Origin of the sequence: Streptomyces atratus, from assembly GCF_900119365.1 — a bacterium.
GTDB classification, from domain to species: Bacteria; Actinomycetota; Actinomycetes; order Streptomycetales; family Streptomycetaceae; genus Streptomyces; species Streptomyces atratus_B.
In genome coordinates this window covers 1-57671 of record NZ_FPJO01000022.1, presented here as the reverse complement: position 1 = coordinate 57671, position 57671 = coordinate 1, and the positions used below count along the sequence as shown (strand labels likewise).

Genomic DNA, 57671 nt, shown 5'->3' with positions numbered 1-57671 from the left:
GTACGACCTCCGGGAGCAGACCAAGGGCAAGCCGACCCTGATCTACTTCGGCTACACCAACTGCCCCGACGTCTGCCCGCTCGTCATGAGCAACATCGCCATCGCCAAGAAGTCGTTGCCCAAGGCCGACCAGGAGAAGCTCCAGGTCGTCTTCGTGACCACCGATCCCGAGCGGGACACCCCGTCCTCGCTCGGCAGCTGGCTCAAGGCCCAGGACGCCTCCTTCATAGGTCTCACCGGCGACTTCCCGACCATCCAGGCGGGCGCACGCCAGATCGGCATCGGCATCGACGCGCCGAAGAAGGAGAAGGACGGCACGGTCGTCTCGATGCACGGGTCCCAGGTCATCGCGTTCTCGCCGAAGACCGACAAGGGCTACCTCGTCTACAGCGAGGACACCTCGCCCGACGACTACACCAAGGACCTGCCCAAGATCGTCAAGGGGGAGAACCCGTGAACCGCCGCACCATGCTCGCCGCCGTCATCGCCCTCACCACGGGGCTGACGCTGGCGGGTTGCTCGTCCTCGGACAACAAGCCCGAGCTGAAGGTGACCGGCGCTTTCATGCCGCAGCCCGTCAGCGACATGGCGGCCGGATTCCTCGTCGTGAAGAACAGCGGCGGGGCGTCCGACCGGCTCACCTCCGTCACCAGCACGATCTCCGACGACGTCACGATCCACGAGACGAAGAACGAGAAGATGCGCATGGTGACGTCCCTCGAGGTGCCTGCGGGTGGCGAGCTGGAGCTGAAACGCGGCGGGAACCACCTCATGTTCATGAAGCTCAAGCAGCAGCCCAAGCAGGGCGAGAAGGTGTCCGTGGAACTGCACTTCGAGAAGGCCGACCCGATCAAGGTCGACCTTCCCGTGAAGGGGACCACCCACAACCCGAAGAAGCACTGAGGGACTGACTCGCCATGACAGCCACCGCCCCGCACTTCGGACCGTCGCCGTCCACTCCCGCGCCACGTCGGCCCCTGGCCGCGGCCGCACTCCTCGCCGCCCTCGTCGGCATGGTGTTCGGCCTGCTGCTGAGCAGCGCGGGCCCCGCGTCCGCGCATGCCGCGCTCACCGGGAGCGATCCGCAGGACGGGGCGGTGGTCGACACCGCTCCCCAGGAGGTCACGCTCACCTTCTCCGAACAGGTCGCCATGGGTGACGGTTCCATCAGGGTCCTGGACCCCGACGGCAAACGCGCCGACACCGGCGCCGCACCACGTAGTCTGCAGTGCGGCCCCGCCATGAAGTACGGGGTCTCGCTGCATTCCGGACTGCCCGACGGGACGTACACCGTCGCCTGGCAGGCCGTCTCCGCGGACAGCCACCCCATCTCGGGCGCGTTCACCTTCTCCGTCGGAGCACCCTCGAAGACCGCTGTGGCACTCCCGGCGGACCAGGCCGGCGGCGGCCTCGTCGGCACGCTGTACGACATCGCGCGCTACGCCGCGTACGCCGGTTTCATCCTGCTGGCCGGCGGCTCCGCCTTCGTACTGGCCTGCTGGCCGCGCGGGGCGGGAGCCCGTCCGCTCCAGCGCCTGGTCGCGCGCGGCTGGATGACCCTCACTGTCGCCACCCTGGCCATGCTGCTCCTGCGCAACCCATACACCGGATCCGGGAAGCTCGCGGACGCCTTCGACCTCGACGGGCTGAAGGCCGTGCTCGATACCAAGCCCGGCGCCGCACTGGTCTCCCGGCTGCTGCTGCTCGGCGCCTCCGCGCTCTTCATCGCCGTGCTCTTCGGGGCCTACGCCAAGCGCGAGGACGAGCGCGAGAAGAAGGACCTCACCTTCGGGCTGGCCATCGGCGGCACGGTGATCGCTGCCGGGATCGCCGGTACATGGGCGCTCGCCGAGCACGCCTCGACCGGAATCCAGCCCGGCATCGCCATGCCGGTCGACGTGCTCCACCTGCTGGCCGTCGCCGCCTGGCTCGGTGGTCTCACGGCCCTGCTGGTCGCGCTCTACCGGACCCCCGACATCGATGCGACGGCCGTACGGCGCTTCTCCGGCATCGCGTTCGGCAGCGTGATCGTGCTCGCCGTGACCGGGATCTACCAGTCCTGGCGCCAGGTCGGCACCTGGTCCGCGCTCACCGGCACCGGATACGGGCAGCTGCTGCTCGTGAAGGTGGGGCTGGTCGCCGTCCTGATCGTGATCGCCTGGTTCTCACGGCGCTGGACGGCTCGCCTGGTCACGGGCGGGGCCAGCGCGGCGACGGAGTCCGGGGCCGGAGACGAAGACGGGGACGGGGACGGGGACGGAAAGCGGTCTTCTGCGGAGGCGTCCGAGAAGGCCGAGGACCCCGCACGGGCGGCCCAACTCGCCCGGCAGCGGGCCGCCATGGCCACCGCCGAGAAGAAGCGGATCCGCGACGCCGACCCCGACCGGTCCGGGCTGCGCCGGTCGGTGCTGGCCGAAGTGGGCGTCGCCGTGGCTCTGCTGGCGGTGACGACCGTACTGACCTCGACCGAGCCGGCGCGTACCGAGGAGGAAGCGGCCCGCGCGTCCACAACGGTGGCCGCCCCCGCGAACGAAGGCCCGGTCAGCCTGAAGCTGCCCTTCGACACGGGCGGCGAGAACGGCAGGGGAACGGTGCGGATGGAGATCACCCCCGCCCGTACCGGCGCCAATGAGCTCCACATCTGGATCGACGGCACCGACGGAAAGGCCATGGACGTCCCCGAGGTGAAGATCGCCTTCACCCTGGAGTCCAAGGACATCGGCCCGCTGCCCGTGCTCCCCGCCCGGCTGGCCGAGGGCCACTGGACCGCCGACGCCGTCCAGATCCCGATGGCGGGCAACTGGAAGATCGCTGTGACCGTACGTACGTCGGACATCGATCAGACGACCATCGACAAGAACGTAAAGATCGGTTGAGCAGGATCGTGAGCGCAGACAACAGCAGGAAAGCATCCGGCAGCGGGGACGACGGTGTCCGCGGCGGTGCGGGCATCTCCCGGCGCCGACTGATCGGCAGCGCGGGCGCGGCCGGTGCGACCGGGCTGGTGCTGGGTGCGGCGGGCGGTGCCACCGGCTACGTCGCGACCCGGCCCGACGAGCCCGCCGCACTGACCACGGTCGGCTCCACCCGGGTGATGTTTCACGGGAAACATCAACCGGGGATCACCACTCCGCTTCAGGCGCGCGGCCATCTCGTCGCGTTCGACCTGGTGCCCGGTGCCGGGCGCAAGGAGGCCATCGCCCTGATGCGCCGGTGGTCGGCCGCGGCCGACCACCTGATGGCCGGCGAGCCCGCCGGGAGCGGCGCGGCGGACGGACCGGACCACGACACCGGGATCGCGCTGGACGCCGGACCGTCCTCGTTGACCGTCACCTTCGGTTTCGGCCGGACCTTCTTCGAACGCACAGGCCTGACCGGCCGCCGCCCGCCGGGGCTCGACCCGCTGCCGCCCTTCTCCTCCGACCACATCGACGCCGAGCGCTCCAACGGTGACCTCTGGGTCCAGATCGGCGCGGACGACGCGCTCGTCGCCTTCCACGCACTGCGTGCCGTGCAGAAGGAGGCCGCCCCGGCGGCCAGGGTCCGCTGGCAGATGAACGGCTTCAACCGCGCCCCCGGCGCCACGGCCCAGCCGATGACCGCCCGCAATCTGATGGGCCAGGTCGACGGCACCAACAACCCGAAACCGGCCGAGAGCGACTTCGAGCGCCGCGTCTTCGTCCCGGGCGGAACCGAGGCGAAGTACGACTGGCTCGCGGGCGGCTCGTACGCGGTCGTGCGCCGGATCAGAATGCTGCTCGACGACTGGGAGAAGCTCCCGGTGGCACGGCAGGAGCAGGTCATAGGGCGACGGAAGAAGGACGGCGCCCCGCTGAGCGGCGGCACCGAGACCACCGCGATGGACCTCGACCGGGCGGGCTCCGACGGCAAGCTCCTGATCCCGGACAACGCCCACGCCCGGATCTCCTCCCCCGGGACGAACAGCGGTGCGGCCATGCTGCGGCGCCCCTTCTCGTACCACGACGGCATCTCGGCGGACGGCACTCCGGACGCCGGTCTGCTGTTCATCTGCTGGCAGGCGGATCCGCTGCGCGGCTTCGTTCCGGTGCAGCGCAAGCTGGACCGGGGCGACGCCCTGTCGCCGTTCATCCGGCACGAGGCGAGCGGGCTGTTCGCGGTGCCGGGCGGTGCGGCGGACGGCGAGTACGTGGGGCAGCGGCTGCTGGAGTCCTGAGCCACCGGGGCGCATTAGGGTGACGGTATGTCCGCCACGCGCTACGCATATCTCGGCCCCGAAGGCACCTTCACCGAGGTCGCCCTCCGTACGCTCCCGGAGGCCGCCACCCGCGAACTCGTCCCGATGGTCTCCGTACCGGCGGCTCTGGACGCGGTACGCAGCGGGGCCGCCGCGGCGGCGCTCGTACCGATCGAGAACTCCGTCGAGGGCGGCATCACCGCGACGCTCGACGAGCTGACCACCGGCGAACCGCTGATGATCTACCGCGAAGTGCTGCTCTCCATCACCTTCGCGCTGCTGGTGCGGCCGGGTACGAAGCTGTCCGACATCAAGTCGGTCACCGCGCACCCGGCCGCGCAGCCGCAGGTGCGCAACTGGATGGCCGCCCATCTCCCGGACGCCGTGTGGGAGTCGGCGGCCTCCAACGCGGACGGGGCCCGGCTGGTGCAGGAGGGCCGGTACGACGCCGCCTTCGCCGGTGAGTTCGCGGCGGCGACCTACGGTCTCGAACCGCTGGTGACCGAGATCCATGACGCGGTGAACGCGCAGACCCGCTTCGTCCTGGTGGGCCGCCCGGCCCGGCCCGCGGCGCCGACGGGCGCGGACAAGACCTCGGTGGTCATCTGGCTGGGCGAGGACCACCCCGGTGCGCTGCTCGAACTGCTCCAGGAGTTCGCGGTGCGCGGGGTGAACCTGATGCTGATCCAGTCGCGGCCGACGGGTGCCGGCATCGGGAACTACTGCTTCGCGGTGGACGCCGAGGGGCACATCGCGGACCGCCGGGTCGGCGAGGCGTTGATGGGGCTGAAGCGGATCTGCCCGAAGGTGCGGTTCCTGGGTTCGTACCCGCGGGCAGGGGTGGCGTTGCAGGACGTACGGCCGCTGCGCGCGGGGACGTCGGACGCGGAGTTCACGGAGGCCTCCGACTGGCTGACCAGGAACCTGGACGGCCGGGGCTGACGGACGGAGTCGGGGAGACCGGGCCCGCCGGAGGCTGACGAAGTCGGTCGGGAGCCGGGCCCGCCGGGGGTTTTCGGGTCTCAGCACACCCTCGCCGCTGGTCCGATCTACCGATTTCCGGTATCCACAGAGTTATCCACAGGGGCGGTTCTCGACCTGGGGACAAGTCGACACCCCAAGGCGACATGGTCGACATATTGCTCCAGTCGACCCAGATGCATCCACAGGCCGACAGGCCACCCGAGCCGCCCCGTCTCGCCCCAATTCCATTGATCAACTCTTTAGGGCGGTAAATTCCCACCCGAACGAGTGTCTGAAGCGGGTTTGAACGGGAAATCCGCGAGCCATCAGACAGCTTTCGAAATGCCCCCTTCCGGCATCCACAGATCTTCCTCACAGCCTGTGGATAACTTTCGGAAGCCCGGGAGCCTGTGGACAAGTAACGGTCAACTGCCGTTCCGAGTAAGGGGGATACGTCAAGACGAGTGAAGCCCTCTGCCCCATTCAGGCGAGTACGCTCTTTTTATTGACGATCGGGACCCACTCCAGCCGCACAATCTCCCCCAGCATTGCCAATTCAGGCAATTAGGGCAAAGTGACACGCTCGGCAATATCGGTTCGAGCGGAGGAAGTGCACACCGGTAGCCTGGAGGGGTGATTGACCTTCGCCTGCTCCGTGAGGACCCCGACCGTGTTCGCGCCTCCCAGCGCGCCCGTGGAGAGGACGTCGAGCTCGTCGACGCCCTTCTCTCCGCCGACGAGCGGCGCAGGTCGTCCGGTGTCCGCTTCGACGAACTCCGCTCCGAGCAGAAAGCGCTCGGCAAACTCATCCCCAAGGCCTCGCCCGACGAGCGCGCCGAGCTGCTCAAGCGGGCCGAGCAGCTGAAGGCCGACGTCAAGGCCGCCGACGCCGCACAGGACGAGGCCGACGCCGAGGCCAAGAGCCTGATGCTCCAGATCGGCAACATCGTCCACGAGGACGCGCCGGTCGGCGGTGAGGAGGACTTCGTCGTCCTGGAGACGCACGGCACGATCCGTGACTTCGGGGCCGAGGGCTTCGAGCCCAAGGACCACCTGGAGCTCGGCGAGAAGCTCGGCGCCATCGACATGGAGCGCGGCGCCAAGGTCTCCGGCTCGCGCTTCTACTACCTGACGGGCGTCGGCGCGCTGCTGGAGCTGGCCCTGGTCAACGCGGCGATCGCGCAGGCCACCGAGGCCGGCTTCATCCCGATGCTGACGCCGGCGCTGGTCCGCCCGCGCGCCATGGAGGGCACCGGGTTCCTCGGCCAGGCCGCGGAGAACGTGTACCACCTGGAGAAGGACGACTACTACCTGGTCGGCACCTCCGAGGTCCCGCTCGCCGCGTACCACATGGACGAGATCATCGACGCCGAGAAACTGCCGCTGCGCTACGCGGGCTTCTCCCCCTGCTACCGCCGCGAGGCCGGTACGTACGGCAAGGACACCCGGGGCATCTTCCGGGTGCACCAGTTCGACAAGGTCGAGATGTTCTCGTACGTCGACCCGGCGGACGCCGAGGCGGAGCACCGCAGGCTCCTCGACTGGGAGAAGCAGTGGCTCACCGCTCTTGAGCTGCCCTTCCAGGTGATCGATGTCGCCACCGGCGACCTGGGCGCCTCGGCCTCCCGGAAGTTCGACTGCGAGGCGTGGATCCCGACGCAGGGCAAGTACCGCGAGCTGACGTCCGCGTCGAACTGCAACGGTTTCCAGGCTCGCCGCCTGTCCGTCCGGATGCGCGACACCCGCGACGGCAAGAAGGTCCTCCAGCCGCTGTCCACGCTGAACGGCACACTCTGCGCCGTGCCGCGCACGATCGTGGCGATTCTGGAGAACCACCAGCTGGCCGACGGTTCGGTACGGGTGCCCGAGGTGCTCCGGCCGTATCTGGGCGGGCGCGAGGTTCTGGAGCCGGTCGCCAAGTGACCTTCCCGTACAGGCTCGTCGCGACCGATCTCGACGGCACGCTGCTGCGTGACGACGACACGGTCTCCGAGCGCACCCGTGAGGCACTGGCCGCGGTCACCGCGGCCGGTGCCGCGCACATCATCGTCACCGGCCGGTCGGTCCCCTGGACCCGCCACATCCTGGACGACCTCGGCTACGAGGGGCTCGCCGTCTGCGGCCAGGGCGCGCAGGTCTACCACGCGGGCGAGCGCAAACTGCTGACCTCACTGACGCTGGACCGGCAGCTGGCCGGTCTCGCGCTGTCCAAGGTCGAGGCCGAGGTCGGTCCGCTGGCCCTGGCGGCGAGCCGCGACGGGCTCGACGGCGAGGTGATGGTCGGCCCCGGCTATCGGGTACAGGAAGGTCCGCTTCCGGCCGTCTTCGTGAAGGACCCGGCCGAGCTGTGGTCCGCGCCCCTGAACAAGGTCTACCTCCAGCACCCCGATCTGGACGACGACGCACTGGCGAAGGCCGCGCGCGCGGCTGTCGGCAATCTCGTGGACGTGGTCGTGGCCGGTCCGGGAGTGGTGGAGATCCTGCCGCTGGGGCTGAGCAAGGCGACCGGGCTCTCGCTGGCCGCGCGCCGGCTGGGCATGAAGGCCGCGGACACCCTGGCCTTCGGCGACATGCCGAACGACATCCCGATGTTCGCCTGGGCGCGGCGGGGCGTGGCGATGGCCAACGCACACGAGGACCTGAAGGCCGTGGCCCAGGAGGTCACCGCGTCCAACGAGGACGATGGCATCGCCGTGGTGCTGGAGCAGTTGCTCCAGTCGTAGAAGTGCGGACACGGGGTCGCGTGCCGGCGCGCGGCCCTGCCGCGGCGGAGGATGCGCGGATCGAACGCGCGGGGTTCACGGCCCCGACGACGGCTTAGCAAGCCGCTGCCTTACCACTCGGCCAATCCTCCGGGTGGGCGGCCGCGCGATGCGCAGAAAAGCCGCCCCGGGCGTTCTGCTCCGAGCGCGGCACGGTGGAGTCGTCGGCTTGGTGTTGCGGCGGCTCAGATCCTTCAGTGTGCCGGCGAGTTCATCCATCCTGCCGTCGATGCGGACGATGTCCTCGGACATGTGACCCAGCCGCACGCTCATGGCGCCGACGACCTGATGCGTGACGTCCAGCCTCCGGTCGAGGCTGTCGAGCCGGTGCGACATCCGGTTGAGGACTGGGCCGAGCTCCTGGAGCGCGGTACCGACTCCGGCCAGGCAGCTCTCCACCCGGGTGACTCGGTGTTCGAGCGAGGCGTAGCCCGCGAGCAGGTCCTGCTCGGCGTCGAGCAGATGCGTACGGACGCATCGGGCGATGTCGCTGTCGCGAAGAAGCATCGCGACGTTGAGGACGGTCCCGCGGGTGTGGACCCTGAGCTGGTCGCCGCCTGTGGATAACTCTCCGGCACCTCCCCCGCCCCATAGCGACATCATGTCGCTATGGAAGGAGCGCAGGTCAGCGCCGCGCAGCACGCGCATCCCGTTCTCCATCAGCTCGTCCTGATGGCGGTCGGTGAGCCTTCTGACGGCGGCTGTGGATACTTCGAAGTACCGGGCCACATCCTCTGTGCGAAGGTGGACGCGCTCCATCTGCTCCACGCGCAGCGCGCGCGATTCGAGCAGGGCGACTTCTGTGGGCATGGGCATGCCTTCCGATCGTGAAACGACGACGGGCAGCCCTGTCCCGGGCTCGAGGGTCGGAGGACGCTCACGGTTGCACTCACTCAATGACCGACCCGGCGGGTACTCCCTCGTCGGCATCGGCAATCCCTGTTTCACGAGAACTACGACGCCACGGATCCCAGTTGCCTCCACGCACCCTGCTCAACGGACCGATAACCGTACAGTTACGCGTGCGACTGTCCGAAAATGCGTCAACCCCCGCCCAGAAGGCGAGGGTTGACGGGTGCCGGAGTGGTCAGGAACCTACCGTTCGGGGGATGGGCCGGGAGGCGGACCGCCGGTCACTCGTCGCCGGCCAGCTTCAGCGTGCGCAGCTTCTGTCCCGCGTACCAGGTCGCCACCACCGTGACCGCCACCAGCAGGACCGTCGCGGTCGGCAGTCCGACGTCGGAGGTGATCGCGCCCGCCCCGCCGACCTTCTCGGCGACCGCGAGGGACCACTGCTGGACGCTGAGCGTGCGCGCCCCGGGCACCAGGGTGCCGAACAGGGCCTCCCACACCAGCGCGTAGACGAGGCCGAAGACGACCGCGTGCCGGCTGACGGTGCCCAGCAGCAGGAACAGCGCGCTGTACGCGATCGAGGCGACCAGCGCCGCGATGGTGTAGGCCACCGCGATCTGCTGGCCGTTGCCATTGAGGATCAGGCCCGCGATCAGCGTGGGCAGCGCGGAGAAGACCATCGTCACGGCAATGGCGACGATCAGCTTGGTGAAGATGATCGTCGGCCGCTTCACCGGCTTGGCCAGCAGATAGACGATCGAGCCGTCGTCGATCTCGGGACCGATGGCCCCGGTTCCGGCGATCACTCCGATCAGCGGCACCATCGTGGCGATGGCGAAGCCGCCCAGCACGTCCGAGGCCACCTGGTCGTCGGACCCGGTGAGCACCCGTACCGCGAAGGCGATGGCCACCAGCAGCGCGGGCAGGGCGAACAGGATGGCGGCCCGGCGTCGGCCGAGCAGGGCCCGGTAGGTGAGCCGGGCGACTGTGGGGTCGTACATGACGCTTCACAGCTCCTTTCAGGCCACTACTCAGGCCGCTACGAGATAGGAAAAGACCGATTCGAGGGACTCGTCGGACGGCGAAACGGTCAGAAGACGAATTCCGTGTTCCCGCGCGACCTTCGGCAGCAGCTCGGTGAAGCGCCCGAAGTCGACCGCCTGGATCCGCAGGGCCTGTTCGCCCGGGTCCACCTCGATGCCGGCCGTCGACGGGTCGGCAATCAGCGCGGCGGCGAGGGCGCGGTCGTCGCTGGAACGTACGAGATAGCGGTGCGGGCGGTCCGTCATCAGCCGGCGGATCTTGCGGAAGTCGCCGGACGCCGCGTGCCGTCCCGCCACGATCACCTCGATGTGGGAGGCGAGTTGCTCGACCTCTTCGAGGATGTGGGAGGAGAAGAGCACCGTACGGCCCTGTTCCCCCATCTGTCGCAGCAGCTCCATCAGCTGCATCCGCTGGCGCGGGTCCATGCCGTTGAACGGCTCGTCGAGCAGCAGCACCGACGGTTCGTGGACCAGGGCGGACGCCATCTTCACGCGCTGGCGCATGCCCTTGCTGTACGTCGAGATCTTGCGGTCCTGCGCATACTCCATCTCGACCGTGGCCAGCGCCCTCTGCGCCTCCGCTTCGCCGAGCCCCTGGAGCTCGGCGTTGGCGACCACGAACTCGTAGCCGGTCAGGAAGTCGTACATGGCCTCCCGCTCCGGCACGATCCCGATCTCCCTGTACACGGCTTCGTTGCGCCAGATCGCCTGGCCGTCCAGCGTGACCGTGCCCGTCGACGGGGCGAGGAAGCCGGCCATCATGTTGATCAGCGTGGACTTTCCCGCACCGTTGGGGCCGAGCAGACCGGTGACTCCCGGGCCCACCGTCATGCTCACGTCGTTGACGGCGACCACATTGCCGAACCAGCGCGAGGTGTGGTCGATCTCGATGGTGGTCACAGCCCGACCCTCCGGTAGCGGCGCATCAGTACGGCGTACGAGCCGGCGACGAGCGCGAGAACAACGATCAGATAGACCAGACCGGCCCCGGCTCCCGGGCCTTCCCCTCCGGGGAAGGCCGAGCCGGCCCCGAGGAACGCGGTCTGCACGCCGTCGATCAGCGTGATGGGGGAGAAGAGCCCCAGCCACTCGATGGCCCCGGAGGAGCCCGTCTGCCAGGCGATGGCCTGGACCGTGGAGACCGCGCCGTAGGTGATGGTCAGTACGGCGATCACCGCGGCGACGCCGAAGCCACGGCGCGGTGTCAGCGCGGCCATCACCAGGCCGAGTGCGGCGAAGAGCACCGAGAGCAGTGCCACCGATACCAGCCCCTGTCCGAATCCCTTGGTCTGGTCGGCGAAGTCGAACTTCCCGAGCAGCGCGCCCACATAGAGGATGAGGAGCGGCGTGCCGGTGAGAATGAAGAGCGCGGACGCCATGGCCGCCAGCTTGGCCAGGACGTAGTCGACCCGTTCGATCGGCCGCGAGAAGTACAGCGGCACACTCTTGAACCGCAGGTCCCTGGAGACCGACTGTGGTGCCTGTGCGGCGAGGAAGAGACCGATCAGGGCCTGGAGATAGATCGCGAACGAGGTGTACTTGATCGGCAGGGCCGTCGTTCCGGGGGCGGCGATGGCGACGGCGACGATGATCGCCGCGATCATGCACATCACGCCGAAGAGCAGCATCGGCAGCACCTTGGACTTGGCGGAACGGCCGAGTCCGAACGCACCGCGCAGGGACTGCGAGTAGAGCGAGCGCCGCGCATAGCCGCGCCCCAGCCGCGGGCCGTCGTAGGAGCGGTACCCGATGTTGTGGATGCGGGAGGTCTCGCTCCCGGTCACGGTCCCGGTCTCGGTGCTCATCACGACCGCTCCCCTTCTGCTGTACGGCGCCCTGCGGACGCGGGCGCGTTCTGCGCCACGGCTGCGGACGCGGGCGCCCCGTCGGTACGGAAGACCTCGGCGATGTGGTGGCGCCGCTGCTCCATCCGTACGAGGCCGAGCCCGAGCCCGGCGACACTGTCGCGCACGATGTCGTACGTCTCGTCGCCGGTCGCCTCGACCAGCAGGATGTGGCCCGCGCCGGGCAGCCCCTGTGCGTCGAGACCGTCCTGGCCGATGAACTTCACGCCGACCCGGGTGAGGACCTGGCGCAGCGCGTCGGTGCCGTCCGGGTGGGTGTCGCTGTCGGTGACCTCGACCGCGAGGGTCGCGGTGGTCTGGGTGAAGTCGCTGGTGGAGCTGGAGCGCAGGAGTGTGCCGCCGTCGATGACGACGACATGGTCGCAGGTGCGTTCCAGCTCGCCCAGGAGGTGCGAGGTGACCAGGACCGAGATGCCGAAGTCGGTGTGGACGCGGCGGATCAGTCCGAGCATCTCGTCGCGGCCGACCGGGTCGAGGCCGTTGGTCGGCTCGTCGAGCAGGACCAGCTGCGGGTCGTGAACCAGCGCCTGCGCCAGCTTCACGCGCTGCTTCATGCCGGTCGAGTAGCCGCCGATGGGGCGGTAGCGCTCCTCGTAGAGGCCCACGTGCCGGAGCGTGTCGGCGGTGCGTTCGCGCGCCGCCGTCGGCGGCAGTCCGGACATCCGCGCCATGTGGACGACGAACTCGGTGGCCGAGACGTCCGGTGGCAGGCAGTCGTGCTCGGGCATGTAGCCGACCCGTTCCCGGATGGCGGCACCACTGGTGGCGACGTCGAGCCCGAGCACGGCGGCCCGGCCTTCGGTGGCGGGGGACAGACCCAGCAGGATCTTGATCAATGTGGACTTTCCGGCTCCGTTGGAACCCACCAGGCCGGTCACACCGGGGCCGATGTCCAGGGAGAGCCGGTCAAGTGCGGTCACCCGGGGGAACCGCTTGCTCAGGCTTTCGGTCGCGATCACAGTCACAGTCCGAAGGTAGTGGCGCGGGCTACATCAGTCGTCAGCCCTGGCGGCTGGATCGGCCTCCGACTCCAGATGTACGGACCCGTAGGGGGCCACCACGGGGTATGACATCCGCGGCCGGAGAGGGGGCCGGCCGAGTTGTCCACAGGTCTCCGCACACCCCTTGACGCAGCCGCCGGACATTGTCACATTCATCAGTGTCACGTTACGGGCACGTACCGCACACGGCAGGGAACGGACGGTGGCATGGCTTCGGCAGTGAAGGACGCAAGGGCCCCGGATCTACGGGGGTTCAGAGAAGTGCAGAGCCTCGCGTACGCCTGCGCGGAGGCGGTCGCGGGACGGCTCCGACCGGGGGTGACCGAGCGGGAGGCGGCCCGTATGCAGCGCGACTGGCTGCGTGAGCGCGGGGTGCGGGACTGGTTCCATCTTCCCTTCGCCTGGTTCGGGGACCGCACGGCGTTCGCCGGCTTCAGGATTCCTCTGCAGTTCTTCCCGACCAACCGGAAGCTGGAGCCGGGAATGCCCTTCATCCTCGACATGGCTCCGGTGTACAGGGGCTTCACGGCCGACATCGGCTACTCCGGCTGTCTGGGGCTCAACCCCCTGCACGACAAGCTGCTGGCCGATCTGGAGGCCCACCGCGAGCTGATACTGCACGAGGTGCGCGAGCGGCGTTCACTGCGCGAGATATACGAGGACGTCGACCGCCTGATGATCAGGCAGGGCTACGCCAACAGGCATCGCGCCTATCCCTTCGGCGTCATAGCCCACAAGGTCGACCGCGTTGCCGAACGCCGTTGGTCCCCGCATGTGTTCGGCTTCGGCACCCAGTCCCTCAAGGGGCTGATGAGCGACGCGCTGCACGGGCACCGGGACGGCTGGTCGCCGCTGTGGAGTCCGTACCAGTTCTCCGACCATCCGCCGCAGCCCGGCCTGTGGGCGGTCGAGCCGCATCTCGGATTCCGGGGCACGGGTGCCAAGTTCGAGGAGGTCCTGGTGGTCACCGACTCCAAGAACCCCGAAGAGAGCGCCTTCTGGCTGGACGACGATCTGCCGCATGTGCGGCGCTGGGCCGAGGAAAGGGTGGCGGCATGAGTCTGCTGGATCTGCCGGGGGCGCGCGAGCGCCGGGTGCGTACGGGCGGAATCGAGCTGTGCGTCGCCGAGTTGGGCGAGGAGGGGCGGCCGACGGTCGTCCTGGTGCACGGCTATCCGGACAGCAAGGAAGTCTGGACGGAGGTGGCGAGCCGGCTGGCCGACCAGTGGCATGTCGTGCTGTACGACGTGCGCGGTCACGGCCGGTCCACGGCCCCGAAGCCGCTGCGCGGCGGCTTCACCCTGGAGAAGCTCACGGATGACTTCCTGGCCGTCGCCAACGCGGTGAGCCCGGACCGGCCGGTGCATCTAGTCGGGCACGACTGGGGTTCGGTGCAGTCCTGGGAGTTCGTCACGGTCAAGCGGACCGAGGGCCGGATCGCCTCGTTCACCTCGATGTCCGGCCCCTCGCTGGACCACTTCGGGCACTGGATCAAGCAACGGATGACCCGGCCCACCCCGCGCCGGGTCGGCCAGCTGCTCGGCCAGGGCGCCAAGTCCTGGTACATCTACATGCTGCATACGCCGGTCCTGCCCGAGCTCGCCTGGCGCGGCCCGCTCGGCAAGCGGTGGCCGCGGATGCTCCAGCGGCTGGAGAAGGTACCGGCGGGCGACTACCCGACGTCCTCGCTGCCCGACGACGCGGCGCACGGCGCCTGGCTGTACCGCGACAACGTCCGCGCCCGGCTGAGCCGACCGCGCACCGACGCCTACGCGCATGTGCCGGTCCAGCTGATCACGCCGACCGGTGACGTCTTCCTCTCGGAGAAGCTGTACGACCAGCTGGAGCTGTGGGCACCGCAGCTGGTACGCAGATCGCTGGACGGCAAGCACTGGGTGCCGCGCACCAGGCCGGACCAACTCGCTTCCTGGATAAGCGAGTTCATCGCCGCGAACGAGGCGGCGAAGGAGAACGGCGGCCCGGTGCAGAACACCGCCCCGACCGGGGCGTACGCGGACAGGTTCGGCGGCCGGCTGGTCCTGGTGACGGGCGCGGCAGGAGGCATCGGCCGGGCCACCGCCTTCGCGTTCGCCGAGGCGGGTGCCCGGGTGGTGGCCGTGGACCGGGACGCGGAGGGAGCGGCCAGGACGGCCGAGATGGCCCGGCTGATCGGCGCCCCGGCCGCCTGGGGCGAAGCGGTCGACGTCAGTGACGAACAGGCGATGGAGAAGCTCGCCGAGAAGGTCGCCGCCGAGTACGGAATCGTCGACGTCCTGGTCAACAACGCCGGGATCGGCCTGTCCGGCTCCTTCCTCGACACCACGAGCGAGGACTGGAAGAACGTCCTCGACGTCAATCTGTGGGGGGTCATCCACGGCTGCCGGATCTTCGGCAGGCAGATGGCCGAGCGCGGCCAGGGCGGCCATATCGTCAACACGGCTTCCGCCGCGGCCTATCAACCGTCCAGGGCACTGCCCGCGTACAGCACCTCCAAGGCGGCCGTGCTGATGCTCAGCGAATGTCTGCGGGCCGAGCTCGCCGAGCGGTCGATCGGGGTCAGCGCCATCTGCCCCGGCATCGTCAACACGAACATCACCGCGACGACGCGCTTCGCCGGTGCCGACGCCGCGGAGGAGGAGCGCCTGCGGAAGCGGACCAGCCGGCTGTACGGGCTGCGCAACTACCCGCCGGAGCGGGTCGCCGACGCGATCCTCAAGGCGGTGGTGCGCAACCAGGCCGTGGTGCCGGTGACCCCGGAGGCCCGCGGCGCCCGGTTGCTGTCCCGGTTCAGCCCCGGCGCGCTGCGCGGGATCGCCCGGCTGAAGCCGCCGCTGTGAGCGGCCCCGGGCGGTCGTCGGCGGCGGATCGGCAGGCCGCCGCCGAGTACCGGATCGAGGACCTGGCGCACGCGAGCGGGGCCACGGTCCGCACGATCCGCGCCTACCAGGACCGCGGTCTGCTGCCGACACCGGAGCGGCGCGGCCGGGCCAATGTGTACCGGGACACCCATCTCGCCCGGCTCCGGCAGATCGCCGATCTGCTGGACCGCGGTTATACCCTGGCCAGCATCAAGGAGCTCCTGGACGCCTGGGACACCGGCCGCGGGCTGGGCGGGGTGCTCGGGCTGGTCGCCGAGGTGCACGGCCCCTGGACGGACGAACAGGCCGACCGGATCACCCGGGACGAGCTGAACCTGAAGTTCGGCGGTACCTCGGACGACGAGGCGGTCGCCGAGGCAGTGGAGCTCGGCGTGCTCGAACCGATCCCGGGCAGGGACGGGGAGTTCCTGGTGCCGAGCCCCCAGGAGCTGGCCGTGGCGGTCGAGTTGCATGCGGCTGGTGTGCCGCTCGGTGCGATCTCCGGACATCTGAGGGAACTTCGCGGCCAGGTCGAGCAGATCGCCTCGCGCTTCCTGGCGTTCACCACCGAGCATGTCTTCGCGCGCTATCTGGGCCATCGGCCGCCGACCGACTCGGACGCGGCCGAGGCGGCCGCGATGGTGCGCAGGCTGCGTCCGCTCGCCCAGCAGACCGTGGATGCGGAACTGGCCCGTGCGATGCGGACATTCGCCACTCTCCATCTGCATCACCACCTCGGCGCGGACACCCCGTCCGGCGCGGATTCCCCGTCACTCGCGCTCCAGAGAGTGGATCTTCCGCCAGAGACAATCCGGGCCGTTCAACAGCTGGTTGGAGCAGAGAATGTCTCGGCCTTCGTCGCTGCGGCGGCGGAACGCGAGGTGCAATCAAGAGCATTGGACTCTCTTGTGTCACATAACGCCAAACTGGGGCGAGTTGACCAAAGTGCTTGATTTCACACGGACTTGTCCACAGAATCGCCAATTAACCTGTGGATAAGTCAAACTGACTGTGGATCAAACCTGTGGACGAAAATTACTTCGGCACATCGTGAGCGAAACCCGAATGCACCGGCGATGCCCTCGCGGGCACCCTGGCGGTATGGATGAAAGACGCACCGTAAAGGTGTCCAAGTACCTCTCGAAACACCTGCGCCATCAGCCGGAGCGGATCGGCATCACGCTCGATGCCAACGGCTGGGTGCCGATCGACACGCTGCTGCGCGCCACGGCCCGCAACAACTTCCCCCTCACCCGGGCCGAGCTCGACCATGTCGTCGCCGTCAACGACAAGCAGCGCTTCGCCGTCGAGAACGACCGGATCCGCGCAAGCCAGGGCCATACGGTCCCGGTGGACCTCGCCCTGCCGCCGGCCGAGCCGCCCGCGTACCTCTACCACGGCACGGTGGGCCACGCGCTGGGCTCGATCCGGAGCGAGGGCCTGCGGCCCATGGACCGCACGCACGTCCACCTCTCGCCCGACCGCGAAACGGCGACCAGGGTCGGCGCCCGGCGCGGCCGCCCCGTCGTCCTGTCCGTGGACGCGGGGGCGATGCACCGCGCGGGCCACACCTTCTACGTCAGCGCCAACGGCGTCTGGCTGACCGCCGCCGTGCCGCCCGAGTTCCTACGGTTCCGCGACTGACCGACGGCACCCTGTCCGGCGCCCCGTCCCGTGCCCTGCCGTACGCCCGTGCCCTGCCGCGCCGGAAAATCGCACACCTGCACGGACCGGCCCAGGCGCTTTCCGGCCCCGCATGGTCGTATCCATGCGTCTGAGCACTGTGATTCTGCCGACCCTCACCGCCGCCACGGCAACCGAGCGCCTCCGCCTGGGCACCCTCGTCACCTCGGTCAAGCCTTCTTCGCCCATCGCGTCCTGACCAGGAGGAATGAGCTCCCTCGCTGACCTCGACCGCTTATCGGTGGGCGGCGCAGGACCCCTGGAAGGCCGCCGAAGTCGCAGCGCGCTGCCTGCGAAGGCATGCGCGGGCACAGGGTACCCGCCGTGGGTGACGCCCACGCCGTACTCGCCGAAAGGGGCGGCCGACGTGGTGACCGGTTTGAGCGAGGCACACCGGGGACGCGATGATGGGGCCGTTCAAGTAGGCCCCGGCCCAGTGGGAGCGGCAGGTGCGGCGAGACGTGGAGGCAGTGCCGTCCGATCTCCAACTGAAGATCGTGTTGCACGGCACCAGACCACCCCTGTGGCGGCGCATCGTGCTGCCGTCCGACACTTCGCTAGGCACGCTGCACGACGCCATCCAGGTCGCCTTCGGCTGGGGTGGGGGTCATCTGCACCTGTTCACCGACGAGTTCAGCCGTGGGTACGGCAACCCGGCCGAGCTTCTCGGTCTCGACTTCGGCCGCGGAGTGGACGACGAGGACGCCACCGCGCTCGGCGACGTGCTGGCCGAGGAGGGAGCGCGGCTGCGTTACACCTACGACTTCGGGGACGACTGGGAGCACCGGATCACGCTGGAGAAGACGCTGCCGCGCCCGACGGGCGCGGAGCGCACGGTGCGCTGCGTCGGCGGGCGTCGCGCCGATGTGCCGGCCGAGGACATCGGCGGCGCGTGGGGGCTGGCGGAGGTGCTGGAGCTCCTCGACCACCCGGACCGGGGCGGGGTTGACGCGTATGGTGGACTCGTCGCCGAGCTGCGTGCGGCCGGTCACGATCCAGCCGTCTTCGACCCGGACAAGGTCACCGGGCGACTGGCTCGGTTGACGCCGGACACGGTGTCCGCCAGGGCGGGGCAGCCGGCCGGGCGCGGCAGTGCCCGGCAGCTGACGGCCGAGGACGTGGCGTCGTGCACCTGCGGGCGGTGCCGGGTGGGCGATCCGGTCGATGCCGACGGCGAGGGTCCGGCCGAGGATGTGCCGCTGCTGCGCCCGGTGACCCTGGCACCGCGGGAGGACCTCGTCGCGGCCGTGCGGGGTGTCCCGCTCCTCGACGCGGCGCTGCGGCTCTCCGCCTGGTGCGGCGAGGGACGGCAGGTCACCGCCGGCCGGGTGCTGCGGCCCGCGCTCGCTCGTACGGCCATCGAGGAGCTTCGGCTGTGGAAGCTGGCCGACGGTGACTCACCGTTTGCCGATGCCGTGTCACGGGCCCGTGTGCTGAAGGCGCTGCGGAGTGCCAAGGACGCGGCCGTTCTCGACGATCCGTGGTGGCTCGCCGTGGAAGGTGGGTTGATCACGATCAGCGGGGGCCGCGCGTGGGGCGGCGCGGTCACCGACTTCGACGGCGAGGATCTTCTGGAGTTCTGGTCCGCCACGGTGGGCATCTGCTGGAGGAGATCGGCGAGACGGGGCTGCTGGACGGGTTGCCCGGTGAGGCGGGAGAACTGACGGCCGAGATCGCTGACGGGCTGGTCGGCCTGTTGTACGACGCTCCGGATGACGCCTGGCTGGATGCCGACGACGTATACGCGAAGGCTCGCGAGGCGGGCGAGGAATGGCCGGAACTCGAGGTGTTCCAGGCGCTGTTCGCGGCGTCCTTCCGGGAACTGGGTGAAGGGCTCCGCCTGCTGGGTGCGGTGGAGTTCAAGCCTGGTGACGGCGGCAGAACCCTTACGGATCCGCTGCGTGCGCTTCTGAACGTCATGGGCGGACGGGAGCTTGCCGGTTCGGGTATCTCGCCGGCGGCGTCGGACCGGACAAGTGAGAAGCGGCGCGGGGACCGCATGCGGCTGACCCCGCTCGGCCGCTACGGGCTGCGTTCCTACCTGGTGGAATGCGGAGTGCCCGCTCCGCTGCTTGGTGAGTTCGCCGAAGCGGACGCCGCCACCCTGCTCCAGGGGCTCCTGGGCTACTCCCCCGAGGAGATGCGCCGGGAGGTCGAAGGCTGGCTGGAACACCGCTCTGCGGCCGATGCCGCTGTGGGGCTGCTCGACGCCTGCGCGGGGGACGGCCCACAGGCCGCGGCAAGGCGTGGCGTGGCCCGGACGGTGCTGGCCGGCCTCGACGACCCCCGAGCGCTGCGGGTGCTGCGGAAGGCCGCGGACTCCGAGGTCGAGGGGAGCCACCAAGTGGCCGCCGCAACCCTGGGCGGGCACCCTCGGGCGGAGGCGCATCTGGACCCGGCGCTGGCCGAGGCGGCCGGGCTGTGGCTGCTCATCGACGGGCTCTCGGTCTTCGTCTGCTCCCAGGAACGCGAAGAGCTGGTGCGGAGCTTCCTGGAGAACCGGAGCACGACCACTCAGGCGTTCGAACAGCAGGTGGACGACTTGTGGCGGGTGGAGCACCCGGCCACCGCGCAGGTCCTCGCCGAACTGGGCGAGGGCCTGCGCGGCGCCGACAGACAGCTGGCCAAGCGCATGCGTACCGCGGCGAACAGAGCCCGCTCCCGCCGGTGACGGCAGGGCTCGACCCTGCCGGCGGGTGACGGCGTGGTGGGATCCGATGGCGAGCGGGACGCGGTGCGGACCACCTGGGACATGATGGGGCGAAAGAGAATGGCACAGGTCGTCGTACGAGAGTCGGCCACGGGTACGAGAAGCGCGCCGCCGCTGGCCACGCCGGAGGCGACCGCCTTCGCGAGCGATCTGCTCGGGGAAGGCTGTGCTGCGGTGTTCCTGCCCGGCGAGCCCGCCCGCCTCGGACGGCTGCTGCTGTGGAACCCCGCCGGGGCGGCCATCGGGTACAGCATGGTGCCCGCGGGCGTCGAGACCCAGTCGGTGGAACTGGTGCTGCCGCACGGCCGCTCGGTCAGGCGCCGCAGGGTGAAGGGCTACGCGCTTCCCGTCGCCGTCGCCGTCGCCGCCCTGGCCGGGACCCGACCGGCGCATCCGGCCGCCGCCGCCTGGCAGGCAGCCGCCCGCTTCGCGCTGCGGATGCTCGCCGACGGCCGTCTTCACCCGGCCCTCACCCCCGCCGGCTACGACACCTGGCAGGCGGGCCCCTTCACCGCCGCCCAGCGTCAGACGCTGGACGCCCTCGCCGCCGCTTTCCCACCCCACGCCCACTGCCTGCCCGAGCCCGGACCGGCCCCGTTGCGGATCGCCGAACCAGCCGCACTGGTACGCCAGTTCTGCGACGCAGTTGCCGACGAACTGGTCCGTACCCCGGCCGCTCCGCTCGCCATGGGAGCCCTGCCGTACGCCTGGCGCGAGGCGCGAGCGGTACCCGCCCTGCGCGAGTGGGCCGAGGAGACCGCCACCGCGTTCACCGCCGAGGTCGGGGTCTCGCTGCGCGTCGACGTTCCCGAGGGACGCAGGCAGCGGTTCCGGGCCGTCCTGCAGGTGCACACCGCAGCGGATCCGTCGCTCGTCGTCGAGGCCGCACGGCTGTGGAGCGAGCCGGCCGAGGTGGAGCAGTTGCTCGGACCGCGCGCCGAGACCGAGACACTGCTCGCGCTGCGCCGCGGCGCCCGCGCCTGGCCCCCGCTCCAGCGGCTGCTCCAGGACGCCGCTCCCGATCAGCTCCGGCTGACCGACGACGAAGCCTTCGACCTGCTGGGAGACGCCACTGACACGCTGCGCACGGCCGGTATCGACGTGCACTGGCCGCGCGAACTGGTCAAGGCACTCACCGCAACCGCGGAGATCGGTCAGCGCACCACCCCCGGCTCCAGCGCGGGCGGCCTCCTCGACACCGACGCCCTGCTCGACTTCCGCTGGCAGATCTCACTCGGCGGCGAGCCGCTCACCGAGGCCGAGATGGACGCCCTCGCCGAGGCGCGCCGCCCCCTCGTGCGGCTTCGTGACCAGTGGGTGGTCGCCGACCCGAGGCTGGTGGCCCGCGTCGGGCGCCGCCGGATGGAACCGCTCACCCCCATGGAGGCGCTGAGCGCCGCACTGACCGGCGAGGTCGAGCGGGACGACGAACCGATCCCCTGCACGGCGGTCGGCCCGCTCGGCGACCTCGTCGCCCGTATCCGCGACCCCGAGTCCCGCACCCCCGCCCCGCAGCCCACCGCCCTCAAGGCCACGTTGCGCGACTACCAGAAGCGGGGTCTCGCCTGGCTGGCCGAGATGTGCGAACTGGGCCTCGGCGGCTGCCTCGCCGACGACATGGGCCTGGGCAAGACCATCACCCTGATCGCCCTGCACCTGCACCGCCAGACTGGCGTCGCCACCGCCGGCCCCACCCTCGTCGTCTGCCCCGCCTCCCTGCTCGGCAACTGGCAGCGCGAGGCAGCCAGGTTCGCGCCGTCCACCCCCGTGCGCCGCTACCACGGCGGCGACCGGCACCTCGAGGACCTGGCCCGCGACGAGATCGTCCTGGTCACCTACGGGGTGCTGCGCCGCGACCGCGAAGTCCTCGCCGAAACCGCCTGGTCGCTGATCGCAGCCGACGAGGCCCAGCACGTCAAGAACCCCTACACCGTCACTGCCCGCCACCTGCGTGCCCTGCCCGCCCTCGCCCGCGTCGCCCTCACCGGCACCCCTGTGGAGAACAACCTCTCCGAACTGTGGGCGATCCTCGACTGGACCACCCCCGGGCTTCTCGGCCCGCTCACCGCCTTCCGCGACCGGCACGCCCGCGCGGTCGAGGCGGGCGAGGATCCCGAGGCCGCCGAGCGCCTGTCCCACCTCGTCCGCCCCTTCCTGCTGCGTCGCAAGAAGTCCGACCCGGGGATCGCGCCCGAACTTCCGGCCAAGACCGAGACCGACCGCGTCGTCGCGCTGACAGCCGAGCAGGCCGGCCTGTACGAGGCAGTGGTCCGCGAGACCATGACGAAGATCGGGGAGTCGGAGGGCATCGCCCGGCGCGGACTGGTGCTGAAGCTGCTCACCGCTCTGAAGCAGATCTGCAACCACCCGGCCCAGTACCTGCGCCAGTCCACGCCGTTGCGCGGCCGGTCCGGCAAGCTCGACCTGCTCGACGAACTGATCGACACCATCACCGCCGAGGGCGAGTCGGTGCTGGTCTTCACCCAGTACAAGCAGATGGCGACCCTCCTGGAAAGACACCTCGCCGAGCGCGGCGTCCCCACCCTCTTCCTGCACGGCGGCACGCCCGTCGCCGGGCGCGAGGACATGGTGGAACGCTTCCAGCACGGTGAAGTCCCCGTGTTCCTGCTGTCGCTGAAGGCAGCGGGCACCGGACTCAACCTCACCCGCGCCACCCACGTCGTGCACTACGACCGTTGGTGGAACCCGGCCGTCGAGGACCAGGCCACCGACCGCGCCTACCGCATCGGCCAGGACAAGCCCGTCCAGGTGCACAAACTCCTGACCGAGGGAACCGTGGAGGACAAGGTGGCGAAGCTGCTCGAATCCAAGCGCGCGCTCGCCGACGCCGTCGTCGGCTCCGGCGAGGCCGCCCTGACCGAACTGTCCGACACCGACCTCGCCGAACTCGTCGCCCTGGGGAGGCAGTCGTGAGCCCCTCCGTCCCCGGCCCGCGCCGTGCACCCGCCCATGGCAGGCGAGCCTTCGCGGCAACCTGGTGGGGCCAGGCGTGGGTGACGGCCCTGGAGGGCTCCACCTTGGACGCCGGGCGCCTGTCCCGCGGACGCACCTACGCCCGCCAGGGCATGGTCGGCCCGACCACCGTCGCCCCGGGCCAGGTCAAGGCCGCTGTCCAGGGCAGCAGGCCGCACCCCTACCGTTCCTTCGTGCACCTGCCCGTCCTCACCGACATCCAGTGGGACACCCTGCTCGACGCCGTCGCGGCCCGTGCCGGGCATCTCGCCGCGCTCCTCGACGGCGAAATGCCCGCCGAACTCGTCGACGACGCCCACCAGGCGGGCGTGCCGCTGCTCCCGCGGCCCACCGAGCTCGACCCGGACTGCTCCTGTCCCGACTGGGGATACCCCTGCAAGCACGCCGCCGCGCTCTGCTACGCCGTCGCCGCCACCATCGACGCCGACCCCTTCGTGCTCTTCGCCCTGCGCGGCCGCGGTCGCGAGGAAGTCCTCGCCCAGCTGCGCTCACGCCGTACTGCGGCCCAGGAGACCACCCGACAGGCCCCGGCCGGCGTCCCGGCCGCAGGCGCCTATGCGGCCCGGGCCGCCTTGGCCGAAAACACCCCGCCCCTTCCCGAACCCCCCGAGCCCGCCGTCCACACCACCGCACTGCCCGCCGCCGCGCCGCCCGGCACCGGCCTGTCCACCACGGACCTGCAACGTCTCATGGCCGACACCGCCGCACGCGCCGGCCGTCTGCTGACGGGCGACACCACGAGCCTGCACCTGACCCAGCACCAGGACGCGGTACGGATCGCCGCAAGCAGCCCCGGACCCGAGTGGTTCCACCACCTGATCCAGAGCACCGACGCCAAACCGACCGCGTTCGCCCGCCTCACCCGCGCCTGGCGCCACGGCGGCGCCACCGGCATCACCGTCGCCGAACAGCCCTGCACTCCCGACCCGGCGGCGATGTCGGCCGCCCGCACCACCCTGACCGCGGCCCTCACCGAGATGGCCACCGCCCCTGTCCCCCTCAGGGCCTGGCGCAACCGCCTCACCCTCACCGGCCATGGCATCCAACTGCGACTGGGCCCCGACGCCCGCTGGTACCCCTACATCCAGGACGACGGCGGCGAATGGTGGCCCGCGGCGCCGCCCGACGCCGACCCCGTCGCAGCGCTCACCGCGGTCTGGCAGCAGGCCGGGGAGTAGCGTGTACGCGACCACTTCGCGCTCGGCGTTGACGAACAGTACCTGGCCGCGCTGACCCGCTGGTGCTCCGTCCGTGCCCCGCAGTACCAGGAAGCAGGCGGGGACAGCCGTGCCGTGGAAGGCGTTCGGTCCGCATCCGCTGCCACCCCTGCTCGATCTTTTCAGGGTTGCGGAAGACCCGCTCGGGTTGGCTGGTGGCCGCGTGAAGTGAGAGGTGCCCGGCCTCAACCGGCCCAGTGGCGGTACGCCTCGATCCAGTCCGCCCCCTCGGGCGCCGGGCTGGGCAACGGCAGCTCCAGGATGCCGATCGACTGCCGGACACGGCCACGAGAGCACAGGGCGGCGATCCTGCCGTCGGGCGTGAGGTCGACGCCGTGCACAGTTACCTCGACGCCGAGAACCGCGGTGGTGAAGGGCAGGTCGAGGCACTCCTCAAGCATGGTGAACAGACCGGTCAGCTGCTCGTCCTCGTTGTAGGCGTCGACAGTCGCCTCTTCGATCATGGCCTCGAGTTCGGCCCTTCCCAGCGTGCCCATGACGCCACGGTAGCGACCCCATCGCGGCGTCGGCGTGGCTTCCCTGATCTGCTCCGTCGGCATATCCGTGGCAGCAGGAAGCACGCGTATCGTCGGGGTCATGCGTCTGAGCACGGTGATCCTCCCCATCCACCGGTGGGCCGAAGGACAGAAGATCTGGCAGCGGGCCGAAGACCTCGGGTTCCATGCCGCCTACACCTACGACCACCTGGCCTGGCGGACCTTCCGCGACGGCCCCTGGTTCGGTGCCCTGCCGACCCTCACCGCCGCCGCCACGGCGACCGAGCGCCTCCGCCTGGGCACCCTCGTCACCTCCCCCAACTTCCGGCACCCCGTCACGCTCGCCAAGGAACTCATCACGCTCGACGACGTCTCCGACGGGCGCCTCACCCTCGGCATCGGTGCCGGCGGCAACGGCTTCGACGCCACTACCCTGCGCCGCAGCGACGAGGAGCCGTGGACGCCGCGCGAGCGGGCCGACCACTTCGACGAGTTCGTACCGCTGCTCGACCAACTGCTCCGTGAGCCCTCGGTGACGTACGAGGGCACGTTCTACTCGGCGCACGAGGCCCGGAACATCCCCGGCTGTGTGCAGCGGCCCCGGCTGCCGTTCGCGGTGGCGGCGACCGGCCCGCGCGGGATGAAGCTCGCCGCCCGGTACGGCCAGGCCTGGGTCACCACAGGCGACCCGAAGCTGTACGAGACGGGGACCCCGGCGCAGTCCGTGGAAGCCATCCGGGGACAGCTCGCCAAGCTGGACACGGCCTGCGAGTCCATCGGCCGGGATGCCGCCGAGCTGGACAAGATCCTTCTCACCGGCTTCACCCCGGACCGCCCGCTGCAGTCCTTCGACGCCTTCGTGGACTTCGCGGGCACCCACTTCGCGCTCGGCTTCACCGAAATCGTCATCCACCTGCCGATCCCCGACTCCGACTTCGCGGCGGACGAGAAGGTCTTCGAACGCATCGCCACCGAGGGCCTGGCCCAGCTCGGACGCTGACCAACCCGCCCCGGGAACCGGTGGCATACGCACCAGGCATGTTCACCTGGTCAGGGGCGTGCATCCTCAGATGTGCGCCCCTCCGCACGCCCGTGCACCCTCGTGCGCGAGAATGGGCGGGTGACCTCAGCTACCGACTCGCCTTCGCCTGCCGCAATCCGGCTGATCGCCACCGACCTGGACGGCACCCTGCTCCGTGACGACAAGACGGTCTCCGACCGTACGGTCGCCGCGCTGGCCGCTGCCGAGGAGGCCGGTATCGAGGTCTTCTTCGTCACCGGACGCCCGGCCCGCTGGATGGACGTCGTCAGCGACCATGTGCACGGCCACGGCCTGGCGATCTGCGCCAACGGCGCGGCGGTCGCGGACCTGCACGCCGGCGGCGAGCTGGTCAAGGTCCGGCCGCTGGAGCGCCCCATCGCCCTCGATGTGGTCCACTCGCTGCGCGCCGCCGCCCCCGGCACCTCCTTCGCCGTCGAGCTGGCCACCGGCATCCACTACGAACCTGACTACCCGCCGTTCCACCTGGATCCGTGCGCCTCGGTCGCCGTCGCCGAGAAGCTGCTGCACGAGGAGGCGCCCGGCACCGGCGTCCCCGTACTGAAGGTCCTCGCCCACCACGCCGAACTGACCCCGGACGACTTCCTCGACCTGGCCCGCACGACGGCCGGGGGCCGGGCCTCCTTCACCCGGTCCAGCCCCACGGCCCTGCTGGAGGTCAGCGGTCCCGGTGTCTCCAAGGCCAGCACGCTGGAGCTCTGCTGCGCCGAGCGCGGCATCTCGCCCGCCGAGGTCGTCGCCTTCGGGGACATGCCCAACGACGTGGAGATGCTGAGCTGGGCGGGCACCTCGTACGCGATGGGCAACGCCCACCCGGCCGCGCTCGCCGCTGCCACCGGCCGGACCGGCAGCAACGGCGAGGACGGCGTCGCGGTCGTCATCGAGCGGATCATCGCCGAGCGCCTGGCGTCCGGCGCCGGGCGCTGAGCCCCTCCGGAGAGGGACAGCCGCCCGGCCGCCTCCCGAACCCTCAGAGGGGCGCCTCCCACACCACCGTCGTACCGCCTCCGTCCTCCCCGATCCCGGGGCCGAACCAGCTCGCGCCGCCGAGCGACTCCGCCCGGCGCGCCAGGTTCCGCAGCCCACTGCGTCGGCCGCCCTCGGGGATGCCCACTCCGTCGTCGGCGACCGACAGCCGCACCGCGTCCCGCCCGTCGGGCAGCGTGACGGTCGCGTCGACGACCACGTCGATCAACGACGCCTCAGCGTGCCGGAAGGCATTGGACAGCGCCTCCCGCAGCGCCGCGATCAGGTTCTTGCCGGTCAGCTCGCCGACCAGCGAGTCGACCGGGCCGAGAAAGCGGTGCGAGGGTTTGAAGCCCAGCGGGACCGCCGCCATGTTGATCTCGCGCAGGACGCGGGTGCGGAGCCCCGACGGCGCCTCGGCGGGTTCCTGCTGCAGCGCGAAGATCGCGGTACGGATCTCCTGGATGGTCACGTCCAGTTCGTCGACCGCCCGGCCGACCCCGGTCTGCACCTCGGGCACCACCGACCGGCGCTGGGCGCTCTCCAGCATCATCCCGGTGGCGAACAGCCGCTGAATGACCAGATCGTGCAGATCGCGGGCGATCCGGTCCCGGTCCTCATAGACCGCGAGCCGCTCCCGGTCCCGCTGTGCCTCGGCCATCATCAGCGCGAGCGCCGCCTGCGAGGCGAACTGGGTGGCGAGGGTCCGCTCCGCCTCCGTGAACGGTCTGCCGCCCCGGGCGCGGGGGGTGGCGAGCGCGCCGAGCACCCGCCCGCCGCTGTGCAGGGGCAGCAGCATGCTCGGGCCGTACCGATGGGCCAGCCTGGTGACCATGCGGGCGTCGTTGGCCGAATCGTCCACGAAGACCGCCTCGCCGCCGAGCAGCTTCGCCGCCACCGGACTCTCGTGCCCGATGATCACTCCCAGCGAGGAGGAGGGGTCGTCCGCGGAGACGGCGACGATCTCCAGTCCGCCGTCCTCGGTGGGCAGCAGCACGATCCCGGCGGCGGCGTCGGCGAGCCGGCGGGCCTGTTCGGCGACGACGGACAGCGCGTCGTCGGCGTCCCCGCCGGAGAGCAGGGCGGTCGTCACGGCCACCGATCCGTCGATCCACCGCTCGCGCTGGCGTGCCGCCTCGTACAGCCGGGCGTTGCCGATGGCGATCCCGGCCTCCGTGGCGAGCACCCGCACCATGTGCAGGTCGTAGTCGTTGAACTCGCCGCCCTCCTTCTCGGCCAGATAGAGGTTCCCGAAGATCTCTCCCTGTACGCGGATCGGGACGCCGAGAAAGGTCCGCATCGGGGGGTGGCCGGGCGGGAAGCCGGCGAACCTCGGATCGGCCGTCAGATCGGCGAGCCGCACCGGTACAGGGTCGTGGATCAGCGCGCCCAGCAGCCCGCGGTGTCCGTCGGGGCGGTGGCCGATCTCCTCCGCCACCTCGTCCGGCACTCCGTACGTGACGAAGTCGGAGAGCCCTTCGCCCTCCTCGTCGACGACGCCGATGGCGGCGTAGCGGGAGTGGGTGAGTTCGGCGGCCGTCTCGCAGATCCGGTCGAGGGTGGAGTGCAGTTCCAGGCCCGCGCCGACGGAGCGCATGGCCTCCAGCAGCTGTGGGATGCGGGCGGTGATTTCGGTGGACAGGCCCTGCAGGCTGCGGGTCGCCTGGGTAGCGGCTTCGAGTGAGTCCTTCGGGTCCTGCTCCGGCATACCCCGAGAGTAGTTAGTCCCGATTGGGGAGGAAAGTCGGCTGTCGTGCCGCCCGGCTCACACCCGCGCGCCCACGGCTTCCTCCGACACCCTCGCGGTCCCCTGCTCGCTCATCGCTCCGCCGGGTACCCGCGTGGTCTCCCGCTCGCGTTCCAGCATCCGCCGCAAGGGGCCTTCCCCGGCGGCGAGATCGGCGTACGGGCCGCGCTGCACGATCCGGCCCGCGTCCAGCACCAGCACCTCGTCGACAGCTTCGAGCCCCTCCAGGCGATGGGTGATCAGCACAGTCGTGCGCCCCTCGGTGGCGGCCAGCAGATCCGCCGTCAGGGCGTCCGCGGTCGCCAGGTCGAGATGCTCGGCAGGCTCGTCCAGGACGAGGACGGGAAAGTCGGCGAGGATCGCCCTGGCCAGGGCGAGGCGTTGGCGCTGTCCGCCGGAGAGGCGTGCGCCGTGCTCGCCGACGAGGGTGTCGAGCCCGTCGGGCAGCGCCTCGGCCCAGTCGAGCAGCCGGGCCCTGCCGAGGGCGGCACGCAGCTCCTCGTCCGTCGCGCCGGTACGGGCCAGCCGCAGGTTCTCCCGGATGGAGCTGTCGAAGACATGGGCGTCCTGGGCGCACAGCCCGACGTACCGCCGGACCGTGTCCCCCTCCAGCGCACCGGCGTCGACCCCGCCGATCCGGTACGTCCCCGCCCGCGCGTCCAGGAAGCGGACCAGGATCTGCGCGAGGGTCGTCTTCCCGGAGCCGGAGGGCCCGACGACGGCGATTCGCCGGCCGGCCGTCAGCGTCAGGTCGACGGTGTCGAGAGCGTCCCGTTCCGCTCCCGGGTAGCAGGCCGACAGCCCTCGTACCTCCAGCGGGAAGGGCGATGCGGGCGCCTCGGCCGGGCTGCCGGGTTCGCTTACCGGCAGCGGCGCGTCCAGCACCTCGAACACCCGCTCCGCGCTCCGCTCGACCCGCCTGCGGTACTGCGCGGCGAGCGGCAGCCCGGTCACGGCCTCGAAGGCGGCCAGCGGGGTAAGCACCACCACCGCGAGTTCCACGCCCGCGAGCCCCCCGTCGTGCACGGCGGGAAGGGCGACGAGTGCGGTGGCGACGACGGTGAGGCCGGCGATCAGAGTGATCAGGCCGGTGCCGAGTGCGGTGGCGGTGGCCGCGCGCGCGGCGATGCGGGTCAGTACGCCGTCGGCCTCCCGGGTCCGTTCGGCGCGGGCGGGCAGGGCACCCGCGACGGTCAGTTCGGCGGTCCCGCCGAGCAGGTCCGTGATCCGGGTGGCCAGTTCGGCGCGGGCGGGGGCGAGTCGTCGTTCCGTGTGACGGGAGCAGGCACTGCTGACCAGCGGCACTCCCACCCCGGCCAGCAGCAGCCCGGCGGCGAGCACGACACCCGCGGCCGGCAGCAGCCAGCCGATGAATCCGGCGGCCGCCGTTCCGACGACCACGGCGGTCCCGGCGGGCAGCATCCAGCGCAGCCAGTAGTCCTGCAGGGCGTCCACGTCGGCGACGAGCCGGGAGAGCAGGTCCCCGCGCCGGGTCCGGCGCAGTCCGGCGGGCGCGACGCGCTCCAGGCCCCGGTAGACCGCGACGCGCAGCTCGGCGAGCATCTTGAGCACCGCGTCGTGCGACACCATGCGCTCGGCATAACGGAAGACGGCCCGCCCGAGTCCGAAGGCGCGGGTCGCGGTCACGGCGACCATCAGATAGAGCACCGGGGGCTGTTCGGAGGCGCGGGAGATCAGCCAGCCTGAGACGGCCATCAGCCCGACGGCCGAGCCCACGGCGAGGCTGCCCAGCAGCAGCGCCAGTGCGAGCCGGCCGCGCTGTGCCCCCGCGGCTTCCCGGACCCGTGCCAGGACCCGGCCGGAGCGGGCCTCGGTGTCCCGCAGTGCCTCGGGCTCCGGTGCCTCTTCGTTACGGCCGGAGGGAGCGCTCGTCGGGCGCGGCGCGGTCGCCCCGGTCCTCGCCGGCCGCGCCGCCGCGGACGGTTCCAGGGTCACCACCCGGTCGGCCACCGAGAGCAGCGCCGGACGGTGCACGACCAGCAGCACGGTCCGTCCCGCCGCCAGCCGTCGTACCGCCTCGACGATCCCCGCTTCCGTCTCGCCGTCCAGGCTCGCGGTCGGCTCGTCGAGCAGCAGCAGCGGGCGGTCGGCGAGGAAGGCCCGGGCGAGCGCCAGCCGCTGCCGCTGTCCGGCGGAGAGACCGGCGCCGTCCTCGCCGAGGAGCGTCCGCTCCCCGTCCGGGAGTTCTGCCACGAAGTCGTACGCCCCGGCGTCCCGCAGCGCGGCTGTCACCGCGCCGGCGTCGGCGTCCGGTCGGGCCAGTCGTACGTTCTCCGCGATGGTGCCCGCGAAGAGGTACGGGCGCTGCGGCACCCAGGCGATCCGCTCCCGCCACTTGTCGGGCGAGAGCGTCGCCAGATCGACGCCGCCGATCCGTACCCGTCCCTCGTCGGGCGTGGTGAAGCCGAGCACCACATCGAGCAGGGTGGACTTCCCGACGCCGCTGGGGCCGACCAGGGCCACGGTCTCCCCCTCGTCCACCACCAGCGAGGCCCCGGCCAGCGAGGGTTCGGTACGTCCCTCGTGCCGTACGGTCACCCCCTCCAGCTCCAGCCGCAGCGCACCGGGTACACCCGCCGTGCCGGCCTGTCGGGGCTCGGTCTCCAGGACCGCGAAGATCTCCTCCGCGGCCGAGAGCCCCTCGGCGGCCGCGTGGTACTGCGCTCCGACCTGGCGGATCGGCAGATAGGCCTCGGGCGCCAGGATCAGCACCACCAGGCCGGTGTAGAGGTCGAGTCCGCCGTGGACCAGCCGCATGCCGATGGTGACGGCGACGAGGGCCACCGACAGCGTCGCCAGCAGTTCCAGGGCGAAGGACGACAGGAACGCGATCCGCAGGGTCCGCAGTGTGGCCCGGCGGTACTGCGAGGTGATCGTACGGATGGACTCGGCCTGTGCCTTGGCGCGGCCGAAGACCTTCAGCGTCGGCAGTCCGGCGACCACGTCGAGGAAATGTCCGGAGAGCCGGGACAGCAGCCGCCACTGACGGTCCATCCGGGACTGCGTGGCCCAGCCGATCAGGATCATGAAGAGCGGGATGAGCGGCAGCGTGACGACGATGATCGCCGCCGAGACCCAGTCCTCGGTGACGATCCTGGCGAGGACCGCCACCGGCACGACCACCGCGAGTCCGAGCTGCGGCAGATAGCGCGCGAAGTAGTCGTCGAGCGCGTCCACGCCACGGGTCGCGAGCGCCACCAGGGAGCCGGTGCGCTGTCCGTTCAGCCAGCCGGGGCCGAGCGCCGCGGCCCGCGCCAGCAGCCGGCCGCGGAGTTCGGACTTGACCGCCGCGCTGGCCCGGTACGCGGCCAGTTCGGTCAGCCAGGAGACCAGCGCCCGGCCGAGCGCGACTGCGGCGAGCAGGATCAGCGGGGTCCGTAGCCCGGAGACCGTCAGTCCGTCCTCGAAGCCGCCCACCACCACTTCGGCGATGAGCATGGCCTGGGCGATGACCAGCGCGGCGCCGACGACTCCGAGCGCCACCACGGCCGCCAGGAAGAGGCGGGTGGCGCGGGCGTAGCGGAGCAGACGCGGGTCGATCGGTTTCACGTGAAACAGCCCCTAGCGAGCTCGGTCGGTGGACCAGGGTCTGTCCGGCGGATCGGGGTCGGTGTCGTGCCCCGGCCACGATCCGCCGGACAGGCTTCGGATCCGTTCAGTGCGCTTCGGCGATGTGCTGCGTACCGATGCGCTTGCGGAACACCCAGTACGTCCAACCCTGGTACAGCAGGACGAGGGGGGTGGCGATCCCCGCACACCAGGTCATGATCTTCAGTGTGTACGGGGTGGACGAGGCGTTGGTGACCGTGAGGCTCCAGGCGTCGTTCAGCGAGGACGGCATGACGTTCGGGAAGAGCGTCAGGAAGAGCATGGCGACCACGGCCGCGACGGTCATCCCGGAGAACGCGAACGACCAGCCCTCGCGTCCCGCCGCGATCGTGGCGACCGCGGCGACCAGCGCCACCACGGCGATGATCATCGCCAGCAGGCTCCAGCCGTCCCCGTTGTCGAGCTGGGTCCAGATCAGGAAGCCGAGCGCGAGCACCGCGGTGACGATCCCCAGCTTCAGCGCCAGCCCGCCGGCCCGCTCCCGGATGTCCCCGGCCGTCTTGAGCCCCGCGAACACGGCGCCGTGGAAGGTGAAGAGGGCGAGCGTGACCAGTCCGCCGAGGATGGCGTACGGGTTGAGCAGGTCCCAGAAGTTGCCCACGTACTCCATGTCGGCGTCGATCTTCACGCCGCGCACGATGTTCCCGAAGGCCACGCCCCAGAGCAGGGCGGGGAGCAGCGAGGTCCAGAAGATGGCGTGCTCCCAGTTGGTCTGCCACTTCTCACCGGACCGCTTGGCCCGGTACTCGAAGGCGACCCCTCGCACGATCAGGCAGACCAGGATGAGCAGCAGCGGCAGGTAGAAGCCGGAGAACAGGGTGGCATACCACTCGGGGAAGGCGGCGAAGGTCGCACCGCCCGCGGTGAGCAGCCACACCTCGTTGCCGTCCCAGACGGGCCCGATCGTGTTGATCAGGACCCGACGTTCCTTGCGGTCGCGGGCCAGCAGCTTGGTGAGGACACCGATCCCGAAGTCGAATCCCTCCAGGAAGAAGTAGCCGGTCCAGAGGACGGCGATGAGTACGAACCAGACATTGTGGAGTTCCATCTCTCAGCTCCTCTGCTCTCAGTAGGAGAAGGCCATCGGCCGGTCGGCGTCGTCATGGTCGCCGCCGATCTTGGTGGGCGGGTTGAGGTCGGCCTCGGTGAGCTCCGGCGGACCTGCCTTGATGTACTTCACGAGCAGCTTGACCTCGACGACCGCGAGCACGGCGTAGAGCAGGGTGAAGCCGATCATCGAGGTCAGCACCTCGCCCTGCGAGACGCCGGGGGAGACCGCGTCGCGGGTCTGGAGCACTCCGTAGACGACCCAGGGCTGGCGGCCCATCTCGGTGAAGATCCAGCCCCAGGAGTTGGCGATCAGCGGGAAGAGCAGCGTCCAGAGCGCGAGGATCCAGTAGCACTTGGCGAACTTCGGGCTGAGTGCCTTGTTCTTGAAGAGGACCAGGTTCGGCACTTCGTCCTCACCGGTCCGCAGTCCCGGCGGCAGCATGAACTTCTTCCGGGTCAGCCACAGTCCGAGGATGCCGAGGGCGAAGGAGGCCATCCCGAAGCCGATCATCCAGCGGAAGCTCCAGAACGCGACCGGGATGTTGGGCCGGTAGTCGCCGGGGCCGAACTTCTCCTGCTCGGCCTTGTTGATGTCGTTGATGCCGGGGACGTACGAGGTGAAGCTGTCGTCCGCGAGGAAGGACAGTATCCCCGGGATGGAGATCTCCACGGTGTTGTGGCCCTTGGCCACGTCACCGACCGCGAAGATCGAGAAGGGCGCCGAGTCCTGGCCCTCCCAGAGCGCCTCGGCGGCGGCCATCTTCATCGGCTGCTGCTTGAACATGACCTTGCCGAGCTGGTCGCCGCTGATGGCGGTGAGCAGTCCGGCGATGACCACGGTGACCAGGCCGAGCCGCAGCGAGGTCCGCATCACCGGAATGTGCTTCTTGCGCGCCAGGTGGAAGGCGGCGATGCCGACCATGAACGCGCCGCCGACCAGGAAGGCCGCGGTGATGGTGTGGAAGAACTGGGCGAGCGCGGTGTTCTGGGTGAGCACGTGCCAGAAGTCGGTGAGCTCGGCGCGGCCGCGTTCCTTGTTGATCCGGTAGCCGACCGGGTGCTGCATCCAGGAGTTGGCCGCCAGGATGAAGTAGGCGGACAGGATGGTCCCGATGGAGACCATCCAGATGCAGGCGAGGTGGATCTTCTTCGGCAGCTTGTCCCAACCGAAGATCCACAGCCCGATGAAGGTGGACTCGAAGAAGAACGCGATCAGTGCCTCGAACGCGAGCGGGGCACCGAAGATGTCACCGACGAACCGCGAGTAGTCGGACCAGTTCATGCCGAACTGGAACTCCTGGACGATGCCGGTGACGACGCCCATGGCAATGTTGATCAGGAAGAGCTTGCCCCAGAACTTCGTCGCCCTTAGGTACTTCTCGTTGTTCGTCCGGACCCAGGCGGTCTGCAGGCCGGCGGTGAGCGCGGCGAGAGAGATCGTCAGGGGGACGAACAGGAAGTGATAGACGGTAGTGATACCGAACTGCCATCGCGCCAGGGTCTCCGGCGCCAGAGCTAGCTCCACGTCGTCTTCTCCTTACGTCGCCGTAATCACACCGGCAGTTTGCCCTTTAAATCCGACTAATCACGGGAGGAACAGGACACGCTTGTGAACGCGTTCACATTCACAAACATTATGGCGCACGGACTTTCGGGACGTTCGGGCGGGGTACCCCTCTTGGGACGTTCCGATCAATCTGCCCGAACCAGACGCCCCGGGAGCACTGCGGCCCCCAGGCAGCGAGAAGGCCCCGTACCTCGTCGACGAGGTACGGGGCCCGGGCCACGGGTCGGGCAGACGGCCTGCGCGACCGCCCTACAGCTCCTTGCGGTACGACTCGGCCACCTTCAGGAACAGGTCGTTCGCCTCGTCCTCCCCGATCGTGACCCGCACGCCCTCGCCCGCGAACGGCCTGACCACCACTCCGGCCCGCTCGCACGTCGCGGCGAAGTCGGCGGTACGGTCCCCGAGCCGCATCCAGACGAAGTTCGCCTGGGAGTCCGGCACGGTCCACCCCTGGCCGGCCAGCGTCCGCTGCACCCGCTGACGCTCGGACACCAACGAGCCCACCCGCCCCAGGAGTTCGTCCTCGGCACGCAGCGAGGCGACCGCCGCGTCCTGCGCGAGCTGGCTGACGCCGAAGGGCACCGCCGTCTTGCGCAGCGCCGCCGCCACCGGCTCGTGGGCCACGGCGAAGCCGACCCGCAGCCCCGCCAGGCCGTAGGCCTTGGAGAAGGTCCGCAGCACCGCCACATTGGGCCGGTCCCGGTAGATCTCGATGCCGTCCGGCACCTCGACGTCCCGGATGAACTCCCGGTACGCCTCGTCGAGCACCACGAGAACATCGCCCGGCACCCGGTCCAGGAACCGCTCCAGCGCGGCCCGGCGCACCACGGTGCCGGTCGGGTTGTTCGGGTTGCAGACGAAGATCATCCGGGTGCGGTCCGTGATCGCGTCCGCCATCGCGTCGAGGTCGTGCACCTCGCCGTCGGTCAGCGGCACCTTCACCGAGGTCGCACCGCTGATCTGCGTGATGATCGGGTACGCCTCGAAGGAGCGCCAGGCGTAGATGACCTCGTCACCCGGGCCCGAGGTGGCCTGGAGCAGCTGCTGCGCCACACCGACCGAGCCGGTCCCGGTGGCGAGGTGCGACAGAGGCACACCGAAACGCTCGGCCAGCTCGTTCATCAGGCCGGTGCACGCCATGTCCGGGTAGCGGTTGAAGTTCGCGGCCGCGGCCAGGGTGGACTCCATCACCCCGGGCAGCGGCGGATAGGGGTTCTCGTTGGAGGACAGCTTGAACGCGACCGGTCCGCCGGCCGCGGCCGGCTTGCCCGGTACATAGGCGGGGACGCCGTCCAGCTCGGCGCGCAGCTTGGGGCTCGTCTCGCTCACCGCAGGTCCTCCTCGACCGTCTCTGTACACATCAATACTGCTCACCTTATGAGGATTGGGCGCCGCTGCGAATGGCCCCGGGCGTCCAATCGTCCGGTGCGACCAGGAATGGGGGGAGCGCTCCCGCCTCCGGCGCGCGCCGGTGGCTCACTCCGTGGCGCGCGTCCCTCGAAGAGGTGAGATGAGACCTCTTCGAGACATCGACCATTTAGCAGGCCCATCGACTTCGATGCATGACACACTACGGTCAGGCCCATCAACGTCCTTGGTTTTCAAGGCATTTGACCATTAATGATCATGCAAAAACGTGCCTGTCAACGAATGAATATGCGACCGGGCCAACCGCCCCTCCGAGCCCTACTATCGGCTCGCCATGACAGCAGCAGGGAAGCACCAGGTGAGCCGGACGGACACACCCCGGCGCGGCGGCCGGCAGGGACGAGCGGGAATCCGGGATGTGGCCGCCGCCGCCGGAGTCTCCATCACGACCGTCTCCGACGCGCTCAACGGCAAGGGCAGGCTCCCGGACGCCACCCGCCGCCATGTCCGCGAGGTCGCAGAGCGCCTGGGCTACCGCCCTTCCGCCGCGGCCCGCACCCTCCGTACCGGCAAGTCCGGCCTCATCGGCCTGACTGTGACGACCTACGGGGACGAACCTTTCACCTTCACCGAATTCGCGTACTTCGCCGAGATGGCCAGAGCGGCCACCTCCGCCGCGCTCGCCCGCGGCTACGCCCTCGTCATCCTGCCCGCCACCTCACGCCACGACGTCTGGTCGAACGTCGCCCTCGACGGCACCGTCGTGATCGACCCCTCCGACCAGGACCCGGTCGTCACCGAACTCGTACGCCAGGGGCTGCCCGTCGTCTCGGACGGCCGTCCGGCCGGCACCCTGCCGGTCACCGCCTGGGTCGACAACGACCACCGGGCCGCCGTGCTCGACCTGCTCGACCATCTCGCCGCCGCCGGAGCCCGCCGCATCGGCCTGCTCACCGGCACCACCACCGACACGTACACCCGCCTCTCCACCAGCGCGTACCTCCACTGGTGCGAGCGCGTGGGCCAGGACCCGGTGTACGAGTCGTACCCCGCCCACGACCCGTGCGCGGGTGCGGTCGCCGCCGACCGTCTGCTCGCCCGCCCGGACCGGCCCGACGCCGTCTACGGGCTCTTCGACCCCAACGGCACCGATCTGCTGGCGGCGGCCCGCCGGTACGGCCTGCGCGTCCCCGAGGACCTGCTGCTGGTCTGCTGCAGCGAGTCCACCGTGTACGCGACGACCGAGCCCCCCATCACCACCCTCTCGCTCAAGCCGCGCAGAATCGGCACGGCAGTCGTCCAGCTCCTGATCGACGCCATCGAGGGCGTGGCTCAGGACGGACCGGTGGAGCAGGTCATACCGACCGAACTCATCGTGCGGACCTCCTCGCAACGCCGTCCACCCCGCACCACGGTCAGCGCACCCCGCTCTCCGGCAGGGGATTGATCAGGCGATTTCGGACCAATCGGCTGGTGAACCCGACGTGCGTCCGGATTCACCACCCCTGGTGCGTCACACAGCACGATCCGCATTCCTATGATGGGCGCACGACACCGCGGACCGCCCCGACCAGCAGGGCCCGTCAGGTGTACGGCGGCGCGACGGTGGTGGAGGGGTCGATGACACAGGGGGCCGGTCAGGAACCCGTGGTGCGGACTGCGACGTTGCGCGACTTCCGCGTACCGCCCTATGCCCAGACCCCAGTGCCGCCATCGCCACCGCACCCGGGCAACGCCGTGCCCGGCGGCGAGCCGCCGGAGGGGTACACGCCCACCGCGCGCGATCTTCCCGTGATCAACCGCGGTGACACCCTGCAGGTGGCAGCCGTCCCCGACCCGCGGCCCGTCCCGGACCAGGGCCTCGGACCGCTGTACGTCGTCGGCGACGTCCACGGCTATCTGGACGAGCTCCACGCCGCCCTCGCCGAGCAGGGCCTGATCGACGCCGACGGCAAGTGGTCGGCGGGCAATGCCCGGCTCTGGTTCCTCGGCGACTTCACCGACCGGGGCCCCGACGGCATCGGGGTCATCGACCTCGTGATGCGCCTGTCCGCCGAGGCCGCGGCCGCCGGCGGCTACTGCAAGGCCCTGATGGGCAATCATGAACTGCTGCTCCTCGGCGCCAAGCGGTTCAGCGACACCCCGGTCAACTCCGGCGCGGGCACCGCCACGTTCCAGGCCGCCTGGCTGCTCAACGGCGGCCAGAAGAACGACATGGAGCGGCTTCAGGACGTCCACCTCCAGTGGATGTCACGGCTCGACGCGATCGTCGAGGAGGACGGGCATCTGCTGATGCACTCCGACACGACGGCCTACCTCGAATACGGCACCACCATCGAGGACGTCAACGACACGGTGCACGCCATCCTCACGCGTAACGACGCCGATGAGTGCTGGGACCTCTTCCGCAAGCTCACCAAGCGGTTCGCCTTCCGCGACGAGTCGGGTCCGCAGGCCGTCCGGGAGCTGATGGCGGCCTACGGCGGACAGCGCATCGTCCATGGTCACAGCCCCATTCCGTACCTCCTCGGAGAGGTCGGTTCGGAGGACGGCGAGGACGGCTCCGGCCCCGTGGTCGAGGGTCCGCACGTGTACGCGGACGGGCTCGCCATCGCCATGGACGGCGGAGTGACCATGGCCGGAAAGCTACTGGTCGTCCAACTGCCCCTGCATGACTGACGTTCTTCTGGGAAGACGCTCCCAGGAACTGAGCACGCCGAACACCGGGCCTAATTACGGAAACCCCCTGTCACCCCGTGCCGTGGGCGCTCTACCATCGGCGTATCAGTAGCAGGCTCTCCTCCGTTTCCGCCCGACTGCCGTCCTGATCGGGCATTCAGGCCCGACGGAGCATCGGGGGATGCACATGAACAGCGCTCCGCACCTGCTGGCCGAGGACCGACCCGAGTACGAGCGGATCCTCGACGACGCACTGCGCCATGCCCATGAACGGCCGGATCTGGCCGCGGTCGGCGAGCGGCTCAACGCCGTACAGCTGCGCACCATGGCACTGGACGCCACGGAGTTGATCACCTCCACGGCCGCCACCGAGTACAAGCACTATGTGCAGGCCCGCGAGGAACTGCGCGGCTCCGCCGAAGGGGAGGACCACGGGGCGGGCACCGGGTCCGCTGCCGCCCGTCCGCATCAGTCGGGCGCCGGCATAGGAGCCGTGGTCACGGTCCTGGCGCCAGTGCTCGCCGGTACCGCCGCGTTCATATTCCTGCTGGCCGGCTATCTGCTGAGGCTGCTCGACCCGCCACCATCGTTCGCCTCCACCATGGTCTCCGCCGGCTGGTTCTTCGCGGCGGTCACGGCCGCAGCCATCCTGGCCGCCGCCGTCGGGCTGCTCATCACCGCGCTGCGCAACGGATCGGACTCGCAGCCCATCGACGACGAGGAGGACGAACTGCCGGAGGACGTGGCACGGGCCAGGGAGGCGTGGCGCCATGCCCTGCTGGAGCGCGGCATCCTGCCGTTCCTGCGGGACGCGCTCGCCGATCCCGAGGCCGGTCCCGCCGCGCGCACCCCGCTGCCCTCGGCAAACCGCATCCCGAAGGTCGGCTACAGCCGGCCGGACTTCTCCAGCCCGGGCGACGGCCCGGCGGCGGGCCCCCGCCCGACGTTCACCTCACCGGACTTCACCAGCCCCGACTTCGGCGGTCCCGAGCACGAGCTCGACTGACCGGGTCCGCACTAGCGAACGGCGGGACCGGTCGCCCCGGAAGCCGGAGCCTCCGGGGCCACCGCTCGGGCCTGTCCGGCCACGATCCGCCGGACAGGCCCGAGTCCCGGATCAGTCCGCGATCGGCAGATAGACCCGGTTGCCTGCCGCCGCGAACTCCTTGGACTTCTCCGCCATGCCCGCCTCGATCTCCGTCTGCGAACCGCCGTGCTCGCGCCGGATGTCCTGGGAGATCTTCATCGAACAGAATTTCGGCCCGCACATCGAGCAGAAGTGCGCCGTCTTCGCCGGCTCGGCGGGCAGCGTCTCGTCGTGGAACTCCCGTGCGGTGTCCGGGTCGAGAGCCAGATTGAACTGGTCCTCCCAGCGGAACTCGAAACGGGCGTCCGAGAGCGCGTCGTCCCAGTCCTGCGCTCCCGGGTGTCCCTTGGCCAGGTCCGCCGCATGCGCCGCGATCCTGTAGGTGATGACGCCGGTCTTCACATCGTCCCGGTTGGGCAGGCCGAGGTGCTCCTTCGGCGTGACGTAGCAGAGCATCGCCGTCCCCCACCATGCGATCATCGCCGCGCCGATGCCCGAGGTGATGTGGTCGTACGCCGGCGCGACATCGGTGGTCAGCGGGCCGAGCGTGTAGAAGGGCGCCTCCTCGCAGATCTCCTGCTGAAGGTCGATGTTCGCCTTGATCTTGTGCATCGGGACATGGCCCGGGCCCTCGATCATGGTCTGGACGCCGAACCGCTTGGCGACCGCGTTCAGCTCGCCCAGCGTGCGCAGTTCGGCGAACTGCGCCTCGTCATTGGCGTCGGCGATCGAGCCGGGACGCAGCCCGTCGCCCAGCGAGTACGTCACGTCGTAGCTCGCGAGGATCTCGCAGAGCTCCTCGAAGTGCTCGTACAGGAACGACTCCTTGTGGTGCGCGAGGCACCACGCCGCCATGATCGAGCCGCCGCGGGAGACGATGCCGGTCTTGCGGCGGGCGGTCAGCGGGACGTACGGCAGGCGCACGCCGGCGTGGACCGTCATGTAATCGACGCCCTGCTCGGCCTGCTCGATGACGGTGTCCTTGTAGATCTCCCAGGTGAGTTCCTCTGCCCGCCCGTCGACCTTTTCGAGGGCCTGGTAGAGCGGAACGGTGCCGATCGGCACGGGGGAGTTGCGCAGAACCCACTCACGGGTGGTGTGAATGTTGCGGCCGGTGGACAGATCCATGACGGTGTCGGCGCCCCAGCGCGTCGCCCACGTCATTTTTTCCACCTCCTCCTCGATGGAGGACGTCACCGCGGAGTTGCCGATGTTGGCATTGACCTTCACCAGGAACCGCTTACCGATGATCATCGGCTCGGTCTCGGGGTGGTTGACGTTGGCCGGCAGCACGGCCCGGCCGGCCGCGATCTCCTCGCGCACCATCTCGGGCTCGACGTTCTCCCGGATCGCCACGTACTCCATCTCCGGGCTGATCTCGCCCCGGCGGGCGTACGCGAGCTGGGTCACCGGCTGCCCGTCGCGGCTGCGGCGCGGCAGTCGCGGGCGGCCGGGGAAAACCGCGTCGAGGTTGCGCAGCCCTTCCCCGAGCTCTCGGCTTCGCTCAAGCAGGGGAGACCCCATTCGCGGCGAGGTGTGCTTGAGCCCGTCGTCCTCGGGGCGGGCGGGGCGGCCCGGGTACTCCTCGGTGTCGCCGCGGGCGACGATCCAGTTCTCCCGCAGCGGTGCGAGGCCGCGGCGGACGTCGGTCTCGACGGTGGGATCGGTGTACGGACCCGACGTGTCGTACAGCGTCACGTCCTTGCCGTTGGTGAGGTGCACCTGACGGACCGGCACCCGGAGGTCCGGGCGCGAGCCCTGGACGTACCCCTTGTGCCAGCCGATGGACTTCCCGGCCTCGTCGCTCTGATTCGAGGCAGGCGTGCGTGCGTCCGCTGTGGTCATGAGACCTACTCCCTACGCCGGCATTACCCGGTAACAGGTTCGGCGGTCGGCGCAGCCCCTCCCGTACAGACGTACGGATATCAGCGCCCTCTCAGCCCGGTGCTCCGAGCTCCCGCGTGTGCAAAGGTCCCTCCACGCTAGCCCCCCGTCCGGCGTAATGAACAGAGGGCCCGTCCCTTCTTGCGATGATCGGCCGGTGACGTCCCTCCATATCGACCACGAACCGCAGGGCCATCAGCACGGCCACTCGCACAGCCACGGCCCTGCCGCGCCCGTCTCCAAACATCTGCGCAAGGTCATCGCGGCCGTCCTGATCCCGTTCGCCACCGCCGTCCTCGTCGGTCTGGTGGCGCTCTGGCCGGGCGGTGCGTCGGCGCACGAGCGGACCGGCGTCGGATTCGACCGGCAGACCCAGCAGGGAAAGGTGGTGAACATCGACATGGTGGACTGCAAGGACGTGAATGCGGTCCAGACGCCCATGAGCGGGGACACCACACCGCCCTCGGGAAACGAGAGGGGACTGTGCAAGAAGGCCACAGTCGAGGTGACGGCCGGTCACGACAAGGGCCGCACCTTCGTCGAGATCGTCCAGCCCGACTCCCCGCGCCAGTTGCGCCAGGGTCAGGGCGTGGTCGTGGCGTACGCCCCGGACGCGCCCCGCGATCTGCAGTACTCGGTGACGGACGTCAACCGGAAGTTCCCGATGGCCCTGCTGGCCGGGATCTTTGCCCTGGTCGTGGTCGCGGTGGGCCGCATGCGCGGGGTGATGGCACTGGTCGCGCTCGCGGTGTCGTTCGCCGTGCTGACCCTGTTCATCCTCCCGGCCATTCTCCAGGGCTCGAATCCGCTGCTCGTCGCAGTGGTCGGGGCCAGTGCCATCATGCTGATCGCGCTCTACATGTGCCACGGCCTGACCGCCCGCACATCGGTCGCGGTGATCGGCACGCTGATCTCACTGCTGCTGATCGGACTGCTCGGGTCGCTCTTCATCGGCTGGGCGAGCCTGACCGGCAACACCGATGACAACACCGGCCTCATCCACGGCCTGTACCCGCACATCGACATGAGCGGCCTGCTGCTGGCCGGTGTCATCATCGGTTCGCTCGGGGTCCTCGACGATGTGACCGTGACCCAGACCTCGGCGGTCTGGGAACTGCACCAGGCGAACCCGACGTTGGGTGTGCGAGGCCTCTACCGGGCAGGGATCAGGATCGGACGCGACCACATCGCCTCGGTCGTCAACACACTGGTGCTCGCCTACGCGGGCGCCGCACTGCCGTTGCTGCTGCTGTTCTCCATCGCGCAGAGCAGCGTAGGGACGGTGGCCAACAGCGAGCTGGTGGCGGAGGAGATCGTACGAACGCTGGTCGGCTCGATCGGACTGGTCGCCTCGGTGCCGGTGACGACGGTGCTCGCTGCGCTGGTCGTCTCCGCGGACCGCACAGGGCTCGGCGCGGAAGCCGGAGCTTCGGCACCCGTACGGGCCGGGAAAGGCCGTCGTCGTAGGACGAAGCCTTGAACGTCTCCGTCAGGTGAGAAATTCACCCATTCGGCAGGTGCCGTGTTCGACCGGTGAGCCGGTCGGCGGCGCCCGTTCCCGTCAGCCGGCGTTCTGCTCCTCGGCAAGGATCCGGCCCAGGGCATCCTCCAGGTTTCCCTCGAAGTCACCCAGCGTGCACTCCTGCCCGAGCGGCACAAGCTTGTCGGTACGGTCGAGAAACGCCACAAGTGGTGCCGTACCAGCCCTGAAGAGGGCCCGGTCCTCGCCGACCTGAAGCCGGATATGTACGTCGGAAAGCCCCTCGGGCTCAGTGGGTCCGATGTGCACATCACCGTCACCACTGGGGCTGTTGAGGCCGTCGAGCAGCAGCTCACGGCCGAATGCCCAGGTGACGGGGGCGTCACCTGGCAGATGGAAGGTCATCCGGATCGCATACGGATCGCAGACCTCGTACCGGAGCTCCACCGGGATCCGGAAAGAGAGTTCCTCGGAAACGAGGAAACTCATCATGACCTCAGCTTGAACCGACTCGCGCATCGTTCAACCCCGCAGTAGATGAATCTGGCCAGGAATGATCCCCCATGGCCCTATTGACGCCATCGTGGTGCACGCGATAGCAGATCACAAGGAGTGATTTTTCAGATACTGATAGAGAACACGAACGAACGCAAGAGGTTGGCCACTTCGCCACGTAGTTGTTCGACTGCGGGGAGCAATCGACTTTCCTGTTCCAGGGGTACGGAAATCGCCATCGCGGCGGCGGTGAATCCGGCTGTGATCGGGATGGCCGCGCAGACCGTGCCCAGGGCGTACTCCTGTCGCTCGATGACAGGTTCCATCCGTCCCAGCGACCGCAGTCGTTCGAGGAGCGCCGCGCGGTCCTTCACCGAGTAGCGGGTCAGCGGACGCACAGGGTGACGGTCCAGATGGTCCTCGCGGGCCTTCTCGTCGAGCTGGCTCAGCAGGCACTGGCCGATCGCGTGGGCGTGCCCGGTCTCCCGGAAGGACGCCCATTCGTCGACGGCGGGATTGGCGGGGGTGTCGGCGACCGCGACGAGCTCGATCTCGCCCTCGCGGTAGACGGCGCAGTACACCGGTGCGCCGATGATGTCCCGCCAGCGGTCCAGCGACTCGGCCATCCTGCTGCGGCGATTCTGCAACGCCCCCTCGCCGACCAGGCGTTCCGCCGCGGTCCCCATGAGGAAGACGCCGTTCTCCCGGCGCAGATAGCCTTCATGCGTCAGGGTGCGCAGCAGATGGTAGGCCGTGGGAAGAGGAAGGCCCGCCTCCCTGGCCAGTTGCTTCGCGGGCGCCCCGTCACGATGGGCGACCACGGCTTCCAGCAACCTCAGCGCTCGCTGCACCGAACCGATCAGCGTCGGGGCAGCAGTGCTCGATGCCGTGGTCAACAGTCACCCCCAGGCATGGTGACGGGTGGTCAGCCCGCCTGTGGGGGCCGCCCCCACGGGCTGCCGCATGGCTGGGGTCCGGAGACCGAACGCCGTACAAACCACTGGTCATTGTGGTGACGGACTGCTAATTCCCAGGCGCTGGCAGCGAACTGCCACTGTATCGGCAGGGTCCGCGAGGGGCGTCGTTTCGCCTTCCGCTTAGCTCACCTGGGCTAACGCCCCGGCCGGTCTCCGATCGTCCTACCAGTCGCCGCGCGAGGAGGACGATGACATGAACTTGCGTACGACGAAGATGAGCCCACCGACCAGGATCACGAAGACCAGGACCTTGAAGAGCACCTCGATCACGAACCCGAGCACGCTGGCGATCAGACCGCCGAACACGACGATCGCGATGACCGGCACCGCGATCCACTTCACCCACCAGGGCATCCCAGCGAATATCTCCCGCACGGCCATCGTCCCTACCTCGTCTCCTTGAGTTCCTGCTTCGATGCTAGGGGCGCGGAGGGGGCCGACGGGGGCCGCGCAGCCCTTGAAGTCCCCTGATCGACCCCTGAGGGATCCCTGAGACAGGACCCTCTCCCTCCGGTGGACCGGCTCAGCTCTCCGGCGGGGAGAAGACCACCATCACCCGCAGGTCCTCGGTGATGTGGTGGAACTTGTGGGCGACACCGGCCGGTACGTACACCACGCTTCCTCTGCCCACCTGCGTGGTTTCCATGCCGACCGTGATCGAGGCACGGCCGCTGACGACGAGGTAGACCTCGTCCTGGTTGTGCGGCTGCTGCGGGTCGAGCTCACCGGCATCCAGCGCGTACAGGCCGACGGACATGTTCCGTTCCTTCACGAACTGCAGATACGCGCCGTCGTTGGCGGCCCGCTCCGCTTCCAGCTCGTCCAGTCTGAATGCCTTCATGGCCTGCGCCCCTTGCCTCTGCACTGCCGGTGTCCGCCACCGATCACGTCTGCCACGATCAGACACATGAAGAATTTCGTAGTCAAGACGATCGCCAACGCAGGTGCGCTGGCCGTGGCCATCTGGCTGATCCAGGACATCACGCTGAACGGTGGCAGCACCGGCCGCAAGGCGCTCACGCTGATCCTGGTCGCCCTGCTCTTCGGCCTGGTGAACTTCGTGGTCAAGCCGATCGTGAAGCTGCTGACCCTGCCGCTCTTCATCCTCACGCTCGGGCTGATCACGCTGGTGGTCAACGCGCTCATGCTGCTGCTGACCTCCTGGCTGGCCGGTCTGTTCGACCTGAGCTTCCACGTCGAGGGCTTCTGGACCGCCGTGCTCGGCGGCCTGATCATCTCGATCGTGTCCTGGGCGCTGAACGTGGTTCTGCCCGACGAGGACTGATCCGAGGCCTGCTGAAACAGTGCAGGCAGGGCCAGTGGCACACCGGAGAGAAGTGAGGGAGCGGTATGAGCACCACGGGTGACGGAACCCGGGCGGTACGGGCCGGGCTGCCCGAACCGGAGCAGTTCGAGCCCACTCTGCCCGGTCCGGTCTTCGCCGCGCACTTCCATCTCTCCGGTGAACCGACCGGTCCGTACACCTACGGCCGGGATACCAATCCGACCTGGACCCATCTGGAACGCGCCATCGGCGAGCTGGAGGCACCGGGGGAGCCCGTCGAAACCACGGTCTTCGCCTCCGGGATGGCGGCGATCTCGGCCGTGCTGCTGTCCCAGGCACGCACCGGCGACGTGGTGGTGCTGCCCGACGACGGCTATCAGGCCCTGCCGCTGGTGCGTGAGCAGCTGGAGGCGTACGGGGTCGAGGTACGGACCGCGCCCACCGGTGGCGATGCCCAGCTGGCGGTGCTCGAAGGCGCCAGGCTGCTGTGGATCGAGACCCCGTCCAATCCCGGACTCGACGTCTGCGACGTGCGCCGGCTCGTCGAGGCGGCGCACTCGGCCGGCGCTCTGGTGGCCGTCGACAACACCCTCGCCACACCGCTCGGCCAGCGCCCGCTGGAGCTGGGGGCCGACTTCTCGGTGGCCAGTGACACCAAGGGCATGACCGGGCACGGGGACATCCTGCTCGGCCATGTGACCTGCCGCGATCCGAAGCTGACAGCGGGAGTGCGGCGCTGGCGCAAGGTGGTCGGCGCCATTCCGGGCCCCATGGAGGCCTGGCTCGCGCACCGCTCGCTGGCCACGCTGGAGCTGCGGATCGACCGTCAGTGCGCCACCGCCCTGACGCTGGCGGAGGCGCTGGGCAAGCGGCCGGAGGTGACCGGGCTGCGGTATCCCGGGCTGCCCACCGACCCTTCGTATCCGAAGGCCGTACGGCAGATGCGGCGCTTCGGCTCCGTGGTGTCGTTCGTACTGCCCGACCGCGCACGGGCCGAGCGCTTCCTGACCGAGCTACGGCTGGTCGAAGACGCTACGAGTTTCGGAGGTGTGCGCTCCACCGCCGAGCGCCGGGCCCGCTGGGGCGGTGACGCCGTGCCCGAAGGCTTCATCCGTTTCTCGGTCGGCGCGGAGAACCCGGCGGACCTGGTGGCGGATGTGGAACGGGCGCTGGACGCGGCGCTGGGTTAGGCAACAGCGATTCGGGCGGTCCGAGCCTCCCCCCTCGTGGCTCGGACCGCCCCGGTTCCCCCTGCGAAGAACCGCCCGAACAAGGCTAGTTGACTCTCCGTCAGTGTCCAATCACGGTAGCGACAGAGACCTATCGACATATTTATAGTTGTACGGGTCCGAAGCGTCGCGAGGGTGGGAGGACAAGACATGGACCTGGCCCTGCTGCGCACGTTCCTCACGGTGCACCGGGCCGGCTCCTTCACCAGGGCCGCCGCCCTGCTCGGCCTCTCCCAGCCGGCGGTCACCTCACAGATCCGGACCCTGGAGCGGCAGCTGGGCCGCCCGCTCTTCCTGCGCAAGGCCCGCGGCGTGACCCCGACGACCATCGGCGACGAACTTGCGCACCGGGCGGCGCCCCATCTGGACGCGCTGATCGAGATCACCGAGACGGGACTCGACGAGGAGTCGGGCGTACGGACCCTGCATCTGGCCGGACCGCCCGAGTTCACCTCGATGCGCGCCCTGCCGGCGCTCGCCCCTCTCGTCGGCCAGGGCCTGGCCCTGCGCAGCTCCTTCTTCACCGGCGCCGAGGAGGCACTGGAAGGGCTGGCCGCCGGACACCACGACCTGGCCATCGCGACGGCCCGTCCGCGCGGTGGGCTGCTCTCCGCGACTCCGCTCTGCGACGAGGAGCACGTGCTGGTCGCCGCGGCGCGCTGGGCCGGGCGCCTCGGGCCCGGAACCCTGCGGCACAAGGGGCCCGTGGTGCTGGACCAACTGCCGGTCGTGGAGGTCCACGAGAGCCTGCCGCTCGTCTCCCGCTACTGGGCCTCGGTCTTCGAGAGCCGGCCGGCCGTCGCGGGGGCCGTCATCGTGCCGGATCTCCGGGCGGTCCTGGAGTGCGCCGCGGCGGGCGCCGGACTCGCCGTGCTGCCGCGCTATCTGTGCGAGAGAGCACTGGAGCGGGGCGAGGTCGTGGCGCTCCTGGACCCGCCTGTGCCTCCCCTGCGCACCTACTTCCTGGCCGTGCGGACCGGCACGCTCGCACTGCCCCACATCGCGCGGGCGCACGAGTGGCTGCTGCGGGCCGCCACCGACTGGTGAGCACAGGACGGCCCGGCACCCGTCCGGTGTTTCAGAACCGGTTCCGCGGGCCACGCTCTTGCCATGACCGAACGTCCTGTGGTCAAGCGCACCGCACGCGCCATCCTGCTCGACGGCAACGACCTGATCCTCATCAAGCGCACCAAGCCCGGGGTGGATCCCTACTGGCTCACGCCCGGTGGCGGGGTCGAGCCCGAGGACGCGACCGTCGTCGACGCCCTGCACCGCGAGGTGGACGAGGAGCTCGGCGCCAAGATCACCGATGTGGTCCCCTGCTTCGTCGACACCGTGGAGCACATCGAGGGCGGCGGGGTGAAGGGTGTAAAGGTCCAGCACTTCTTCGTCTGCCGGCTGGAGTCGATGGACCCGGCCCAGCGGCACGGGCCCGAGATCGACGATCCCTGCGGGGAGTACGACATCGTGCGGGTGCCGTTCAGCCGGATGGGGATCGCCGCCGTCCACCTCGTGCCGCTGTCGCTGCGGCACTACCTGGACGGCAACATCGAGGGCGTACGCGCGATGCACGCGCCCGACCTGGGCTGACCGCCGCCGCTCCGGGCGCGATGGCGGCCGTCGTGGTCAGGCGGGGCCGGTCGTGGTCAGGTCCTCGATGAAGTCGTGCCGGATGCGCTCGGCGGGCATGCCGGTGCCTCTGAGCGCGTCCACGCCACTGCGGATCATGCCGGGCGGGCCCGAGAGGTAGGCGTCGTACTCGTGCCACGGGCCGCGCTGCCGCACCGCCTCGGGCAGCAGTCCCCTCATCAGGCCTCTTGCCGTTTCCGGACCGGTGGCGACCACCGGCCGCACCACGAGCCAGGGAAAGGTGTCCTGGAGCCGCATCATCGTCTCGATGTCGTACAGGTCGTGATCGCTGCGCGCTCCGTAGAAGACCTCCACGGGACGCCGGTCGCCATGCGCCGCGACATCCTCGACGAGCGCCTTGATGGGGGCGATGCCGGTGCCCCCGCCCAGGCAGAGCAGACCGTTGTGGGTGGAGTGGTCGACCGTCATCGAGCCCGTGGGCGGGCCGAGGCGAAGGATGTCCCCGGGCCGGGCCCGGTGCACCAGGGCGTTGGAGACCCAGCCGGCCGGGACCGCCTTGATATGGAAGGTGAGCAGGCCGTCGGGGCGGGGCGCCGAGGCGAAGGAATAGTGCCGCCAGACCCGGGGCCACCACGGGGTCTCCACGGCCGTGTACTGGCCCGCGAGGAAGGGATAGGCCTGGTCGGGACAGAGCGTGAGCACCGCTATGTCGCGGGTCCTGAGGTCGTGTGACACCACCTCCGCGTGCCACAGGGCAGGGGCCCGCTGCTCGTCCTCGGCGGCCGCGTCGATCATGATCTGCGATATCGCGGTGTAGGCGCGCACCCAGGCCGCCTCGGTCTCGCCGTCCCAGGTGGTGGTCGCGTAGCGGCTCAGGGCGCCCATGAGCGCCTCCCCCACCGCGGGATAGTGCATGGGCAGCGTGCCGTACTTGCGGTGTCCCCGGCCCAGTTCGCCGAGGTACTCGGCCAGCGAACGCGGATCGTCCAGCCGGTCGGCCGCGGTGAGGATCGCGCGGAGGAGCCGGTCACGCTGGACGTCCATCGCGACCGGGAACAGGTCACGCAGTTCGGGGTGACGTATGAAGAGCAGCGCGTAGAAGTACGAGGTCGCCTGGTCCGCGACAGGCGAGATCTCGGTCAGGGTGTGATGGATCAGGACCGCGTCGGCAGATCTGTGCGTTCCGTCTTCGGTCCACCCGGTGGCCGGAGCATCCATACTGTGCCTCGCCTCGTACGTCTCGTGGTCGCCTTACGCACCGGAACTGCCCGCGGTTACTTGTCCGCGGACGCGGTCGGGCCCTGCTGACGGTCGCCGGTCGGCCACTGCCCGCGGTCCCCCGGCACAGCATGCCTTGTGGGGGACACGGGCGGGCCGTGAACCCATGACAGGCGCCCATGAGCGCATCCGTACCCGCCGAGGCGGCAATTCACCTGCCGGTCAGGGCCGCAGAGGAGAGCGTTCTGTACTCCGAGGCCAGTACGCGCGATTACTCCCGTTGTCGGACGCCCGATCGCCCCGCTCCTGGCACCGTGTTTCACGTGAAACCACTCAAGCGCTCCGCTCGCCGCAGCCTCCTCGTGGCGCATGTCGCGGTATCCGTCGGCTGGCTGGGACTGACCGTCGGACTGCTGGCCCTCGCAATCACGGCCTTCTCCACCGCGGACCCCGCCACCGCACGGGCCGCCACCCGCGCCATGAAGGTCTTCGGGGACTGGCTGATCGTGCCGGTCGCCCTGTTCTCGCTGTTCAGCGGTCTCGTTCTGGCACTCGGTACGCCATGGGGGCTGGCCAGGCACCGATGGGTCTGGACGAAGTTCTGGCTCACCCTGATCACCGTGGCGCTGTCCGTCTTCTCCCTGCGGCCCGGCATCGACGAGGCAGCGACGCGTGGCACCGTCGATGCCGACCTGGTGGTCGCTCCGTCCGTGGCAACGGCGGCCTACCTCTTCATCACCGCGATATCGGTGCTGAAGCCATGGGGACCGACCCGGCGCAGCCACCGGCTGCGCCGCTCGGCCGGAGCCGGTAAAGGGTTGGACGAGCGAACACCGCGTCGGACAGCCTGACCTCCATGCCCAGCTCACTGCTCCGCCCGACAGCCGAATTGCCCCTCCGGCGCCTCACCCAGGATGACCTGGTCGCCTGCGCCGATCTCTGCGAAGACCGTGGCTGGCCACGCGATGAGCACCGGTGGGGCCTGCTCCTCTCCGCCGGAACCGGCTACGGCGTGGACGATCCCGGGGGCAAGGGGCTGATGGCCAGCTGTGTGGTGACCTCCTACGGCCCGCAGCTGGCCGCCATCGGCATGCTGCTCGTCGCGGAGCGCTACGCGCGGCAGGGGGTCGCGCGGCATCTGATGAACCGGGTGATCGCCGAGTCCGGAGACACACCGCTCAGCCTCTACGCGACAGCCGCGGGGCAACCGCTCTACGAGCAGCTCGGCTTCTCGGTCGTGGGCCGCTCCCAGCGGGTCACCGGCTTTCTCCGGCCGACCGACGACGGATCCGCCGTGACTGTTCGCCCGGCCACAGCGGAGGATCTGCACGCCATGGTCCGGCTGGACTCGGACGTCTTCGGTACCGACCGGACCCATGTCCTCGCCCGGCTGCCCGCGTACGCCGACCACATCCGGGTCGCCCAGAACGAGGGACAACTCATCGGATACGCGGCGGCCTGGCCGAGCGACGGGGCCCATGTGGTCGGCCCGCTGATCGCCCACGACACCGCCACGGCTCAGGCACTCGTCGCCTCTCTCGCGGAGGCGACCGATCGGCCCCTGCGCGCCGACATCGACGCGCGCCATACCGAACTGCTCGGCTGGTTCGAGGAGTCCGGCCTGCGGCCCGGCTCCGTGACCACGGTGATGACCCATGGGATCTCGGACCTGCCGGGCGACTGGACCCGTCGCTTCGCCCCGCTGACCGTGGCGACGGGCTGACCGCGGAGACCTGCGCGGCCTGAGGAGTGCGTCAGACGAGAGCCTTCACGGCGGCCGACGCGAAGCCGTGATCCTGGTCGGGGGCGCCTCCGCCGACGCCGATGGCGCCGATGAGCCGGCCGTCGCGGTGGACAGGAACGCCTCCGGCGATGAAGAGCAACGGCCGGTCGAGGGCGGTGGGCAGTGTGTGGAAGAGCCCGCCGGGCTGGACCGCGTCGACGAGGTCGGCCGTGGGGGCGTTGAGCTGGAGGGCCGTGTACGCCTTGCGGGTACTGGTCTCGCCGGCGATGAGGACGGCCCGGTCGTCCCGCCGGAAGGCCAGCAGGTGGCCGCCCGCGTCGAGGACGGTGACGGCAACCGCGACACCTGCGGCCTCGGCAGCGGTATGGGCCGCATCGACGAGCGCTTCGGCGTCCGGGGTAGTCAGTGGGGCGACGGCGACAGTGTTGGTGTTCATGGGGGGGCTCCTTGGTGCGATGTGGCGCGGTGCGGTGAGGTGCCGCACCTGTGGGAGGGGATGTCTGCGCGGGAGGGGGATCTCAGCGCCGGGCTGCGGGGGCAAAGGTAGGTTCAGGGGTGTGCCGGGCGACGAGCCTGCTGGGCGTGACCGTGCGGCGTTCCAGCACACCGGAGACGACCGCGAGGGCCAGGGCGGCGGCAGCCAGAGCCGCGCCGACCCAGTTGGGAGCGGTGTAGCCGAGGCCCGCCGCGATGACGAGGCCACCGAGCCACGCCGAGAGCGCGTTGCCGAGGTTGAAGGCACCGATGTTGGCCGCGGAGGCAAGGGTCGGAGCTTCGGCCGCCTGGTCGAGCACCCGCTTCTGCAGCGGCGGCACGGTCGCAAAGCCCAGGCCACCGATCAGCGCGATGGTGACGGCTGCGGCGATCTTGTTGTGAGCAGTCAGCGTGAACAGGGCAAGAACCACGGAGAGGGCGCCCAGCGACACGTACAGCAGGGGCATCAGATGGCGGTCGGCGAATCTGCCGCCGATCAGATTGCCGCCCACCATGCCCAGTCCGAGGAGGACCAGCAGCCAGGTGACGGACGACGCGGAGTATCCGGCGATCCCGGTCATCATCGGAGTGATGTAGGTGATCGCGGCGAAGACTCCGCCGAAGCCCAGGACGGTCATCGCCATGGCGAGCAGGACCTGCACATTGCGGAACGCGGCCAGTTCGTCGCGGAGCCGTACGCCCTCGTGACGTGACTGTTCGGGGACGAGCCCGGCGACACCGAGAAGGCCGATCACACCGATCACGGCGACGACGAAGAACGTGGTCCGCCAGCCGGTGCTCTGTCCGATGTAGGTGCCCAGCGGTACACCGACGAGATTGGCCACGGTGAGACCGGTGAACATCATGGCGATCGCCCCGGCCTTCTTCTGGGGAGCGACCAGGTCGGCCGCGACGACCGTTCCGATGCCGAAGAAGGCGCCATGGGCGAGTGAGGCGATCACCCTGCCGGCGACCATGACACCGAAGACCGGGGCAACCGCGGAGACGACGTTGCCCACGACGAACAGGCCCATGAGCAGCATCAGCATGCGCTTGCGGGTGACCCGGGTGCCGAGGGCCGTCATCAGCGGGGCGCCGAGGACGACGCCGAGGGCGTAGCCCGTGACGAGGAACCCCGCGGTCGGGATCGAGACCTGGAAGTCCGCGGCAATCTCGGGGAGCAACCCCATGATCACGAACTCGGTGGTCCCGATACCGAAAGCCCCTATGGCGAGGGCTAGGAGCGCGAGCGGCATGGGTTTCACCTTCCCTGAAGATTGCATCTGCGCCTTACAAGCGCTCACAATAATTGCAGACGCCGATTAATTGCAAGCGCGGTCTATTGCGGCAGTCGCCTATCCTGGTGGCAAGCGGCTCCTACACGGAGGAGAGACCCCATGACAGCGACAGATCCCGCACTGACCGCCCTCTCCCAGGGCTGGTGCGCTCTCTCCTTGCTTCACGGAAAGATCGAGGCCCGCATCGAGCGGGCGCTGCAGTCCGGGCACGGGCTGAGCGTGCGGGAGTTCTCCCTGCTCGGCGTCCTGAGCAGGCAGCACAACGGCCCCGGTGGGCATCTCCAGATGAAGCAGGTCGCGGACGCGGTCGTGCTCAGCCAGAGCGCCACCACCCGCCTGGTCACCCGCTTGGAGGACCGCGGACTGCTGATGCGGTATCTCTGCGACACCGATCGCCGCGGCATCTACACCGATGTCACTGATGCCGGCCTCGCCCTGCTCGCCGAGGCCCGGCCGACCAATGACAGCGCGCTGCGCGCGGCGTTGGACGAGGCCGCGAAGTCCCCCGAACTGGCCCCGCTGGTCAGGGCGGTCGAGGAGCTGAAGGCCCCCGTGCAGGTCGCCTGAGTCACCGCGTGGTCGCCAGGGGCCTGCGAGGCCGGACAAAATCCCGCGCTGCCCGGACGATCTGCGTACCCTGCCGATCATGAGCGATCTGGAAATACGGCCGGCTGCCCTCGACGACATCCCCGCGATCGTGGCCATGCTCGCCGATGACCCGCTGGGTGCACAGCGTGAGTCGCCGGACGACTTGGCCCCGTACCACGCCGCGTTCCGGCGGCTGGTGGACGACCCGAACCAGCACCTGGTCGTCGCCGTGCGCGAGGGCCGTGTCGTCGGAACCCTGCAGCTGACCGTGATTCCCGGACTTTCCCGGCGCGGCTCGACCCGCTCGGTCATCGAGGGCGTACGCATCCATGCCGACGAGCGCGGCAGCGGCCTCGGCACCCTGCTGATCGAGTGGGCCGTGGACGAATCCCGGCGCCAGGACTGCCAGTTGGTCCAGCTGACGTCGGATGCGACCCGGACCGACGCCCATCGCTTCTACGAGCGGCTCGGCTTCACCGCCAGCCATGTGGGCTTCAAGCTCGCACTCTGATCGCACTTCGGAATCCGGGAAGGGGTCGTCCATGCACCGCATCAGTGACGAGCAGCGCAGGATCAGGCTCGGCCGACGCCATCTCCTGGCCCCGTCCCTACGAACCGCATCCCCGGTCTCCGTGGCCGACGCGGTCGTAGCGCTGCACGCAACCGATGCCGCTACCGTCTTCCTCTCCACCTGTGCCCGCCTGTCCGAGGCGGGCATCGTCCCGGTGGAGCAGGCTCTCTACGGGGACGTCTCGCTGATCCGGCAGCTCTCCATGCGGAACACCCTCTTCGTCGTGTCGCGGGAACTCGCCCCTTGCGTCGACGCGTCGAACGCCAGGGCCGTGGCCGCCAAGGAACGCCGGACCTTCCTCAAGCACCTCGCGGACGACGGGAACGGTCTGGACGAGCGCTGGCTCGCCGACGCCGAACAGCAGACCCTGGCCACTCTCGCCGACCGTGGCACCGCCACCGGCACCGAACTCTCCGTCGCCGTGACCGCTCTGCGTACGAAGATCACCGTCTTCCCCGGCAAGAAGGCCGAGGGCGTGCAGGGCGTCGCCTCCCGTGTCATCCGGATCCTGGCGGCCGAAGGCCGCATCCGCCGGGACCGGCCACGCGGTTCCTGGACCTCCAGCCAGTTCCGCTGGACAGCCTCCGAGCCCTGGCCGGCCGATGACCCCGCACAGGCACGGGCCGAGCTGGCCCTGCGATGGCTCCGCTCCTACGGTCCGGCGACCGAGGCCGATCTCAAGTGGTGGACGGGCTGGGGGCTGGGCCAGGCGCGCAAGGCACTGGCAGCCGTCGGGGCCGAGGAGGTCCGGCTGGACAACGGAGCGGTGGGATGGGTGCTGCCGGAGGACATGGAGCCGGAACCGGCCCCGGAACCCTGGGCCGCGTTGCTTCCGGCTCTCGACCCCAGCGCCATGGGATGGGCCGATCGCGCGTTCCACCTGTCGGCCGGGCACCGGGAGGCTCTCTTCGACCGGTCCGGCAACATCGGCCCGACCGTGTGGTGGAACGGGCGGATCGTGGGCGGCTGGGCCCAGCGAGCCGACGGCGAGCCGGTCTGGCGGCTGCTGTCCGACATCGGCCGGGACGCTTCCGCCGCGATCGAAGCGGAAGCATCCCGGTTCTCGCAATGGGTGGGTCAGGCACGGGTCACTCCGCGCTTCCGCACCCCGCTGGAACGGGAGTTGACGGCCTGAACCGACCGCCCCCTCCCGTTTCACGTGAAACGTGACGCTCAGGCTCCCAGGCCCCGCCATCCGCCCTCGTCCACACCGCCGGGAACAGCTGCGGCCGGGTCGTACGGCTCCCGCGTGAAGACGAACGAGCCCAGATCGAGATGGTTCACGCTGCCGTCGCTGTTCCGGACCACCCGCAGCGTCTCCCCCGCGTAGTAGCCGTCGAGACCGATCCAGGTGCCGTCGGGCTGTGCGGTGAACCGGGCGCCGCGGCCGGCACCCTGCAGGGGCGCCAGCTCCAGCCCGCCGCCCGAGGCCATCCGCAGGACATTCGGGCGCGTGCCCCAGTACCAGGGACCGGTCAGCGCGAGAAGCTCGGCATCCACCTCCGGCAGCGGGCGCCAGGGCTCGGGGATGCGGGGCTCGGACTCGGCCACGATGTTCACGAGGTCGGCGGCCAGGCCACCGATCATCAGACCCGACGTCGTGTTGGTGAGCGCGACGGCCGCCACATCGTCCTCGACACTGATCCACAGGGCGGCCAGGAAGCCGGGCAGCGAGCCCGTATGTCCGATGAGCGTGCGGCCGCCGATGTGCGCCACCTGAAGCCCCAGACCGTAAGCGAAGTGCCAGTCGCCGTGCTCGGCCGGTGCGGACGGCTCGCGCATCTGCTCCACGGAGTCGGCGCAGAGCACCCGGTCGTCCCCCTCGGCCAGGAGGGTTGCGAAGCGCAGAAGGTCGTCGATGGTGGACCAGAGCTGGCCGGCCGGGGCCATCAGCCCAAGATCCTCGGCCGGTTCGGGCAGCATGACGTCGGCCCAGGGATGCACGGCCCAGCCGCCCGCGTGCGGCGCCTGCGGGTGGAGGCTGGTGCGGTTCATGCCGAGCGGTTCCAGGATCTCGCGTCGCAGCACCTCCGCCCAGCTCGCCCCGCGCACCTTCTCGACCAGGGCGCCCAGCAGCGTGTAGCCGGGGTTCGAGTAGTGGTGACGGTGCCCCGGACTGTACATCCGCGTCTCCTCGCCGAGCACATCGGCCAGCTCGGGCCGCAGCGTGCCCGGGGTCCGCTCCCACCAGGGCCCGGGCGCCTCGGCACCGAGTCCCGCACTGTGTCCCAGCAGTTGGTGGATCGTCACATCACCGACGTCGGTGCCGGGCAGATGCTTCTCCAGCGGATCGTCCAGGTCGAGCAGGCCCTCGTCACGCAGGCGCAGGACCAGCACCGCGGTGAAGGTCTTGGTGAGGGACCCGATCCTGAACTGTGTGTCGTTGTCGGGAGCATGGCCGTCCACGCAACTGCGGGATCCGCTCCAGACGGTCCGCCCCTGCCGCTGTACTGCGGCAACGAGCGAGGGCGCGCGGCCTTCCGACTGCGCGGTGGCGATGCAGTGCAGCAGAGCACGCTGCGTCCCCGGGAGCAACTGTTCGGATGAGAAGGTCATGCTCAAACAACTACCCGCAGAACCAGGCGGTGGCGACTCCATTTCACCACCCACGAGCCCACACGCACGCTCTGTTCTGCCGACGGTGAAGACCGGCCCGACCGGGCTCGACCGTCACTACGGTCCAGTAACTCGACCCCAGGAAGGTCAAGGACCTGGCCACCCTCGCGTTCGTCGAGGCCAGGGCCAATGTTGCTCTGCTGGGCCCGCCGGGAGTAGGGAAAACACACCTCGCGGTCGCCCTGGCGGTCGCCGCCTGCCGGGCCGGCTACACGATCTACTTCACGACCCTCGACGACATGGTCCGCCAGCTCAAAGCCGCCGACTCCATCGGCCGCCTGGCCAGCAAACTCCGCACCTACCTACGGCCCAACGTCCTCGTGGTCGATGAGGTCGGATACCTCCCACTGGAACGTGACGAGGCGAACCTCGTCTTCCAGATGCTCTCCAAGCGCTACGAAAAGGGC

48 protein-coding genes, 1 tRNA gene and 3 pseudogenes (1 of these 52 running past the window's edge) are annotated in these 57671 nt (G+C 69.8%); 31 read left to right on the top strand and 21 right to left on the bottom strand.

Translation table 11 applies throughout. The features are described 5' to 3' along the window. The 7 genes from BT364_RS29145 to BT364_RS29115 all read left to right on the top strand — a co-directional run. A protein-coding gene (locus BT364_RS29145; protein WP_072488224.1) for an SCO family protein crosses the window boundary here: on the top strand, window positions 1–457 show its 3' portion. 197 nt of this gene lie to the left of the window's left edge; only the last 457 of its 654 coding nucleotides appear in the window; its start codon lies beyond the left edge, outside the window; its stop codon occupies window positions 455–457. Then, entirely contained in the window at window positions 454–903 is a 450-nt protein-coding gene (locus tag BT364_RS29140) for a copper chaperone PCu(A)C (protein WP_072488223.1), read from the top strand. The genes BT364_RS29145 and BT364_RS29140 overlap by 4 nt, the downstream gene beginning before the upstream one ends. Window positions 904–917: 14 nt before the next feature. Next, window positions 918–2876 carry a copper resistance CopC/CopD family protein gene (locus BT364_RS29135; RefSeq protein WP_072488222.1) on the top strand — a complete coding sequence of 653 codons (1959 nt, stop codon included), beginning with the start codon at window positions 918–920 and terminating at the stop codon, window positions 2874–2876. Window positions 2877–2884: 8 nt separating this feature from the next. Further along, on the top strand, window positions 2885–4195 hold the full coding sequence (efeB, locus tag BT364_RS29130; RefSeq protein ID WP_072488278.1) for an iron uptake transporter deferrochelatase/peroxidase subunit: 1311 nt from the start codon (window positions 2885–2887) through the stop codon (window positions 4193–4195). A gap of 27 nt (window positions 4196–4222) precedes the next feature. Beyond that, a complete protein-coding gene (pheA, locus tag BT364_RS29125; RefSeq protein WP_072488221.1) occupies window positions 4223–5158 on the top strand; it encodes a prephenate dehydratase in 936 nt (311 codons plus the stop codon). A gap of 654 nt (window positions 5159–5812) precedes the next feature. Further along, on the top strand, window positions 5813–7102 hold the full coding sequence (gene serS / locus BT364_RS29120; RefSeq protein ID WP_072488220.1) for a serine--tRNA ligase: 1290 nt from the start codon (window positions 5813–5815) through the stop codon (window positions 7100–7102). Then, window positions 7099–7902 carry an HAD family hydrolase gene (locus tag BT364_RS29115; RefSeq protein WP_072488219.1) on the top strand — a complete coding sequence of 268 codons (804 nt, stop codon included), beginning with the start codon at window positions 7099–7101 and terminating at the stop codon, window positions 7900–7902. The genes serS and BT364_RS29115 overlap by 4 nt, the downstream gene beginning before the upstream one ends. 45 nt (window positions 7903–7947) lie before the next feature. Here BT364_RS29115 and BT364_RS29110 read toward each other — a convergent pair. The 6 genes and pseudogenes from BT364_RS29110 to BT364_RS29085 form a co-directional block, all read right to left on the bottom strand. Continuing rightward, window positions 7948–8033: transfer RNA gene (locus BT364_RS29110), tRNA-Ser, on the bottom strand. A gap of 82 nt (window positions 8034–8115) precedes the next feature. After that, window positions 8116–8751, bottom strand: a pseudogene (locus tag BT364_RS43395) (hypothetical protein); the annotation flags it as partial. A gap of 323 nt (window positions 8752–9074) precedes the next feature. Beyond that, on the bottom strand, window positions 9075–9794 hold the full coding sequence (locus BT364_RS29100) for an ABC transporter permease (protein ID WP_072488218.1): 720 nt from the start codon (window positions 9792–9794) through the stop codon (window positions 9075–9077). Window positions 9795–9824: 30 nt separating this feature from the next. Continuing rightward, on the bottom strand, window positions 9825–10736 hold the full coding sequence (locus BT364_RS29095; protein WP_072488277.1) for an ABC transporter ATP-binding protein: 912 nt from the start codon (window positions 10734–10736) through the stop codon (window positions 9825–9827). Beyond that, window positions 10733–11641: an ABC transporter permease gene (locus BT364_RS29090; protein ID WP_072488217.1), complete on the bottom strand. Its 909-nt coding sequence runs from the start codon at window positions 11639–11641 to the stop codon at window positions 10733–10735. Before BT364_RS29090 ends, BT364_RS29095 begins: the two co-directional genes overlap by 4 nt. Next, a pseudogene (locus tag BT364_RS29085) lies at window positions 11634–12666 on the bottom strand (ABC transporter ATP-binding protein); the annotation flags it as partial. The gene BT364_RS29090 and the pseudogene BT364_RS29085, both read right to left, overlap by 8 nt. A 243-nt stretch (window positions 12667–12909) precedes the next feature. Between BT364_RS29085 and BT364_RS29080 the strand changes: the two are divergent. The 8 genes from BT364_RS29080 to BT364_RS29045 all read left to right on the top strand — a co-directional run bounded on the left by BT364_RS29080 (window position 12910) and on the right by BT364_RS29045 (window position 24125). After that, on the top strand, window positions 12910–13761 hold the full coding sequence (locus BT364_RS29080; RefSeq protein WP_072488216.1) for a M24 family metallopeptidase: 852 nt from the start codon (window positions 12910–12912) through the stop codon (window positions 13759–13761). A gap of 5 nt (window positions 13762–13766) precedes the next feature. Next, window positions 13767–15539: an SDR family oxidoreductase gene (locus BT364_RS29075; RefSeq protein WP_177328277.1), complete on the top strand. Its 1773-nt coding sequence runs from the start codon at window positions 13767–13769 to the stop codon at window positions 15537–15539. Then, window positions 15536–16513 (top strand): MerR family transcriptional regulator, encoded by a 978-nt coding sequence (locus tag BT364_RS29070; protein WP_072488214.1) that lies wholly within the window; start codon window positions 15536–15538, stop codon window positions 16511–16513. The genes BT364_RS29075 and BT364_RS29070 overlap by 4 nt, the downstream gene beginning before the upstream one ends. A gap of 148 nt (window positions 16514–16661) precedes the next feature. Then, window positions 16662–17204, top strand: a complete 543-nt coding sequence (locus BT364_RS29065) for an RNA 2'-phosphotransferase (RefSeq protein ID WP_072488213.1) — start codon at window positions 16662–16664, stop codon at window positions 17202–17204. 500 nt (window positions 17205–17704) lie between these two features. After that, window positions 17705–18907, top strand: a complete 1203-nt coding sequence (locus BT364_RS29060; RefSeq protein WP_072488212.1) for a plasmid pRiA4b ORF-3 family protein — start codon at window positions 17705–17707, stop codon at window positions 18905–18907. Then, the gene (locus BT364_RS29055; protein WP_072488211.1) at window positions 18883–19914 is read left to right on the top strand and encodes a hypothetical protein; all 1032 of its coding nucleotides are present in this window, start codon (window positions 18883–18885) and stop codon (window positions 19912–19914) included. The genes BT364_RS29060 and BT364_RS29055 overlap by 25 nt, the downstream gene beginning before the upstream one ends. 99 nt (window positions 19915–20013) lie before the next feature. Then, window positions 20014–22887: a DEAD/DEAH box helicase gene (locus BT364_RS29050; protein ID WP_079179682.1), complete on the top strand. Its 2874-nt coding sequence runs from the start codon at window positions 20014–20016 to the stop codon at window positions 22885–22887. Continuing rightward, on the top strand, window positions 22884–24125 hold the full coding sequence (locus BT364_RS29045; protein ID WP_072488210.1) for an SWIM zinc finger family protein: 1242 nt from the start codon (window positions 22884–22886) through the stop codon (window positions 24123–24125). Before BT364_RS29050 ends, BT364_RS29045 begins: the two co-directional genes overlap by 4 nt. 224 nt (window positions 24126–24349) lie before the next feature. On the opposite strand, the gene BT364_RS29040 is transcribed toward BT364_RS29045, so the two are convergent. Continuing rightward, window positions 24350–24661 (bottom strand): hypothetical protein, encoded by a 312-nt coding sequence (locus tag BT364_RS29040; protein ID WP_079179688.1) that lies wholly within the window; start codon window positions 24659–24661, stop codon window positions 24350–24352. Between the two features lie 100 nt (window positions 24662–24761). On the opposite strand from BT364_RS29040, the gene BT364_RS29035 reads away from it, so the two are divergent. Both BT364_RS29035 and BT364_RS29030 read left to right on the top strand, forming a co-directional pair. Further along, window positions 24762–25661 carry an LLM class flavin-dependent oxidoreductase gene (locus tag BT364_RS29035; protein ID WP_072488209.1) on the top strand — a complete coding sequence of 300 codons (900 nt, stop codon included), beginning with the start codon at window positions 24762–24764 and terminating at the stop codon, window positions 25659–25661. Window positions 25662–25781: 120 nt separating this feature from the next. Further along, window positions 25782–26648: a Cof-type HAD-IIB family hydrolase gene (locus BT364_RS29030; protein WP_072488208.1), complete on the top strand. Its 867-nt coding sequence runs from the start codon at window positions 25782–25784 to the stop codon at window positions 26646–26648. A 43-nt stretch (window positions 26649–26691) separates the two neighbouring features. Here BT364_RS29030 and BT364_RS29025 read toward each other — a convergent pair whose 3' ends face one another. The 5 genes from BT364_RS29025 to hisC all read right to left on the bottom strand — a co-directional run bounded on the left by BT364_RS29025 (window position 26692) and on the right by hisC (window position 36010). Further along, window positions 26692–28395 carry a GAF domain-containing sensor histidine kinase gene (locus tag BT364_RS29025; protein ID WP_072488207.1) on the bottom strand — a complete coding sequence of 568 codons (1704 nt, stop codon included), beginning with the start codon at window positions 28393–28395 and terminating at the stop codon, window positions 26692–26694. 57 nt (window positions 28396–28452) lie between these two features. Then, the gene (gene cydD / locus BT364_RS29020; protein WP_072488206.1) at window positions 28453–32004 is read right to left on the bottom strand and encodes a thiol reductant ABC exporter subunit CydD; all 3552 of its coding nucleotides are present in this window, start codon (window positions 32002–32004) and stop codon (window positions 28453–28455) included. 106 nt (window positions 32005–32110) lie between these two features. Continuing rightward, the gene (cydB, locus tag BT364_RS29015) at window positions 32111–33112 is read right to left on the bottom strand and encodes a cytochrome d ubiquinol oxidase subunit II (protein ID WP_072488205.1); all 1002 of its coding nucleotides are present in this window, start codon (window positions 33110–33112) and stop codon (window positions 32111–32113) included. Between the two features lie 18 nt (window positions 33113–33130). Beyond that, entirely contained in the window at window positions 33131–34639 is a 1509-nt protein-coding gene (locus BT364_RS29010) for a cytochrome ubiquinol oxidase subunit I (protein ID WP_072488204.1), read from the bottom strand. A 291-nt stretch (window positions 34640–34930) separates the two neighbouring features. Then, a complete protein-coding gene (hisC, locus tag BT364_RS29005) occupies window positions 34931–36010 on the bottom strand; it encodes a histidinol-phosphate transaminase (RefSeq protein ID WP_072488203.1) in 1080 nt (359 codons plus the stop codon). A gap of 373 nt (window positions 36011–36383) precedes the next feature. Between hisC and BT364_RS29000 the strand changes: the two genes are divergently transcribed. From BT364_RS29000 to BT364_RS28990, 3 genes are all read left to right on the top strand, one after another. After that, complete coding sequence (locus BT364_RS29000) at window positions 36384–37496, top strand: LacI family DNA-binding transcriptional regulator (RefSeq protein WP_072488202.1); 1113 nt, start codon at window positions 36384–36386, stop codon at window positions 37494–37496. Window positions 37497–37669: 173 nt separating this feature from the next. Then, the gene (locus tag BT364_RS28995) at window positions 37670–38728 is read left to right on the top strand and encodes a metallophosphoesterase (protein WP_072488201.1); all 1059 of its coding nucleotides are present in this window, start codon (window positions 37670–37672) and stop codon (window positions 38726–38728) included. A gap of 181 nt (window positions 38729–38909) precedes the next feature. Further along, window positions 38910–39734 (top strand): hypothetical protein, encoded by an 825-nt coding sequence (locus tag BT364_RS28990; protein WP_072488200.1) that lies wholly within the window; start codon window positions 38910–38912, stop codon window positions 39732–39734. A gap of 111 nt (window positions 39735–39845) precedes the next feature. On the opposite strand, the gene thiC is transcribed toward BT364_RS28990, so the two are convergent. Further along, the gene (thiC, locus tag BT364_RS28985; RefSeq protein WP_072488199.1) at window positions 39846–41660 is read right to left on the bottom strand and encodes a phosphomethylpyrimidine synthase ThiC; all 1815 of its coding nucleotides are present in this window, start codon (window positions 41658–41660) and stop codon (window positions 39846–39848) included. 157 nt (window positions 41661–41817) lie between these two features. On the opposite strand from thiC, the gene BT364_RS28980 reads away from it, so the two are divergent. Continuing rightward, window positions 41818–43179 carry a YibE/F family protein gene (locus tag BT364_RS28980; protein ID WP_079179681.1) on the top strand — a complete coding sequence of 454 codons (1362 nt, stop codon included), beginning with the start codon at window positions 41818–41820 and terminating at the stop codon, window positions 43177–43179. Between the two features lie 81 nt (window positions 43180–43260). On the opposite strand, the gene BT364_RS28975 is transcribed toward BT364_RS28980, so the two are convergent. The 4 genes from BT364_RS28975 to BT364_RS28960 all read right to left on the bottom strand — a co-directional run bounded on the left by BT364_RS28975 (window position 43261) and on the right by BT364_RS28960 (window position 45492). Further along, entirely contained in the window at window positions 43261–43698 is a 438-nt protein-coding gene (locus BT364_RS28975; RefSeq protein WP_072488197.1) for an SsgA family sporulation/cell division regulator, read from the bottom strand. A gap of 101 nt (window positions 43699–43799) precedes the next feature. Further along, window positions 43800–44570: an IclR family transcriptional regulator gene (locus BT364_RS28970; RefSeq protein ID WP_107408330.1), complete on the bottom strand. Its 771-nt coding sequence runs from the start codon at window positions 44568–44570 to the stop codon at window positions 43800–43802. Between the two features lie 243 nt (window positions 44571–44813). After that, window positions 44814–45026 (bottom strand): DUF5326 family protein, encoded by a 213-nt coding sequence (locus tag BT364_RS28965; RefSeq protein ID WP_072488273.1) that lies wholly within the window; start codon window positions 45024–45026, stop codon window positions 44814–44816. A 148-nt stretch (window positions 45027–45174) separates the two neighbouring features. Beyond that, window positions 45175–45492: a cupin domain-containing protein gene (locus BT364_RS28960; RefSeq protein ID WP_072488196.1), complete on the bottom strand. Its 318-nt coding sequence runs from the start codon at window positions 45490–45492 to the stop codon at window positions 45175–45177. 66 nt (window positions 45493–45558) lie between these two features. Here BT364_RS28960 and BT364_RS28955 point away from each other — a divergent pair, with 66 nt between their 5' ends. The 4 genes from BT364_RS28955 to BT364_RS28940 all read left to right on the top strand — a co-directional run bounded on the left by BT364_RS28955 (window position 45559) and on the right by BT364_RS28940 (window position 48755). After that, complete coding sequence (locus BT364_RS28955; RefSeq protein ID WP_072488195.1) at window positions 45559–45936, top strand: phage holin family protein; 378 nt, start codon at window positions 45559–45561, stop codon at window positions 45934–45936. 65 nt (window positions 45937–46001) lie between these two features. Next, window positions 46002–47126 (top strand): cystathionine gamma-lyase, encoded by a 1125-nt coding sequence (locus BT364_RS28950; RefSeq protein WP_072488194.1) that lies wholly within the window; start codon window positions 46002–46004, stop codon window positions 47124–47126. Window positions 47127–47315: 189 nt separating this feature from the next. Then, window positions 47316–48212, top strand: coding sequence for a LysR family transcriptional regulator (locus tag BT364_RS28945; protein WP_072488193.1), 897 nt, complete (start codon window positions 47316–47318; stop codon window positions 48210–48212). Between the two features lie 63 nt (window positions 48213–48275). Then, window positions 48276–48755: an NUDIX domain-containing protein gene (locus BT364_RS28940; RefSeq protein WP_072488192.1), complete on the top strand. Its 480-nt coding sequence runs from the start codon at window positions 48276–48278 to the stop codon at window positions 48753–48755. Window positions 48756–48791: 36 nt separating this feature from the next. On the opposite strand, the gene BT364_RS28935 is transcribed toward BT364_RS28940, so the two are convergent. After that, entirely contained in the window at window positions 48792–49973 is a 1182-nt protein-coding gene (locus BT364_RS28935; protein ID WP_072488191.1) for a globin domain-containing protein, read from the bottom strand. A 323-nt stretch (window positions 49974–50296) separates the two neighbouring features. On the opposite strand from BT364_RS28935, the gene BT364_RS28930 reads away from it, so the two are divergent. Together BT364_RS28930 and BT364_RS28925 are read left to right on the top strand one after the other, a co-directional pair. After that, window positions 50297–50824, top strand: a complete 528-nt coding sequence (locus BT364_RS28930) for a DUF2269 domain-containing protein (RefSeq protein ID WP_072488190.1) — start codon at window positions 50297–50299, stop codon at window positions 50822–50824. Between the two features lie 5 nt (window positions 50825–50829). Further along, the gene (locus BT364_RS28925) at window positions 50830–51696 is read left to right on the top strand and encodes a GNAT family N-acetyltransferase (protein ID WP_072488189.1); all 867 of its coding nucleotides are present in this window, start codon (window positions 50830–50832) and stop codon (window positions 51694–51696) included. A gap of 31 nt (window positions 51697–51727) precedes the next feature. On the opposite strand, the gene BT364_RS28920 is transcribed toward BT364_RS28925, so the two are convergent. Together BT364_RS28920 and BT364_RS28915 are read right to left on the bottom strand one after the other, a co-directional pair. Continuing rightward, on the bottom strand, window positions 51728–52153 hold the full coding sequence (locus BT364_RS28920; protein WP_072488188.1) for a GlcG/HbpS family heme-binding protein: 426 nt from the start codon (window positions 52151–52153) through the stop codon (window positions 51728–51730). Window positions 52154–52235: 82 nt separating this feature from the next. Continuing rightward, entirely contained in the window at window positions 52236–53447 is a 1212-nt protein-coding gene (locus BT364_RS28915) for an MFS transporter (RefSeq protein ID WP_072488187.1), read from the bottom strand. 141 nt (window positions 53448–53588) lie between these two features. Between BT364_RS28915 and BT364_RS28910 the strand changes: the two genes are divergently transcribed. The 3 genes from BT364_RS28910 to BT364_RS28900 all read left to right on the top strand — a co-directional run bounded on the left by BT364_RS28910 (window position 53589) and on the right by BT364_RS28900 (window position 55783). Then, the gene (locus tag BT364_RS28910; protein ID WP_072488186.1) at window positions 53589–54056 is read left to right on the top strand and encodes a MarR family winged helix-turn-helix transcriptional regulator; all 468 of its coding nucleotides are present in this window, start codon (window positions 53589–53591) and stop codon (window positions 54054–54056) included. Between the two features lie 79 nt (window positions 54057–54135). After that, on the top strand, window positions 54136–54588 hold the full coding sequence (locus BT364_RS28905; protein ID WP_072488185.1) for a GNAT family N-acetyltransferase: 453 nt from the start codon (window positions 54136–54138) through the stop codon (window positions 54586–54588). A gap of 31 nt (window positions 54589–54619) precedes the next feature. After that, window positions 54620–55783 carry a winged helix DNA-binding domain-containing protein gene (locus tag BT364_RS28900; protein WP_072488184.1) on the top strand — a complete coding sequence of 388 codons (1164 nt, stop codon included), beginning with the start codon at window positions 54620–54622 and terminating at the stop codon, window positions 55781–55783. A 38-nt stretch (window positions 55784–55821) separates the two neighbouring features. Here BT364_RS28900 and BT364_RS28895 read toward each other — a convergent pair whose 3' ends face one another. After that, window positions 55822–57204 carry a serine hydrolase domain-containing protein gene (locus tag BT364_RS28895; protein WP_072488272.1) on the bottom strand — a complete coding sequence of 461 codons (1383 nt, stop codon included), beginning with the start codon at window positions 57202–57204 and terminating at the stop codon, window positions 55822–55824. 131 nt (window positions 57205–57335) lie between these two features. On the opposite strand from BT364_RS28895, the pseudogene BT364_RS28890 reads away from it, so the two are divergent. Next, a pseudogene (locus BT364_RS28890) lies at window positions 57336–57671 on the top strand (ATP-binding protein); the annotation flags it as partial.

Coding starts and splice junctions, on each gene's coding strand:
- BT364_RS28940 (WP_072488192.1), top strand. CDS start 48,276: ATGACCGAACGTCCTGTGGTCAAGCGCACCGCACGCGCCATCCTGCTC.
- BT364_RS28955 (WP_072488195.1), top strand. CDS start 45,559: ATGAAGAATTTCGTAGTCAAGACGATCGCCAACGCAGGTGCGCTGGCC.
- BT364_RS29040 (WP_079179688.1), bottom strand. CDS start 24,661: ATGGGCACGCTGGGAAGGGCCGAACTCGAGGCCATGATCGAAGAGGCG.
- BT364_RS29135 (WP_072488222.1), top strand. CDS start 918: ATGACAGCCACCGCCCCGCACTTCGGACCGTCGCCGTCCACTCCCGCG.
- BT364_RS29100 (WP_072488218.1), bottom strand. CDS start 9,794: ATGTACGACCCCACAGTCGCCCGGCTCACCTACCGGGCCCTGCTCGGC.
- BT364_RS28920 (WP_072488188.1), bottom strand. CDS start 52,153: ATGAACACCAACACTGTCGCCGTCGCCCCACTGACTACCCCGGACGCC.
- BT364_RS28895 (WP_072488272.1), bottom strand. CDS start 57,204: ATGACCTTCTCATCCGAACAGTTGCTCCCGGGGACGCAGCGTGCTCTG.
- BT364_RS29090 (WP_072488217.1), bottom strand. CDS start 11,641: ATGAGCACCGAGACCGGGACCGTGACCGGGAGCGAGACCTCCCGCATC.
- BT364_RS29050 (WP_079179682.1), top strand. CDS start 20,014: ATGGCACAGGTCGTCGTACGAGAGTCGGCCACGGGTACGAGAAGCGCG.
- BT364_RS28915 (WP_072488187.1), bottom strand. CDS start 53,447: ATGCCGCTCGCGCTCCTAGCCCTCGCCATAGGGGCTTTCGGTATCGGG.
- BT364_RS28995 (WP_072488201.1), top strand. CDS start 37,670: ATGACACAGGGGGCCGGTCAGGAACCCGTGGTGCGGACTGCGACGTTG.
- BT364_RS29025 (WP_072488207.1), bottom strand. CDS start 28,395: ATGCCGGAGCAGGACCCGAAGGACTCACTCGAAGCCGCTACCCAGGCG.
- BT364_RS28975 (WP_072488197.1), bottom strand. CDS start 43,698: ATGCGCGAGTCGGTTCAAGCTGAGGTCATGATGAGTTTCCTCGTTTCC.
- BT364_RS29000 (WP_072488202.1), top strand. CDS start 36,384: ATGACAGCAGCAGGGAAGCACCAGGTGAGCCGGACGGACACACCCCGG.
- BT364_RS29065 (WP_072488213.1), top strand. CDS start 16,662: ATGGATGAAAGACGCACCGTAAAGGTGTCCAAGTACCTCTCGAAACAC.
- BT364_RS28960 (WP_072488196.1), bottom strand. CDS start 45,492: ATGAAGGCATTCAGACTGGACGAGCTGGAAGCGGAGCGGGCCGCCAAC.
- cydB (WP_072488205.1), bottom strand. CDS start 33,112: ATGGAACTCCACAATGTCTGGTTCGTACTCATCGCCGTCCTCTGGACC.
- BT364_RS29035 (WP_072488209.1), top strand. CDS start 24,762: ATGCGTCTGAGCACGGTGATCCTCCCCATCCACCGGTGGGCCGAAGGA.
- BT364_RS28950 (WP_072488194.1), top strand. CDS start 46,002: ATGAGCACCACGGGTGACGGAACCCGGGCGGTACGGGCCGGGCTGCCC.
- thiC (WP_072488199.1), bottom strand. CDS start 41,660: ATGACCACAGCGGACGCACGCACGCCTGCCTCGAATCAGAGCGACGAG.
- BT364_RS28900 (WP_072488184.1), top strand. CDS start 54,620: ATGCACCGCATCAGTGACGAGCAGCGCAGGATCAGGCTCGGCCGACGC.
- BT364_RS28980 (WP_079179681.1), top strand. CDS start 41,818: ATGAACAGAGGGCCCGTCCCTTCTTGCGATGATCGGCCGGTGACGTCC.
- BT364_RS28905 (WP_072488185.1), top strand. CDS start 54,136: ATGAGCGATCTGGAAATACGGCCGGCTGCCCTCGACGACATCCCCGCG.
- BT364_RS28925 (WP_072488189.1), top strand. CDS start 50,830: ATGCCCAGCTCACTGCTCCGCCCGACAGCCGAATTGCCCCTCCGGCGC.
- BT364_RS28910 (WP_072488186.1), top strand. CDS start 53,589: ATGACAGCGACAGATCCCGCACTGACCGCCCTCTCCCAGGGCTGGTGC.
- pheA (WP_072488221.1), top strand. CDS start 4,223: ATGTCCGCCACGCGCTACGCATATCTCGGCCCCGAAGGCACCTTCACC.
- BT364_RS29080 (WP_072488216.1), top strand. CDS start 12,910: ATGGCTTCGGCAGTGAAGGACGCAAGGGCCCCGGATCTACGGGGGTTC.
- BT364_RS28945 (WP_072488193.1), top strand. CDS start 47,316: ATGGACCTGGCCCTGCTGCGCACGTTCCTCACGGTGCACCGGGCCGGC.
- BT364_RS28990 (WP_072488200.1), top strand. CDS start 38,910: ATGCACATGAACAGCGCTCCGCACCTGCTGGCCGAGGACCGACCCGAG.
- BT364_RS28935 (WP_072488191.1), bottom strand. CDS start 49,973: ATGGATGCTCCGGCCACCGGGTGGACCGAAGACGGAACGCACAGATCT.